Source organism: Marinovum sp. 2_MG-2023 (assembly GCF_030548265.1).
Taxonomy (GTDB): Bacteria; Pseudomonadota; Alphaproteobacteria; order Rhodobacterales; family Rhodobacteraceae; genus Marinovum.
Genome location: NZ_JAUOSD010000021.1, coordinates 1 through 57,671 on the forward strand (window position 1 = coordinate 1; position 57,671 = coordinate 57,671).

Below are 57,671 nucleotides of genomic sequence, written 5' to 3' on the forward strand. Positions count from 1 at the left end.
CACGCTGCAAGCCGAACTGGAAACCGCCAACGCCGATCTCGCCGAGCGGGACACCGCGCTGGCAGCCGCCCAGGAACGGGTGACGCAAAGCGAAGAAACGCTGACCCAAGCCACCGCACGCCTACAGGAGATCACCGCACGCCTACAGGAGGTCGAAGCCGAGCGCGATGCAGGGCAATCCGCGCTGGAGACAGCAAAGGCGCAAAGCGACACGCTGCAAGCCGAACTGGAAACCGCCAAAATTCGTGTGGGCCAGGTCGAGCGTGCACTAAGCCAGCATACCACTCGCCAGAAGGAACTCGAAACGGCACTTAGTGCAAGTCGGGCAGCCCAAGAAGCGGCCCAAGTGCGTGTGGGTCAGCTCGAGGGCGCATATGCGGAAACTACAGCCAGCCTGCAAGAAGCCGAAGCCGAGCGCGACGCCGCCCAAGTGCGTGTGGGTCAACTCGAAGGCGCATATGAGGAAACTACAGCCAGCCTGCAAGAAGCCGAAGCCGAGCGCAGCGCCTTGCAGAGCGATCTCGCCGGAAAATCTGCGCAAATGGAAGAATTGCAACATCGCTCTGATATGGCAAAGCGGGATTTGCGACGCGCCGAAGGCCAAATCGAGATCATCAAGGATTTGCTGCTGCGCACAGGTGGCCTATGAGCAAGAAACGCAAGAAGTCCCGTAACAAGAAGTCCAAAGTGACCGCCCGCCGCTCATCGTCCACGGCGCGCGCATCCACGAAAACCGGGTCGTCCATAACCCCGCAGGCGCAAATTGACCCCGCGCAGATCGAAGCGGCACCATTGGCCGAAACGAGTTTCGGCGACGACCTGCTCGAAAAGTGCCGGACCCGCTGGCAATATGGCAATTGGGATGACTTGATTGCACTAACGCAAGACGACATCACCCATGCAGCAGGGCGCGATAAGGTCGCCATGCTTGTGGCCGCCGGACATGCCCAAACCGGCGACATGGCACGGGCCCGACATTTTGCCAATCTCGCAATGGGCTGGGGTGTCAGCCGCGATATTGCAGCCCGGGTGCTGATTGGCTCTGCACACAACAGCTTGGCTTGCGCGGCGGCGGCTCTGGATCTTTCGGATGATGCCGAGACACATTTCCACGATTCCGTCAGCCTTGTCGAACCTCGAGCCGATGGCACGTTGCTGGCGCACAACCGTCGTTTCCGCGAAACCGCGCGGCTGGGTTTGTTCTCAGAGGCCAGCTCGCTTCTCGAACTCGAACTAAGGGGCCTGAACCGACCAGATGTGTCCGAAAATCCGGACCTGCAAACAAAGACGTTAGCCGAGAATTTGGCGTGGCTGCGCCGCAAGGCAGGATCTAATATTGCCGCGCTCCCCGATAGTGCACCTTTGACCTATGTACCGCTCGCCACCCCGCCCTCCGACGTCCTGGAAGCCCCACGTTTCAACATGGACGCATTCAATTATTATCGGGAAAAGAATTCAGGCTTCCTGTACCTGGATGTCAAATCTCTTCCCCGGTCCGGGCTGCATTACACCAAAACCTGCCTCGAAGACGTTGCCGGCAAGAATTTCAGCTTTTGTGAATGGTACTCTGAACCCGGCTGTTGCAAACAAATGCCATGTGCCCTGACGGGTTTTGACAAACCCTCTGAATTCGGCATCCGCATGATCAAATCCCATGATTTCGACATGAATGATCCAGCGTTTCCGACGGGAACGGCAGTCCGGCGTTTGGTACTTTTGCGCGACCCTTTGCTCATCCTGACATCATGGTGGGCCCTTGATGTGCTGCGGGCAAATGACGAAATGCTTTCGCGGCACGGGATTGATATGCAGAAGATCAACTATCTGCATGAGCGTGCCGTTGTGTCCTCGGCGCATGATTTGGTCGCGCGACATGGCCAAGCTTCAGTGGTGCAAACCCTCCCTGAGTGGTTGGATGACAAAGTCACATATATCAGTCGGTTTATTGAAAAATGGGGACGGGATAAGGGCGCAATTCTGGCTAATTATATGGATTTGCCACAGATATTGCCCGACTTACTATTACCCTGGCGCCGTTTTATGCCCACCGAAATGGAAGAACGTTTGGCCCACTTCGTGCAACACGCGGCCAGCGATTTCAGGCCACGATATACGCCCTGGGTTGGGCCGAACGATACATATTCCGCGTATCTGGAAACACATGCCGCTATGTTTGAAGAAGCTGCCGAAAAAATTCGGCGCAACGATACGAGGCAGCTCCTACCGAACGAAGGCTGAGTGTTTCAACCTGAGACCTCAATTCCAAGTGCCCGCAGAATTTCGATTTTATCGCCTTGATTTTTGGGCGAATTGGGATGGCAGACGATTGCATGTTTGCATGTCTCTGGACGTGTCTCATGGCGCTGGTAATATTGCGTGCGGTAAGGCCAGAAGCCGAAGACCTGTCTTTGCACAAACCCCAGTGATTGGAGAGGTCCAGCCGCCATCTTCGAGACAGGTTTCCCAACCTGAGGGGCGGTTGCTCCATGTGATGTCAAACTCGTCCAACAGTACAGCGTTGAGTGTTCGCTGATCGCTCCCGTCAAATCGTTGTTGTACGCGCTCGGCAATGCGACGCGTGGCGGTGCAAGGACGCATATAAAAGAAACCTGTACAGACGGCAAAACCCCAAGCTTCTTTTGCTTCGTTTGGAAAGGATCCAGGTTGAAACGCAAGATCTACGCCTTGTTTCAGAATGTCCGCAACAGGATCTTGAAGCCAGAAAGCGTCAACGTCGCTGAACAGGACGGAATGCCCCGCCTCGAGGTAAGCGAGCGCGGCTTCAAGCTTGAGAGAAACCGTGTATGCCGCTTTGTCGCTGGGAAAAGAGCTATGATGAAAATGCTCTTTGCTAGTGCCTGAAAATTCACGCGTTGCAGCGTTCAGCAGGCACGAGAAGCCATGGGACGTTAGGAAATCTCTTGAAACATCATCCGCACAGATAAATTCGGGGCAATCCCAGAAACGCGTTCTGCTTGTTGTGCCCAAGCCAATGCAAGTTCTTTATAGCTGGAATTAACGACGGAAAAGACCCGTAAATGCTCTGCATCGGGTGCAAGGGTTTCAATCTGGCTCATAAATTCCGCCGCCTTCTTATTTGGTACCTCAAGCCGAATTACATGGAGCTTGCTAAGTTGCAAAGGCTGCTACCAACCAACAGGCAGAGGTGGTCCTGAATGTTCGACCAGTTTTCCGCCGGGCTAAGCTATAGCATGGGTTTCATTTTCAGGCGGCGGCTTTCAGGTTCGGCGCCCGACTATCATATGCCTCGCCCGGCGTCAGCAGCCCGTGGGGTGAGTGCGGGCGGTTTTCATTGTAATAGGTGATCCAGGTGCCGATCCCCTCACGGGCCTCAGAGCCGGTCTCGAAGGCGTTCAGGTAGACGCACTCGTATTTCAGGGATCGCCAGAAGCGCTCGATCATCCGGTTGTCGATCCAGCGCCCGGGGCCGTCCATCGAGATCTTCACCTGCGCGTCGTGCAGCACGTCAGTGAAGTCGGTGCTGGTAAATTGCGAGCCCTGGTCGGAGTTGAATATCTCTGGCGGGCCGTATCTGGCCAGCGTCTCCTTCAGTGCTTCGACGCAGAACCCCGCATCCATCGAATTCGACAGCCGCCAGGTCAGAACCTTCCGGCTGTGCCAGTCCATGATCGCCACGAGATACAGGAAGCCCCGGCGCATCGGGATATAGCTGATGTCGGTGCACCAGACCTGATTGGGTCGGGTGATGACCAAGCCTTTGAGAAGGTACGGATAAATCTTGTGTGCGGGGTGTTTCTTGCTGGTCCGGGGCTCCTGGTAGATCGGCACCAGCCGCATGAGCCTCATCAGCCGCCGAACACGGTGGCGACCGCATCTGTGCCCCTCTCGCTGCATGTGCCGGGCCATCTGCCGCGACCCGTACCAGGGCGTTTCCAGGAACTGCCGATCGATAATTTCCATGAACGCCAGGTTCTCGGCGCTTTCCCCGCGCGGCTGATAGTAGAGGCTGGAGCGTGCCAGCGACAGCAGGCTGCACTGGCGCCGGACGCTGAGATCGGGATGATCCTGCTTCACCGCTTTCTGCCTCCAGCGCCGAGGATGAGACTGGAGGCTTCCGACAAAAAATCGCGTTCCACGACCAGCTGGCCGATCTTGGCGTGCAGCTTCTCGACATCCTTCTCGGAAATCGCCGGCTCGGCCGATGCGGCACTGCCAAACGCCGATGCCATGTTCTCGATCGCCGTTCTCTTCCAGCCGCTGATCATCGTGGGATGCACGCCGTACTTCTTGGCCAGCTCGGCTGTCGTCAACTCTTCACGGATGGCCTCGAGAGCGACCTTGGCCTTGAACTCGGCCGAATAGCGTTTCCGCTTCGTCATCTGGGGGTATTCCTTCGTCAGTCGCGACAGCTTAGCAACTGGTCCGAAATCTCGCGAACACCTCTGTCTTGATCAATCGTTCAAAACAAGCGGGTCTTGCGATTTGGTCAGATCGTCGATGGCGCGTAGTTGGCCAATCAGCTGGGCCATTTTGTGCACCGGGATCATGTTGGGGCCATCGCTTGGCGCATTGTCAGGGTCTTCGTGGGTTTCGATGAACAACGCCGAAACGCCAACCGCGCAGGCTGCGCGCGCCAGAACCGGCGCGAATTCACGCTGACCGCCCGATGTGATGCCCTGACCGCCGGGCTGCTGTACCGAATGGGTGGCGTCAAACACCACCGGATAGCCGGTGGCCGCCATGGTGGGCAGGCCGCGAAAATCGCTCACCAGGGTGTTGTAGCCAAACGAGGTGCCACGGTCACAGAGCATGATCTTGTCGTTGCCGGTGCTGGCTACTTTTTCAGCGACATTCCCCATGTCCCACGGGGCCAGAAACTGACCCTTTTTGATATTGATCGCGCAGCCGGTTTGGCCCGCCGCCAATAACAGGTCCGTCTGACGGCACAGGAACGCCGGGATCTGGATTACATCTACCACCTCGCCTGCCGGGGCACATTGGGCAGCGTCATGCACGTCGGTCAGGATCGGACAGCCAAATTCATCGCGAATTTTGGACAGGATCAATAACCCTTCTTCCATCCCCAGACCCCGCGTCGTGGTGATCGACGAGCGGTTGGCCTTGTCATAGCTGGCCTTGAAGATGAACCGGGTGCCGGTGGGTGCACAAGCCTCGGCAATTTTCTCGGCCATCATGCGCGCATGGTCGAGACTTTCGAGCTGGCACGGCCCGGTGATCAGGGCAAAGGGATTTTTGCCGCCAATGGCAATGTCACCGACAGTTACAATGCGGGGATTGGCGCGGGGATCGGTCATCACATGGTCTCCAAGGCAGCTTCGATACGGGGCACATCGGACGGGTTGTTCAACTCCCAGAACACACGACCGCGCGCCTCAACTTCGACACAGCGCACCGGCGTGCCGGCATGCAGGAAGCGCAGCTGTTCCAACCCTTCCAGCGTTTCTAACGGGCACGGGGGGTGCGCGACATAAGCCGCCAGCGCATCGGGGCGATAGGCATAGACGCCGACATGGTGAAACACCGGGATCGGCTCAGCCACCTTGCCCGGATCAATATAGGGCAGCACCTCTTTCGAGAAATAAAGCGCGTTCATTTGGGCATCAAAAACGGCCGTTGTGCCGCCGACACGGCCCTGCGCGCGGTCATTTTTCAACGCCTCATAGGTGTCGCGGTCACAGCGCAGCACCGGCGTGGCCATGCCAACGCTTGGGTCGGCTTTCATCGCGTCAATCAGCGCTTCGACAAACCACGGCGGGGTCAGCGGCGCGTCGCCCTGAAAATTCACGATCAGATCAGCTTTGATGCCGGAGGTCTTCATCGCATCTGCGCAGCGCGCCGTGCCGTTTTCACAGGCTTCATCGGTCATCACCACATCGGCCCCAAAACCGCGCGCGACCTCGGCAATGCGCTCATCATCGGTGGCAACATAAACCGCATCCACACCTTTGATTTGACATGCCGCCTCCCAGCTCATCTGGATCAGGGGTTTGTCGGAACCATCTTTTTGGCGCAGGATCGCAAGCGGCTTGGCCGGATAACGGGTCGAGGCATAACGGGCAGGAATGAAAATGACGGTTTTCATAAGGTCTCCGGATAAAGCGCAGAACATAATGGCGCAGAAATTTCATAACGGCCTCATGCCGGTTTAAACACCCCTGGCTTTAAACAACCCCGGTTTTAAACGACTTCGGTTCTAGACGACTCCGGCCCGCAACAGGTCATGGATATGCAACACCCCCAGCGGCTTGCGGTCCGCCCCGGCCACAATCACCACGTTGACCTTGCGTGCATTCATCACCGCCAGCGCCTCAGGTGCCAGACAATCGGGCGGCAGAACCAGCGGGTCAGTGCTTGCCACATCAATGGCTTTACGGCTCATCAGCCCGTCCATGTTGCGGCGCAAATCACCGTCGGTGATGATACCGCTCATGACATCGCCCTGCATCAACACACCGACGCCAAAGCCTTTGGATGTCATCGCCAACAACACATCGGTCATTGGCGCGTTCTGATCCAGTTTGGGAATGGCGCCGTCACCATGCATCAGATCGGCAACGCTGCGCATCTGTGCGCCCAGCTTGCCACCGGGGTGATAAATACCAAAATCCTCTGCCACAAACCCACGCTGTTCCATCAACGCCACCGCCAGCGCATCCCCAAGCGCCAGGGTCAATGTCGTCGACGTGGTCGGAGCCATGCCAATCAGACAGGCCTCAGGGCGGTCGGGCAAGGTCAGACGGTAATCGGCGGCCTTCATCAAGGTGCTGTCCGGTTTGGATGACATGCCAATCATCGGGATCGAAAAACGCTGGGTGTGATAAACAATGTCGCGCAATTCGCTGGTTTCACCGGAATTGGAAATCAACAGACAGACATCACCCGGCCCAATCATGCCCAGATCGCCATGGCTGGCCTCGGTGGCATGTACAAAATACGCGGGCGTCCCGGTCGAAGCCAATGTCGCCGCCAACTTACGCCCGATATGGCCCGATTTGCCAATGCCCGACACAATCACACGCCCGGTGCAGCTTAACACCTTGTCCACCACCGCCTCGAAATCGGCGGGCAAATGATCCGCGAGATAGGCCACCGCCTCTGCTTCGGTTGTTAAGACACGCCGTGCAATATCTGTGCTGCTGGGCGCTGCCCTAACGCAAGGATCATGGGAGGCCGGGGAATTCATATTGATAGCCCTCGCGCAGTAAGGTTAGAACGCAAGCTGCGTTACCACGGCATATTTGAAAACACTATGCTCAAGCCGCCCCATTTGTCATCCCTTGGGCCTTCACAAGACCGACCACTCCGTATCACAATAGGTGCGCGCGGCAAACGTTGCGTCTTCGGCTGCAAGATTTACAAAATCACACAGCTTGGCTATAGCCGCATCCACGACTGACAGAGGGAAATTATGTGTCCACAGCTCTCGTAACCGGTGCGGCCGGTTTTATTGGGTATCACGTTTGCGAACAGCTGATCGCAAAAGGATACGATGTGGTGGGTCTGGATTCGATGACCGACTACTACGATGTGTCGCTGAAACAGGCCCGTCTTGATCGGCTCGAAGGGGATAAATTCACCTTTGTCAAAGGCGCGGTGGAAGATCCCGCGCGGTTGATGGGGTTATTTGACACCCACCGGTTTGATTTGGTGGTGCATCTCGCAGCCCAAGCCGGGGTGCGCTATTCGATCGACAATCCGCGCGCCTATCTGGAAAGCAATATCGCGGGCACGTTTGAGTTGCTGGAGGCTGCGCGGGCTTTCCCGCCGCGTCATATGCTGTTGGCCTCGACCTCGTCGACGTATGGGGCCAACACGGTGATGCCCTATGTGGAAACCGCGCGCGCCGATCATCAGATGTCGTTTTACGCCGCCACCAAAAAGGCCGCCGAAGCGATGGCGCATTCTTATGCGCATCTTTATGATCTGCCGGTCACGATGTTCCGGTTTTTCACCGTCTACGGCCCTTGGGGGCGCCCGGATATGGCGCTGTTCAAATTCACCAAGGCGATCCTCGAAGGCGGCAGCATCGACGTTTACAACAATGGCGACATGAGCCGCGATTTCACCTATATCGACGATCTGGTCGAGGCACTTGTGCGCCTGTCTGATGTGGCACCGGTGCGCGGCGCGCCGCCTGCGGGCGACACCGACAGCCTCAGCCCGGTTGCCCCGTTCCGGGTGATCAATATCGGCAATTCCGCCCCGGTGAAGCTGCTTGATTTCATTACCGCCATTGAAAGCGCCACCGGGCACACCGCCACGCGCAACATGATGCCGATGCAGGCCGGGGACGTGCCCGCCACATGGGCCGATACCGCGCTGCTGACCAATCTGGCCGGTAAGATCCCGCATACCGATGTCACAGAAGGTGTCGCCAACTTTGTGGCGTGGTATCGCGACTATTATAATTGCTGATACCGGGGGCTGACCCGCCCCCCCCCCCGCGGGTTCCTCATTCATAGCGAGATATTGCGGGTTTCGTGCCCCAAAACGCCGGGCACAGAGGGTCACATCTCTCTTTGAGAATACCTTGAAGCCGTCCTTCAGGCACCACAAGCCGTATGAATGAGTGGCAAATACTGGTGCTAAAAATCAATCCCGCTTTTTTCATATGGCCGTTCCGGGCGCAAAAGACGGGCGGTGATGTCAGAGAACGAGCTCCAGGTGCTGGCGAGAAACCGGTCGGTGGCGCTCAGCAAAATCATGTCCGCCAGCGCATATTGCAATTGCGCCTCGGATCGATCGTAAAGGCTGCGCGGCAGGGTGCGCAGACGGTCGCCATAACGTTTGGCAAACAGCGCATAGGTCTCGGGCAGATCAGCCGCGAGAAATATGGTTTTGGCCCGACCTTTGGCGATCAGCGTGTCAATGCGCGCGACAAAGCGGTCAGCCTGGCTCTTGGCGCGCCACGCCACGATTTCCTGATGGCGCCGGGCAGGCCAATTGCCGGGCGCTTCGGGGGCAAGGTGATCAAAGCCAGAGCCAGTGGCCATGCGAACATGCGCTGAGACATCGCTGGGATACTGCACAGTTTCCACCAGCTTCAGCACCGGGGCAGAGGGCACCAGCGCGTGCAGGAAAGCCTGTTCATCGTCGTGGTCGCGCCAAGGGCTTCTGAGCGTATAGGCTGAACGGATATAGACATCGCCATGCGCCTCATCGCCGGGCGGGATTATGATCGGGGCCTCATAGCGGGCACCCTCCTCGACCTCCATGTAGTTAAACACCGCAACCGCATGGGCGCGGCACAGATCGGCGATGCCATCCTCAATCACCGGGCCGGGATACTCGAACAGGTCCGACATCAGGCAATCGCAATGATGATCGCGCCGCCAGATCACAAACAGATCATACCCCGCACGCTGAGCAATGGAGGCCGCCGACGCGATGGCGCGCAGCCTGTTGGCCAGCCCGTGCTGGGCATCAATAAACAACCGCGGACGAACAAGCCGGCCACCTCGCCCCGCTGCGGGCCACCGGGCCGGGTACATCACTTCTTGAAACCGTGGCGCACATTCCGGATCGCCGTGGCGGCCTTCCAGGATTTTGATCTGTAGATATGATCAAGCTCGGAGCGCGTGTCATCCAGCGCCTTTTGCAATTGATCAAGCGCTTCTTTATCAGCGCTGATCCGCGCCGCCTGCTCAATGTGACGCGCCTGCGTTGTCTTAAGCTTTTCAGCCTGTTCCGCACATTCGTCTTCCAACGATTTCGTGCGAAGATGCAGCTTCTTGTTGTTTTCACGCAGCTGTGAATTCGCAGAGACTTGAGCATCGCGGGCCTGCCCCATGCGCAAAACCACCGCCCCAAGCGTCGCTTCGCGGTCCTGGCTTTGGCGTGCAGCCATAACAGCTTGTTTTTCGGCAGTGACCAAACGTTTGCACTGCAAATCGCTTTCCAGCGCGTCCTGTTCCACCTGATCGCGCAACTGCGCTATGTTTTCGTGCAACTGTACGCATTCCGCGCTCATCATCTCGCTCTCGGCAAGATCCGCTTTAAGCCGGGCTGCCTCCGCTTCAGCGGCATCAATTCTTGCATGCGCTTTTTCGCGCTCTTTAAGCGCTTTTTCTGCCGCGGCTTCCAGTGTTGAGATCGTCTCCTGCATCTCAGCAATATTCTGCGACAGAAACCCTTTTTCCTTGCTCAAGTCGCGATGCTCTTCGCCCTGTTTCAGCCGAGCTTGAAAATTCTGATCCAGATCCGCCAAATCAATGCTGCTGACATCGTCTGCGGCTATGGTCATGGCGTCGATCTGATCGGACACGCTGCGCAGATCGGTATCGTCTTTCAGGATATGTTGGGCCACGATCTGACACAGCGCCAGATCCGCATGAGGTTCCGGTTTTGCGCCTGTCTTTGCGCCTGTCAATGCGTGGTCTTCGGACACTCTGATGTTCAGGCGCTGTTCCAGCCGCTCCACCAGCGCGGCCGGTGCCCGCAACAGGCTGGCTTCATCCAAAAGAAGGATGCGGCTGCGCGCCTTGCGCACCGTACCAAGCAACTGTGTCAAGGCGTCGTTGCTGCGGCGCGCGGCTTCGGACGGCAACACTCCTTCGGTCAGCATCTCAGCAAGAGCAAGCGCGGGTGCTTTGCCAATCACCACCACGGGCAAATCTGTGGATGCTTCAAGGCCTGCTGGAATTGAGGCCGCACGCACTCCGGTCAAAGGGGGTTCAGCCTGCTCAAACAGCTTTTTCAAAGCCTCAAAGCCCCTTTCGGAACCCGATACGACAACCTGAATTTCAAGACCCGACTGCTGTGAGGCCGACGACTTGGGCGGATTGGTTTGTTTAGACATTCTCTCTCCTCGGGAACGCCAGACCGAAACGTTGCAACACAGTCAACGAGATTTGAAGCAACTGCAACCGCTGCATCACGCCTTCGTGATGCAGCGGTCTCGGTCAGTTTTCATAATGGCCCGTCTTGTGCCAGTTCCAGGCGTCCCGAATCATCTGCTGGACATCGGACCGGGCAGGTTTCCAGCCCAGTTCGGCCTCGGCGCGGGTGGACCCCGAGACCAGTTTGGTGGCATCCCCGGCCCGACGTGGACCTTCGGAATACGGCACCGCCTGATTGGTGACGGTGCGGGAGGCTTCGATCACTTCGCGCACCGAAAAACCCGACCCGGTACCAAGGTTGAACACCTCACTGCCGCGGCCATCCGCAAGCCATTTCAGCCCCAGAACATGCGCATCCACCAGATCGCAGACATGCACATAATCGCGGATACAGGTGCCGTCGGGCGTGGCGTAATCGGTGCCGTGAATGGTCAGTGCCGGCCGCTGGCCGTCAATTGCCTCCAGCATCACCGGGATCAGATGGGTTTCGGGGCGGTGGTGTTCGCCCACCTCGCCCTCAGGATCCGCGCCAGCCACATTGAAATAACGAAAGATCACGTGGCGCAGCCCGTGAGCCGCTTCGAAATCGCGCAGGATGTCTTCGATTGCACGCTTGGAGGCGCCATAGGCATTCAGCGGCAATTGCGGTGTATTTTCATCCAGCACCACGTTGTCATGTTCGCCATAAGTGGCACAGGTCGAGGAGAACACGAAGTTGAGACAGCCCGCAGCGGTGGCGGCTTCGATCAGGGTGAGCGATCCGGTGACGTTGTTGTGCCAGTATTTACCCGGTTCATTCATCGCTTCGCCAACCTGGCTAAGCGCGGCGAAATGCATGACCGCCACCGGCTTGTACTCGGCAAATACCGCATCCAGAGCGGCGCGATCGGTCAACTCACCCTCAACAAGCGGGCCGAATTTCACCGCATCCCGCCAGCCGGTGACAAAATTGTCAAAGGTGACAGGTGTAAATCCCGCCGCCTTCAGGGCCTTACAGGCGTGAGAGCCGATATATCCGGCACCGCCGGTCACAAGTACATTGTTCATTGGATCAACTTTTGCTGTCGCGGGCCGCGATCTCTTTGATATGGGCAAGCAATTCCTCACCCAGATCCTCACGTGCCAGACCAAAGTCAAGCGTCGCATGCAGAAAGCCAGACTTGCTGCCGCAATCATAACGGCGCCCCTCAAAGCGGAAGCCATGCACCCCCGCCCAGGTGGTGATCTCGCGGGCAATGGCGTCGGTCAACTGGATCTCACCCCCGGCGCCGGTTTCCTGACTGGCAAGGTTTTTCAAAACCCGCGGTGTGAGGATATAGCGACCGATCACGGCAAGGTTTGACGGTGCGGTGCCGGGAGCAGGTTTTTCGACCATACCGCGTACCTTCAGCGTCCGGCCCTCGCTGGCTTCGACGTCAAGCACACCATAAGACGACGTCTTGTCATCGGGCACTTCCATTGCTGCGACCATACAGCCGCCAACCTCTTCATAGGCGTCGATCATCTGCTTGAGGCAGGATACCTCGCCTGCGATCACGTCGTCTGGCAGCATCACCGCAAAAGGTTCATCGCCAATCAGACGGCTAGCACACCAGACCGCATGCCCCAGCCCCAAGGCATTGGCCTGACGGACATAGGCAACAGCCCCGCTTTGCATATTGGTTTTCTCAAGCTCCTTGAGCAGCTTGTCCTTGCCCTTTTTCTTCAGCTCGTTTTCCAGATAAGGGCGTTGGTCGAAGTAATCCTCAAGCGCACTTTTGCCGCGCGAGGTGACGAAGATGAACTCTTCGATCCCGGCTTCGCGGGCTTCGTCGATGGCGTATTGCACCAGCGGACGGTCGACCAGCGTCATGATTTCCTTGGGAACTGATTTTGTCGCCGGCAGAAAACGCGTGCCCAGCCCCGCAACCGGGAAAATCGCCTTTTTGACCTTGTGCTTCATCGTGAATGCCTTTCTTTAATGTGCCCTGCCCGGCGCGGATGCTCAGAGCACAGCCCGCAGCTTGTTCAAATAAACGTCGAGAAGCGCCTGCGCGCGTTCTGCGCTGTTGGCTTCGGTATAACAGCGGAACTCCGGAGCGTTGCCCGAGGGACGCAGATGCACCACATCGCCATCCTCAAAGCGTAACCGCAAGCCATCTGTCAGATCGACATCCGCCTGCGTACCCTCAAAGAAATCTGCCCGTGCGCCTGCATCGCTGCGCAGTTTCTCCAGGAACAGACCCGAAGCTTCGGGGGCAATACCGGTCAGACGGTCCGCAGCGGTAAAGCGCGGCGGCAATGCGGCCACCAGATCGGCCAGCGGCTGCCCTGCGGCGCGCGCCATGCTCAACGGTGCCAGCATCGGCAACAGGCAATCGCGGGTCATCAACGGGCTCAAAAGACCCGCTGGACCGCTGGCCTCAAAGCCCAGAAGGAAGCCGCCATTAGCCTCGTATCCAACCACCTTGGTGCCCGGTGCTTCAGTGAGCACCTCTTCCATTGCTGCAATTACAAAGGGGGATCCAATGCGGGTGCGGTGAAGCGCGGTGAACTCTGGCATCTGGGCCACCATGGTGTTGGACGATACCGGGGTGCAGATCGTATCAGCCCCCAGCATCCGCGCACTCAGCGCCCCAAGCACATCCCCAGGCACGATACCTCCGGTCTTGTCAGCCACCATCGGGCGATCCGCATCGCCATCGGTCGAAATCAGCGCATCCAACCCGTTATCGACACACCAACCAGCCAATAGACTGCGGGTTTCAGGGTCGACAGCTTCAGTATCAACCGGAATAAACATATCAGAGCGCGCCAGCGCGACCGCGACACCGCCAAGCGCCGTAACAACATCAACCATGATGTCGCGTGCCACAGAGCTGTGCTGGTAAATACCCACGCGCAGCCCCGCGAGGGCTTCGGGTCCAAAACTTGCGGCATAACGTGCGACATATGCTTCAATTGCCACGCCTTGCACATCCTCACGGCGTCCCGGCGCAGAGGCTGCCGGGGCGGGCGTTTCCAGATTCGCCAGAATCGCCGCCTCGTCAGCCTTCGAGATCTCGCCCTGGGGCGTATAGAACTTAAGCCCGTTGCGGTCTGCGGGAATGTGGCTGCCGGTGATCATCACCGCCCCCTGCCCTGCCTTGAGCGAGGCCAGCGCCAACGCCGGCGTCGGCAAGGCACCATCAACAATCACAGTTTGCCCGGCGGCTGTTATTGCAGAAATCACCGCTTCGGCAATTTCTGGCGACGAAGGTCGCAAGTCCCATCCCACATGCACAGCCCCGCCGGTGGGGCAAGCCGCAAGAAACGCACGGGTATAAGATCCAACGAGATCGGCCGTCAGTTCTGTGACAAGGCCGCGCAGGCCACTGGTCCCGAATTTTGGTGCCATAAGTGTTCAGAATCCTTTTGCTAAATTCAGGAGCGGTCTAACTTCTGGCCAAAACGGCTTTCAAAATGACCCTGGCTCGCGAATTATCAATTTCGTGACATTGTTTTTGGGTGAGCCCAACCAGCACATGCTGACTACACTTACTGAAAGTTGGGTCATGGCAGAGCCCCGTATATTCATGTCACCGCTCTAATTCGGCTGCACGTTTAGTGGTTTTGGCTGTTTTATTCAATCAGAGCTTTCACTCTTCTCGAAATTCGCGAGCAAGGCGTACCTGTTGACGGCCCCCTTGCTCGCAAAGGGTTATTCCATGAGCGCTTTTACGTCGGGGCTCTCCATCCAGGGCACCGAAATCGCAGGGTCATGGATCACCTCGCGCCCCTCTGCTGCCAACGCCAGATAACGGCGGTATTCCTCGGCATTGTTGAAGTGTTGGCCACGCGCCACCTCGGTCTGGGCTTTTTCCAGGAAATGCGCGGTGTATTTGAAATGCGCAAAGATCATCTCTTGCGCGGCGCGGCGGATTTCGGCCCCGTAATGCAGCCCATCAGACAGACGCATCCAAGGCTGATACTTCACCAGCGCGTATTTCTGCGCGACAAAGAGATCGGGCCGCGTGCCAGGCATCAACCGATGACGCAGTGCCGAAGTAATGGTGGAGGCATCAGAATACGGCCCCTGCCCCAGCGTTTCCCGCAGGAAAGGCTCGCGATCGACATATCCCGCCTCGTCAAAGGGGGTGCCATTGGCAAATGTCGCCTCACTCAGCGGACCTTGTGGGTACATGTCGAGCATGTTGATCCGCACCGCATCGGCTGCGTTGAACCCTTTGCCAGCCAAAAGTTTGGGCAAGCCGGTACGTTTCCAGCCGCGATAGACCAGAAGCTCGTCGATATCCGCCAAAAGCGACCAGCGACCAACCCGCAGATTGCCGACAATCGCCATTTGCCAGGCCACGCCGTACCGCGACAGGTTGTAATCGGTATCCGTCGAAAACACCGCCACATCCGGTTGCTCCAGAAGATATTCCAACGACCCATCATCCGAGCCATTGTCGATCATCAAAAAGCCACCCACCCCAAGCGCACGATAATGGGCGAGGAAATGTTTCAGCATGAACATCTCGTTGCGCAGACAGGCAACCACCGCCACCGGCACGTCGTTAACTTTTGTCAGCTGTGCTTCAGAGCTGATCAGCTCCAGCGCCCCGGAATGATGGCCAAGTTTTACAGGTGCGAAGGTGGGCCAGATCTTTTTCGGGAACAATCCGGGCTTTGACAGCCGGTCCAGCGCAATGTCCTGATCTTCGGTACTGTCGAGATGGATTTGGCTGATACCGGTCGAGGGGCCGGGATAAAAGCTATTGAACCACATCGGCACCGGTTGGCCGTCAGAGTGAGTCCGGCGGCGGATGGTGGCCTGATAATCCTCGTCCTGCACATGGATGCCACGGGTCGCCAGAAGATCGCCAACCGTTTTATCTTCCATGAAGCTGGTATTGATCAACCGCCGCCCCTCGGGGCTCTCGGCGGCCTCAAGCAGCACCGACATCGCATGTCGGCTCAGCATATAGCCGTTGCCGCCATCGGCATATTCTGATGGGGCCGGCGAGCGATCCAGTTCCAGTTGACCGCGCGCGGTGCTTGATTTTGCGCAATGCCAGCTGCGGTCAGTCTCGCCTATCTCATGACGCAAACGACGACCGTAATAGTCAAACTTGCGATAGCTCTGGTTGTGCAGCAGCGTCTCAGCATCAAGAAAACAATCGTCGTCAATCTTGAGCATATGAGCGAAATCGGTGTTGTCCCGCACCCAGCGTATCGCAGCCAGTGTTTTCTGCGGCAGGCTTTCGTAATCATCTGGCACATTCAGCGACAGCAAATCGTGGTCGCGGCTGCCATCACCATCCCCGACCACGATGACATAGGGAATAGCCAGATCGCTGAGACGGGCCAGCCATGTTTCCCGCATCTTCGCGATACGGGTTGGCAGGTTTGCCTTGCACGACATCACCATGATGACCGTGTTGAAAAACGACGAGGTCCAGCTCCAGTCCGCGCGCGCGCCACCTGTGGGCATTTCGCGCTCTGGGTTAAAATTGGGAAACAGCGCCAGCGCCGATCTGGCCAGCCCCGTCGGATGCTGGCGCGCCGCGGGCACCAATGCCATCAACGCACTGCGCAAGGCGGGGTGTTTGTAGACGTCAAGCTGATGATCTGTGGGCAATTCCGCCCGCACACCACTGATCCGCGCCAAAATTTGGGTCGCCAACGCGACATTGCCAAGCTTTTGCACCCCATTCAGCAGCGCCAGCATCATACCGATGCCAACAAACCGACTGCGCTGCGAAGACAGCGCCGTCATATTGTCCAACAGCCTCACAAGACGCGCCTCGGCCAGCAGCTCATCAACCTCTGGACGCGCCAGATCCGCCAACAAGGCGGTGGCCTCGCGGCTGGTGGTTTGCTGCAATCCCAAGAACGGTGCCTTGGCGGTTTTGAAGTAACGCCGACGGATAGCAGCGCGGGTCAGATCTTTGAGCGCCTCAGCCTCCTGGCGATCAAAAGGCCGCCCGGGAAACGCCTGCATCCTGAGCGCGGCTTCATCACCCCGGTTGCCCTGACTGCGCAGCCGGGTGGCAAGCGCCGCACCGGTCGCGGGGCGAGTCTGACCTGAAGGTCCCAAAAGCTCTAACCGGAACCGGGCGACATCGGGGGTGCCAACGGCTTCGAACACCGCAAAATCATCGGCCTCGGGTTTTTCTCCGGCCAGCGCCGCCGCCTGAAGACGGCCAAAGGCCGCAGCAGCGGTACCAAGCACCACGCTGTCCTCCAGAGCCGCGCTGCCAAGCTTTTCCCAGAAGCGGGGTGAAAGCCCGTAATTGCGTACAGCAAAACGTTCGAGCCCCTGCGCCATACCGTCCACCATCAGGTGGCGTGCGCGCACCAATGCCACAGCCGCATCGACCAGCGCGGCACAGGGCGCACGATCCCAGTAACGTTCGCTGCGCCGTTCAATGAATTCCATAAAGGCCCGCAGGAGGTCTTCAACTTCTTTTTCCGTCGCAGGCTTCCGCGACTGTTCCAGAAGATCACGCACCACCCAGGCGATGGCCGGGGTTGCACACCAACCGCCTTTTGCGCGGGCCATCTTCTGAAGCAGGGTGACGACCTCTCCCAACCGTCCTTCCATATAAAGAAAGGGTAGGATCACCGAATTGTGCCACATGCTTTCGTCTTGCGGGGTAAAGCGGTGCAAATCGAGCGACGCAACATAGCGATAAAGCCCACGGAAATCATCGGCACTACAAAACGCATCGGTCACGCCGAGAAAGACATCCCGCTGTTGGCGCGGGGTCAACCGGTAGCGCTCGATCACCTCTTCGAGAAGCCCCGAAAGGTTCGGGGCCGGGGCTGTTTTAACGGCAAGTGCGAAATCACGCTGGGCCTGACGCAACACCAGTTCTTCGGGGTCGAGCGGCGCAATCCGGGGCACCGCCCCCCCGGCTTGCCCTTCGCTCAGAAACGACATCACCCCATAAGTGCCTGCGGCCTCTTCGAGACGGTCCAGAACGGTAGGGGGCAGCTGATCGCGAATACCGGCAAAACGCAGATGCTCAATGGCCAGCAATATATCCTGCGCGGGTTTTATCCCCTCGCCCTGAACAATCTTTTGGATCTGTGCCACCAGTCCCGCCCGATCAAGTTCCAGCACCGCGCCACACGGCAGGCCGTTATTGAACACCTGCATGCGCAACGGGGCATCAGGAGCAACGCCCAGCCAGACCCGCCCCGGCAAGGCTGCGGTCACCCCGATCATCGGAGTTGAAATCTTGTGGTTGGACGCATGGCCCGGACGTGGCTTTATCTCGCACCGGATCGCTTCGCTCACGCCCTCGATACGGATATGAGGCGTCTGCTCATCCAGACCTGGATCGCCGCCCCAGCCTTCGAGTTGCAGCGGCGCAACAAAAGACAAGGCGCCAAAGGTCTGGCGCTCGGCATTGCCTGCGCCCGCTGCTGTCAGGCTGTCTTCAACGATCGCGCCCTGAAACGTAAAATGGCCAATCCGGTCCAGGTTCGGGAATTCGGTGATATAGGTAAATATTTCGGTGTCGTTGAGCATCACCTGAACACCGCCATCCCGGAAATGGATCGTCACGATGTCGCCTTGCTCCGCAAGGACCGTCTCGCGGGTCCGCTCCGCCTGCCAGGTACCATCGGGTCGGGCGTTGACAACCGCAAGCTGGCCGGGGTGACGCAAGGACAGGTGAAACAGGATCGCCCCCTGCGGCGCATCAAAAAAGGAAATGTTGGCAAAGTGAGATTGGGTGAAGTCGAGCCTGTAAGTCAGGGAACCGCCACCGGCTGCTCTGAATTTCTGCATAATACGGGTCCTTGAAATTAATCCGGCGCGGCGGGCACCGACAGATTGCGCTTTCTTTGCAAAAAAAATGCCTGAACTGCAATTCAATCCTGCGCTTTGTCCCCCAGAGCAAGCAATTGGCGTATCCGCGCGCCTACAAACCCGTCACATGTTACCGCCGCTGGCCCGTGCAGTTGAACAAAGTCAAACCGGGCGAATTCAGATAGGGCGGCGTCTTCAAAAGTCGCGCGCGTGGCCGCGTCAGGATAAATGGCAAAATTCAGTTTCTCCCAGATGGCGCGCACCATCAGCCGTGCGGCATCCGGCGGGGTGGCTTGCAACGTGTGGATCGCCTTCGTCAGGTCCCCAGCCTGAACCGGGTGTTGCCAAAGCTTGCGGCAGGCGGGCCGGGTCGCCAGCCGCGCGGGAGGGCCGGACAGATAAAGCACCCTGTCCGCCTGCGCGATCGCCGCAAACAACAGCTGCCACGAAGACAGGGGGGTTGGCCGAAACCTCAGCCCCTGCGCCAAAAGAAAGGCGCGCTCAAAGATCTTGGCTGACGGATGGGCGTGGATAAAAAGCGCATCCCTCGGGGTGGGGGCAAATCCCTCGGGAGCGGACAACCGCGCCTCGCCAATCCCCGTTTTGTCATGTAACCCGCTGTGGGCCGTGTCAGGCAGCAAGACAAACCCGGCAAAGCCGATCTGCGCCCCCGCCCGGCGCAAACGGTTGTGCCAGATCGCCAACGCACGGGGCGGCAGGGTATCGCCGGCGTCAAGAAAGACCACCGCCTCGCCCTGAGCCACATCAAGTCCGGCATTGCGCGCCAATGCAACGCGCGTTTCCATGTCGTCGCCCCCCGGAGCTTGAAGCAATCGGACCCCCGCGGGCAACGACATGGCAGTCAGCCTTTCGTGCGCGGCCGCCCCATCCGCCACCACCAGCACCTCTGCCTCGGGCAGGCTGCGGGCCTGAAGCGCGGCAAGGCTCTGGTTCAGCGCGGCCCCGTCGCCATCGCTGGGAATGATCACGCTGACTGGCACATGACCCGCAAGCAGACTGACCCACCACATCGCCACCCCCAACGTCGGGTCAGGCGGCAGGCCTGTGGCGGCCTGTGCCGTGCGGCTGGCAGCGATGAACCGGGCGCGGCGGTCGGGGTCCGTGATTGCCTGAGATCGCTCAAATGTCAGCCGGGTGGTGATCTGTGCCAGGGCCCGAGCTCCGCCGGATTTATCAGATCCGGCAACAATGGCCCGCAGAATCTCCAGCACATCGAATTGCTCAAACACCCGTTCGCTGCCATCACGGGTGATTTGGCCCGGACGCCCTTGGGTGCTGATGTACAAGGGTTCAGGCAGGTGTACAAAGTGATCGCTTCGGCAGGCATACCGATAAAAGAAAGCATGGTCTTCGTAGTTCAGCCCTTCATCAAAACGTAAATCCGCCATGAGATTGCGCCGGTAAAGCTTGTTCCAGGCCGATGGAAAATGGCGGACCACCTGTGTCCAATCAGACAAATCAATACGCCGCGGGCTGCGATCGGCGGGCATATCGGGAACACCATGAATGGCGGGATGCGGTGTGGGTTTGGTGCCGTCTTCGGGACAAAACAGAATACCACACGCGACCCAATCCGCCCCGGTTTCGCGCAGGGTGGTTTCCAGACGCTCAAGGTAGGTGGGTGCGACCCGGTCATCGCTGTCGACAAAAGCCACCAGGGTACCGCGCGCGCGCGCAAGCCCGGTGTTGCGCGCGCGCGACAGCCCGCCATTGGGTTGGGTGATCAGCTGAAAGCGCGGATCCCCCCCCGCCTCCTGGGTGGCCAGCAGGCCACTGTCATCTGTGGATCCGTCATCCACCGCAATCAGTTCAAAATCGGTAAAGCTCTGATCAAGGATTGAACGGATACATGCCCTGATATGGGCCGCCACATTATAGATCGGCACAATCACTGAAATCCGGGGCACCGAAATACGAGGCGTCGGCACACGGGAGGCCGAAACCTGCGCCGCCTCGGTCACGATAATCTCGCTCGGCTTTCAACCCAGGCCAAAAACGCCCGGTCAGGCGCGCGCAGCACCGGGCGACCGGTGTCCTGCCACCACGTACGCCATTCGGCCTCAAGCGCATATACATCCGCCCCCGGTATGACCGCGCGGGCAGCATCAAGCGTGTCCGGTCTGAGCTGTGGGGCCTCGGCGGATTCAACAACCTGCGCCTTGCGGGTAAACACAAGAAGGTCATCGGGGGCCTCGGCCATATCGTAATCCGGCAGATGCCCGTCCTGGATCATCCGCCGCATGGCAGCCCGAAACACCCGACGCGGCGCGGCGCTGCCGGATTTCTTGTGCAATGTAGTGACACTGACCCGCCATTCCGGCTGTCGCCCGCAATGTTTACGCGCCAGTTCATAGATCCGCCGCTCCAGCGGTTTACGTAGCCGGAAATAATCGCGGCTCAGGGTCAGCACCGATTTGGCCAGCACCGAACGATACAGCCAATCCGACAGGGTTACCGTCACACTGACCATGCGGCCACTGCCCGTGCGGCGCACGATGCGCCAGCTTTCGATCAGACCAAATCCGGTCGTTATCTCTTTGCCCCCTGCAGCCAGGTTGGTGGTGATACGGGTGCCCGCAAGGCGTTCAAAGGCATCACGCAACCGGGCATAGCTATCCCCGCCGGTGTCTCGGTTGGTGGCCACCAAAAGGTCATGTGCCTTGAGTTGCAAATTGCGTGACACCGCCCGCCCCGCATTGAGCGCCGCCATCAACTGGCTGATACAATAAATCAGGATATCCTTGTCGTGAATGGTTGCCCGTCCCAACACAGACGGCGTCACCTGTACCGAGACACCATTATGAGCATAGTGCAGAATACGCCGATCTGGGCGGGTCGACAGCGAAAACACCGGATGTTCCATCGTCCCAAGATCATCTTTGGGGCTGGCATCAAACATGTCGCACACAAAGAAATCCGCAATCGGATAGCGATCCGGCAATAGCCCAGAAGGCGCACGTCCCCGTCCGCTGCCCTCGTCTCTACCGTCTTTACTGCTCATGTCCTGCCTTGTTTTTTGTCCCCGATGTAAACGGGGTTTCAGTGACACCTACCTTATCGCCCTTCCACCGGAACGGTCCAGATATTCCTTATTCCACTCGGAGTTTCAGAGTCGGATAAGCGGAGGATCAGAGTCACCCGAACGGAGGATCAGAGTCACCCTGGTTCAAAAGAAAGGGCGCAAGACATTGAATTCACATGAGATTAAAGATCCTCCAAGATCTGTAACGTACTATATAACAAAAAATAACTACGAAAACCGGCTTGGACCGGCCAAAAATCACGCAAAATATGCTGAGAAACATCTGAAAATGTCGCCATGTTATCAAAAAAATTGCATGTGCGCATAATATTGGTATTGTAATGAAAAATGCGCATATCGGCAGGTTTCCATGAAAAACGACGCGTCCCCTCAAACCGCTCCCTATTTCAACATAGACCCCGACAAGGCTCTGGCGCAGTTGGGTCATCAAACATCGACCACCGACTTTGAAGTCATTGCTCAGGCCTGTGCTGCAGGACGTGAAGATCTAATCAACCGAGGTCTTCAAGAAAATGGGGCTCGCCGGCTCCGACTGTTTTCCACCTGGGAAATCACCACCTATCTTATCCCCGTGGCCACCGCGCATTTTCGCAGGGTTCTGAAGGCCAATCCCGATTTGCCTCAGGGGACCAGCGAAACCGCCGGCGGTACAAAATGGTTCAGTCTTGACGAGGTGCTCCGGCTACGGGCGTTTTTTGGCTCTGAAGGATCGCGTAGCAAAGAATACCAACCCTACCGGCCCAAGGGACTTCCGGCCAAGATCGCCGCGGTGGCCAATTTCAAGGGTGGCGTGGGCAAGACATCAACAGCCGCGCATCTGGCAATGTCGGCGGCTCTGGATGGCTACAAGGTGCTTGTCGTCGATCTGGATAGCCAAGGGTCAATGACCTCTATTTTTGGCGGTCAGATCGAAGATGAATGGAGCACGGTTTTTCCGCTCATGGCCCGCCACTATGCCCTGCATTTGCGTGAAGAAAACCAGCGGCGCCTGGATCGTGGTGAAGCGCCAATCCCACTGGATGACACGCTAACCGAGGCGCTGACGGTAAAAGCGGGGGAATTGGTGCGCAAAACCCACTGGCCCAATATTGACCTGATTGGCGCGCAGCTAAACCTGTATTGGGCTGAGTTTCAGGTGCCGGTTTGGCGCATGCAGGGGAGAGGCTGGAAGCTTTGGGATGCGCTGACCGATATGTTCGAAGCTGATGGGGTGCTTGACGCCTATGATGTCATCTTTGTCGATACGCCCCCAGCGCTTGGATATCTGACCATCAACGGCCTGGCGGCGGCGGATATTTTGATGGTGCCCATGGGGGCTTCGTTTCTGGAGTTTGACTCGACAGGGCGGTTCTTTGACATGTTGCATTCCACCTTTGGCTCGATCGAAGAGGCCGAGAATATGGCCGCCCAAGCGCTCGGGCGTGAAGGGTTGGCGTTTGAATGGGATGCGGTCCGCGCGGTGGTCACCCGCTATGACGGCACCCAGCAAGCCGAGCTGGCAGCCCTGATGCAGGCCTATCTGGGGCCGGTGCTGTCGCCACATCGCCAGAACTTTACCGCATTGATTGGACAGGCTGGCGAGCAGGTGCAGGGTATCTATGAAGCGGATTACCGTGACTTCAATCGCGAAACCTATGTACGGGGCCGTGAAACATTTGACGCGACCTATGCGGCGTTCAAAACCTTGCTTTTGGGGAGTTGGCGGCGCGATGAGCTGGCCCAAACCGAAACGCCTGTATGACCTTCTGTTCTAGGTCCGCATCTTGAGGAGGAAACATCCGATGTCCAAGCGTAAACGTCTGTCGCCGCCGATGGCGATGCCGGTTTCTGCCCCGGTTCCAGAGGGCGCGGAGCCCGTCGCGCCCTCCCCTCTTGGTCCGGGTCCCCGGCGCCGATCCGCCCCTATCGCTGATGTGGCCGCAGAGAGCGCAGCTGTGGCTGCGCTGGAAGAGGTGAGCCGGTCGATGGAGGCGGCGCGCGAAGAGGGGCGCATGGTGCTGTCGGTGCCGCTGGAGAGTATCGTAACCGATCATCTGGTGCGCGACCGGATCGCGGCGGAGGGTGAGGATATGCAGAGCTTGCGCGACAGCCTGCGTGCTCGGGGACAACAAACCCCGATTGAGGTGATGCGCCTGGAGGAGGGGCGGTATGGGCTGATTTCCGGCTGGCGGCGTTGTCTGGCGCTGCGTCAATTGTTCGAAGAAACCCGCGACGAGCGTTTTGCGACGGTCCTGGTCCTGCTGCGCCGCCCCGAACAGACCCAGGATGCCTATCTGGCCATGGTTGAGGAAAACGAAATTCGCGCTGATCTCAGCCATTACGAGCGAGCGCGGATTGTGGTGAAGGCGGTCGAACAGGGGGTTTTTGTGGATGATCGCTCGGCGCTCAGGGGATTGTTTGGTGCGGCCTCACGTTCCAAACGCTCCAAGATTGGCAGTTTTCTAAGCGTGGTGCGGGCATTGGATAGCACGCTGCGCCACCCTCAGGCGTTGGGAGAACGGCTGGGGCTGGCTCTGGCCAAGGCATTGGAAATGCCCGGTACAACAGAGCGGCTGGTTGAGGCGCTTGAGGCGCAGGTTTGTGATACAGCAGAAACAGAGCAATCCGTGCTTCAGGGCGCGCTGACCGCACAGGTATCCGGATCAGAGCCTAAATTACGTTCCGAGGGGCGAGAGGGCGCGCAGGAAATTGCAAAAGGGGTGTGGCTGCGCCAAGGGCGGGGCGGTGTCCTGACGCTGGAGGGGCTAAATGACGATCTGCGCGGGCGGATGGTGGCGTGGCTGCGCGCAGAGCTGGGGTAGCACCCTGCCCTCTTTGGCCTTGGCCATTCATTTGCTTTCGTGCAGTTTCCACAGCCCCCATGCCGCAACATGATGGATTACCCCAAAGCGGCCATCTCGCATCGCGTCGTCGATCTCGGCCGGGGACAGGGTGATATAGGCAAAATCCTCAAGATCACCGGGCGCAGGCGCGGCCACCTGACGACAATTCAAGGCAGCAAAGAAATGCCCGGTGCAAACCCGCTGATTGCTGTTGTCCACCCGCGCACCAAGCGAGATCAGCTCGCCCGCCTCCAATCCGGTTTCTTCCATCAGTTCACGCTTGGCGGCGGGTTCGCCGGTTTCGCCGGGGTCCACATGACCGGCGGGAAAAGTCAGAATGGATTTGCGGGGGCCGTGTTTATACTGCTCGACAAGGAGAACCCGACCGTCCTCTAAAAAAGGGATGACCATGGCAAAATCCATCAACCGCACCTGATAAAAGTCATCGATGACCTGACCGGGGCGGATTTCCACAACTTCACGAGTGACTTCGACCCATGGCGCGCGCGATAGCAAGGTTTCGGTGGCGAGTGTTTTCCAGGTCATGAGTGGCTCCGCAGCAAGGGTATTTGTTTCGCGCGCGAAACATTTTGGCTTACTTGCACCGCGGCCCGTGGCAGGTCAATCCGCCACGGGCCGCGGAACGGGTCACGTGTCGAGCAGTCGCTTAAGATATGCCCCATACTCGTTTTTGCCGAATTCTTTGGCGCGGGCGCTTAGAATATCATCACTGATCCAGCCTTGCCCCCAGGCGATTTCCTCGGGACTGCCGACTTGCTGGCCCTGACGTTCGGACAAGGTACGTACGAAATTTCCCGCATCCAGTAGCGAGCCATGGGTGCCGGTATCAAGCCAGGCATACCCCCGCCCCATCAGCTCCACATTCAGCGCACCATCCGCGAGGTACATTTCCAGGAGTGAGGTGATCTCAAGCTCGCCTCGGTGCGACGGAACCACTGTCCGGGCGCGCTCCGGGGCACTGCCATCCAGAAAGTAAAGCCCGGTCACGGCATACGGAGACGGTGCTTTGATGGGTTTTTCGACAATGTGGCGCACGGTGCCGTCCGGCGCGAAATCCACCACGCCATAGCGTTCGGGGTCGGCCACGCGGTAGCCAAACACAGTCCCCCCCGCTTCTCGCTTATCTGCTGCGGCCAGTTGCTCGGGTAGTCCGTGACCAAAATAGATATTATCCCCCAGCACCATCGCCGAGGGGGCCCCCTCGAGGAACGCTTCTGCCAGAATATAAGCTTGTGCAAGCCCGTCCGGTGAGGGTTGTTCGATATAGGTGAAGTTGACACCCCATTGGCGGCCATCCCCCAGCGTACGTTTGAACTGGTCTTGATCCTGAGGGGTGGTGATCACCGCGATTTCGCGGATTCCGGCCAGCATCAGAACCGACAGCGGGTAATAGATCATCGGTTTATCATAGACCGGCAGAAGCTGTTTGGACACGCCGATTGTGATTGGATAAAGCCGTGTGCCAGAGCCGCCAGCCAGAAGAATACCTTTGCGTTTTGTCATGGGGTCAATTCCTTGATGACTTGTGCCAGCGCGGCGCGCCAATCCGGTGGGGTGATGCCAAAGTCGCGGGTCAGATCGGTGCAATCCAGTCGCGAATTCAACGGTCTTTGGGCCGGGGTGGGATAGTCCCTAGTGGGGATGCCGCTTACGGTGACCGCCCGGTTGGCCAGCAAAAATGTTTCGCGCGCGAAACATTCCCAGCTGGTGGAGGGCTGGCCGGCGTAATGATAGGTGCCCCCGCCCTGCCCGCTTTGGAGCGCTTGAACCAGCGAGAGGCAGCTCATGGCAATGCCATCCGCCGGAGTTGGTCCGCCAATCTGATCATTCACCACTGACAGCGCATCACGGCTTTGGGACAGGCGCAGCATGGTCTTGACGAAATTGTTGCCATGTGCCGAAAACACCCAACTTGTGCGCAGGATGACATGAGCGCAACCGCTGGCGCGGATCGCCTGTTCGCCGGCATGTTTCGAGCGGCCATAGGCATTCTGCGGGGCCGTGGGGTCGGTTGGTTTCCAAGGCGTATCACCAGTGCCGTCAAAGACGTAATCGGTCGAGATATGCACAAGCGGGATATTCAGATCCCGACAGGCGCGTGCCATGGCGCCGGGGGCGTCACCATTGATGCGTGTCGCCTGTGCCTCGTCGGTTTCGGCGGTGTCAACGGCTGTGTAAGCGGCGGCATTGATCACCGCGTGGGGATGATAATGCTGGATTGCAGCAGCACAGGCAGAGGGGTCAGACAGGTCAGCCTGCGCGCGGCTTAAGGCTGTCACATTGCTCTGTCGTTGTAATTCCCGCGCCACCTGCCCGGTTTTGCCAAAGACCAGAACGTTCATGACGCAACCCTCTTGATGGGTGTCACGCTGCGCAGCTTTTGGGCCGGGCGTTCCACCAGATACCTCGCGGCCCCTGCCAGAACGAGCAGCAGCAGCGGCGACAATGGGATCACCTGACGCCACAGATAGAGCGCCGCGCCAAAGGCAAAGGGCAGGCCAATATGGGCATAGGTGCTGTCGCCATAAGGCCAGACGTGCAGGGACACACATAGCGCCGCCAACACACCGGTCGCAGCGATCATGCGCAGCAGGTTGAAGTGATTGTCATGGCCCTCGGCGCGGTCGCCAAGTACCCTGTGGCCTGCCATGGGAATGTTCATGCCTGCATTCCCAGCCGATGCCCGACCCCGTCGCGGTCTTGTAGGGCGCGCCACCAGCTTTCGTTCTCCAGATACCATGCCACGGTTTTGCGCAACCCGGTTTCGACGGTCACGGAGGGACGCCAGCCAAGTTCGTCGCGGATGCGGCTGGCATCAATGGCATAGCGCGCATCATGGCCGGGGCGGTCGGGAACAAAGCAGATTTGGTCCGCATAGCTTTTGCCATCGGCGCGCGGGCGCAGCTCGTTCAGAATATCACAGAGGGTTTTCACCAGATCCAGATTGGTGCGCTCATTGCCGCCGCCGATATTATAGCTGCGCCCAACCACACCTTTTGTGACCGCCAACAGCAGCGCTTCGGCATGATCCTCGACATATAGCCAGTCACGGATGTTGGAGCCATTGCCATAGATCGGCAACGGCGCATCGGCCAGTGCCTTGAGGATCACCACCGGGATCAGCTTTTCGGGGAAATGATAGGGGCCGTAATTGTTGGAGCAATTGGTCATGACCACAGGCAGGCCATACGTGTGATACCAGGCCTGTACCAGATGATCAGACGCGGCTTTGGAGGCGGAATAGGGCGAGCGCGGATCATAAGCGGTCTCTTCGGAAAACAGTGCTTCTGGATCGGCCGGGAGCGAGCCATAGACCTCGTCCGTTGAGATGTGATGGAGGCGAAAGCCCGGAGGCCTGCCTGCTTCGGTCCAATATTTGCGCGCTGCTTCCAGCACGTTGTAGGTGCCGGTGATGTTGGTGTCGATAAAATCCCCCGGCCCGTCAATTGAACGGTCCACATGGCTTTCAGCCGCCAGATGCATGACGGCATCCGGGCGATGTGTTTCAAACACTGTATCAAGCATCGCGCGGTCGCGGATATCGGCCTGTACAAAGCAATACTTGGGATCGGTTGAGACCGTTTCAACGTTTTCAAGACAGGCCGCATAGGTCAGCGCATCAAGATTGATCACCTCATGACCGCGTGAAATTGCCAGCCGCACAACCGCTGACCCGATAAATCCGGCCCCGCCAGTAATGAGAAGTTTCATGTCTATATTCCCTTGATGTCAGCCCGGATAATGACAGTCCCTCGACTGCAGAACGGATGTCCAAATTTTAATCGACTGACTCTCACTAAAGCTGATTGGATATGGGGTCGCCAGATTTCGTAGGACAGTGTCGTTGACGTAAGAGTCTCTGGCAAGATAGGTTGCCGCCATGAAGGCATTAAAAAGGTAATACAAATGATTAAGTGTACTTTGAAAGATGGCACTGCACGGTATTTTTCCGAGCATGCTATTAGCTCTATCAACACCACTGCCGAGGGTGAGTTGGGCGTGGTGTATACCACCGTTAGCGGTGAGGCTGGTTGGCTGGCGATCCAGGATTTTATGCTCGTCAAACCCGGGGTTCGGATCAAATAAGTTACAGCGGACAGGGGCAACACCTGCCCGCTTGATATACCGTCCCATAGTGGGCATGAGCTCAGGCAAACGGGCTGTCAAAATCGGCAAGCGCCGGTGCGCCTGCATCCTTTTCGCTCAGCAGTGGTGGCGCGGTGTTTCCCCAATCGATACCGCAACTGTCCCAAGCGACCGCGCCATCACATTCCGGTGCATAATAGTCAGAGCATTTGTAAATGATCTCTGTATCAGGCTCCAGCGTCAGAAATCCGTGCAGAAACCCTTTGGGGATCAACAGCTGGCAGCCGTTTTCAAAGCTCAGTTCATGGCCGGTCCAATGTCCATATGTGGGGCTGCTCTGGCGAATGTCGACCGCCACATCAAACAACCGCCCACGACCACAGCGAACCAGCTTGTCCTGAGCATGAGGGGGGGATTGAAAATGCAGGCCGCGAATTGTGCCGGGATGTTGAGAAAATGAATGATTATCCTGCACAAAATCAAAGTCCAGACCAGCCTCTTTCATGCGCGCCCGGTTCCAGCTCTCGCTGAAAAAGCCGCGCGCGTCGCCGAAACGCGCCGGCGTCAGGAGGGTTACGCCTGCAAGAGAGGTTTCTTCGATCTGCATCGTGTTTGCCTTTTTTAGCTCGGTATGGCGGGGTACTCGCCATATGCGAGTTGCCGGATATCTGGTGATTTGGGCCAGAGTTTGACAGCACTGCACAATTGTGACCTTTGCGCCATAGACAAGCAGGCAGATTGGGGGGCAGTGCGCAACGTGACTAAAGATCAGATGGCGGGAGCAAGGCGGCTGGTGGCGGTGGTGGTGACCTACAATCGGTTGGCCGAATTGAAAGATACAATACCGCGATTGCTTGAGGCGTGTGACACACATTTGCAGGCTGTCGTAATTGTCGACAATGCCTCGACGGATGGCACGGCGGATTGGTTGGCCGGACAGGAAAATCCGCGTCTTTGCGTGCATCGTTGCGAAACAAATGGCGGTGGGGCAGGCGGTTTTGATATTGGCATGCGGCTGGCGACGGACCGGTTCGATCCTGATTGGATGGTGGTCATGGATGACGACGCGCGCCCCGAACCCGGCGCATTGGCGGCGTTTCATGCGTTGGATCTCAGCCAATGGGACGGCGTGGCCTCGGCTGTCTATCTGCCGTCAGGGGAAATCTGTGACATGAACCGCCCGGCGCGCAACCCGTTCTGGCATCTGCCAGAATTCCTGCGCACCCTGCGCGGCGGGCGCGGCGGGTTTCATCTTCGACCCGAAGACTACGCGTCCGCGCAGGCGCGCGCTGTTGATGTCAGCTCGTTTGTGGGGTTTTTCATCTCGCGCGCTGGGGTGAAAAAAGTGGGTTACCCTGATCCGGGGTTGTTCCTTTACGGTGATGACGGGCTTTATACGCTGGAACTGACCCGCCGGGGGGGCAGCATTGGCTTTGAACCGGGGGTGCGGTTTGAACACAATTGCTCGACCTTTGAAGGGCAACGAGGGCGTTTCCGGCCGTTGTGGAAAGTGTATTATTATCACCGCAATCTGTTGATGCTCTACAGGTTGGCGTCCGGCTGGATGTTCTTGCCGGTGCTGGTGCTGATTGTTCCGAAATGGATCAGTAAAGTGCGTCACCATTCGGGCCAGAGAGGCGCCTTTCTAAAGCTTATGGGGCGGGCTGTCCTGGATGGGCTTTTGCGCCGAACCGATGTTGACCATGCACGGGTGCAGGGCTGGAGCGGCGAGAACCAAAAGTGACAGCGCTGTCGATTATCGGTTGAGGATATCGCGATGAAACCGACCCATAAGGAGCAAACCAAAGGAGAGCAGCACAAGTCCGACCCCGATGACATACGTGTGGCTGATATACTGGGGTTCGTAATTGATGTAGAACCCACTTCGGATGGTGCCCGAAATATGCATCAGCGGATTATACCACAGGACCTTCTGCGCCACGGGAGCCATAGAGTCGTAGATAAAGAAAACCCCGGATGCGAGAAAGAGCGGTCGGCTCGCAATGCCCCAAATCTGGGACCAGACCGGATACAGCCCGGATATGACACAGTTCATAGCGCCGATGCCGACGGAGAGCAGAATAAGTTCGAAGATCGCCAAAAGAATGTGCCCTAGCCGGAGAACACCCGGGGTGTCTTCGATCGCGAAAATCCCGGATATGATGATGAAGGCGACCATGACGCTTGTGAGCGTGTTTAACAATAATCGGGCCAAAAGAGCATCCATCCAAGTCACCCGCGGATACATTAGCAGAGGCCTTGAAAATCCGATGATGCTGGCCACTGCCAGGGACAACGATTGATAGAAGGTGAAGGGCAGGAAGCCGGTTGCGTAAAACAACGGGAAACTGTTGCCGAGGGGCGGCGCAATCACGATCAGTGAAAACGCAAGGCTGAGCACGATAATCGCGCCCACTGGTTCCAGAAGGGTCCACAGATACCCCCCCGGGGAATCTCCGTAACGCGTTGACATCTCTCGTAGCATCAGGGCGACGATGGTTCGGCTCGCGGTAAAGCGACCGTTGCCACGATTGACAGGCCGCAAGGCATCTGGAACAAAGTGGTTCTCTGTCATCTCTCGTGTGTTCTCTTTTCTTTGCGCTGTACGCAAGTTATGTCGGAAAGAGAACAAAGAGAATAGTAAGCACATTGTTTATCTTGGGGAAGACCATTGCCTGACGAGAAATCCCGGACAGAGGTCGCGGACGGGGCGGGTAGTCCACAAGACCGGCCCTTAAAAAATGCTCCGAACGCGCAGAAAAACCCGAACGCAGGCCAAGGGAAACCGGCCAACCAAGGTGGAAACAAGCGGCCCGGCAACCAAAAACGTCCGGGTGGTCCCGCAGGCCCGCCACCAGTCATTGAAATTCGCCCTGTTGCCGAGCCCGCCCGGGTAAAGCGCCGCCATTGGGGGTTGATCGCGGGCCTTTTTCTGTTTGTTTTTGCGCCGCTGGCGTTTGTGGTTTTTTACATGGTCACAATTGCCGAGGATCAATATGCGTCCACTACCGGCTTCACCGTTCGTCAGGAGGAAAGTGGCAGTGCCAGCGACCTGCTGGGGGGGCTGGCCAGCTTCGCTGGGGGATCTTCGTCGGCGGATGCGGATATCCTGTTTGAATTTATTCAGAGCCAGGAAATTGTTCAACGGATCGACAATGAACTTGACCTGTCTGGCCATTATTCCTCGCATTGGGATGTGGATCCGGCTTTCTCACTTTGGCCGGATGCGGGGATCGAGGATCTGGTGTGGTTTTGGTCACGGGTTGTGCGCGTGTCCTACAACCAGGGAACTGGTCTGATCGAGCTTCAGGTTCTGGCGTTCGACCCAGATATGGCGCAATCTGTATCACGGGCAATTGTTCGCGAGAGCCAGACAATGATCAATGGCCTCAATGAGGTCGCACGTGAAGACGCGATGCGGTATGCGCTGGCGGATCTTGATGAAGCGTTGACGCGTCTCAAGGACGCTCGCGAGGCGCTGACACAGTTCCGGACCCGGACCCAGATTGTGGATCCGGCATCCGATATCCAGGGCCGCATGGGCGTTTTGAATAATCTGCAACAGCAACTTGCAGAATCGCTGATCGAATACGATCTCCTTCAGGAATCTGCACGTGGCGGCGACCCCAGGGTCACCCAAGCGCTGCGGCGCATTCAAGCCATCCGTGAGCGCATCGCCGAAGAACGTCAGAATCTGACGGCAAATAACGACGGATCAACCTCCGGGGGACCGGTGGATGATTATCCCGCGCTGATTGCGGAATACGAAAGCCTGACAGTGGATCGGGAATTTGCCGAGGAAACCTATCGCGCGGCCTTGGCGGCGCTGGATGTGGCCCGCGATAATGCGTCGCGCCAGAGCCGGTATCTGGCCACCTATATTTCCCCGACACGGGCAGAGACCGCGCAATATCCGCAAAGTATCTTGATTATCTCTTTGACTGGGTTGTTCCTGTTTATGGCTTGGGGTGTTGTCGCCCTGGTCTATTACAGTCTTCGTGATCGCAGGTGACCGGGTGATCCGTTTTGAGAACCTGACCAAGAGTTTCCGGATCAATGGCCATCGCAAGGTTGTCATTGATAATCTGAGCGGCACCTTGCCGTCGGGGAAATCCTTGGCACTTCTGGGGCGCAACGGGGCTGGGAAGTCGACGCTTTTGCAACTGATCGCAGGCACCCTGCACCCTGACAGCGGACAGATTCTGAGCGATGGTACGATTTCTTGGCCGGTCGGTTTCGGCGCGTCCTTTCACCGCGAATTGACGGGCGCGCAGAACGTGCGTTTCGTTGCCCGGGTATACGGCGTGGACACCGACGGGCTTGTGGCTTTTGTCGAAGATTTCGCCGAGCTGGGGGCCCATTTTCATATGCCGATCCGCAGCTATTCAGCGGGTATGCGGGGGCGGCTGGTCTTTGGCACGTCGATGGGAATTCATTTTGATACTTATCTGGTTGATGAAGTGACGGCGGTGGGCGATGCCCAGTTCAAGCGCAAGGCAAAAGCCGTGTTTCTGGAGCGGATGAAGCAATCTAGCGCCATCATGGTCAGCCATGAAATGTCTCAGGTCCGGGGGTTTTGTAACGCCGGCATCGTTCTGGACCACGGACAGGTCACCTATTTTGACGACCTCGACGAAGCCATTGCCCTGCACCAAAAACTGATGGCCTGAGGCTGCGCAGATATGGGGCGAATGTGTCCCCGAAGAGCACAGTCACTCGAATAATTTTCTTTATAATCAATTAAAACCTGCCTGAAGCGCCCCGAGTTTGGCGTAATTGCGAACCCATTCGCTGCACATCCTGAACCTAGCAACACCTCTAGGGCGATAGAGGGTGTGTGAAATGTTTGATGTGCGCGGGGGAATCGGGCGGGCCGAGACGTCTCTGACGGTTGGAATCCGCGATCTTGTGATTACGCAAGTTGAGGACAACATCGTGCTGATGACAACGTCGGGCGCAACTGGCGGTCTCAGTTCTTATCTGCTGCGCGAAGACCAGACTGCAAGAGCAACCGACAGTCAGTATTTCACTTCAGGGCAGGCCAGCGTGGCCGGCTCGGTATTGGATGTCATTAACACGCGTGACGGTTTGGTGTTGGAATATGGTGCCGTGGCGGGGGTGGTGTATGGGTATACCGTGACGGGGCAGGGCGATTTGGTGTCGACGGTCGAGACCCAAAGCGCCGGAAGTGCTGCCTTGTCTCTGGCGGGGATGGCTCAGACCACAATGGGGCAAGCCTATGTCGCCGGTGGCGATGGTGCCATGATCTATGGGTTGCAGCAGGCGGCGAATGGTCAATGGCAACAGAATGCCCAGTTGAATATGCGGTCTCATGGCGTCAGCAATGCGGTTGCACTTGAAACTGTGTCGATGGGCAGTACCGAGTATTTTCTGGTCCTGTGTCAGGGGGGGGATGCGGTCACAAGTTTTGTTGCCAACCCCAGTGGAGCCCTGCGGTATGCGGCGACGCTGGGATCTGGTCAGGGGTTGGGAATCCTCGATGCGCCAACCGGGCTTGACGTGGTGCAGGCCCACGGCAGGACCTATGTGCTGATCACGTCTGCCTCTGGGACCGGACAGGCCGGCGCGATCAGCGTTATGCAGATTGCGGCCGATGGCAGCCTGGAACCGACCGATCATATATTGGATAGTCTTAGCACCCGGTTCGCCGGTGCGCATAGCCTTGCGGTCGTGCAATCGGGGGATCAGGTCTTTGTGCTGGCGGCGGGGGCTGATGATGGCATCAGCCTGTTTTCTCTGATGCCGGGCGGGCGGTTGGTCTATCTGGAAAGCCTATCTGCCAATGACGAAGCGTCGCTTTCTTCGCTGTCCGGGTTGGCGGCGTATCAAGTCGGCGATGAGATTCAGATATTTACCACCTCACATCAGACTGCCGGGCTGACGCAGCTGACAGTGTCGTTACTGGGGCGCAGCGAAACCTTTGTGGCCCCGTCGGGCGGCGGGCAGGTGACGGGCGGGGCCGGACATGATGTGATCAGCGGGAATGGTGGCGATGATACCCTGTCGGGCGGTGGCGGGGACGACATCCTGTGGGATGGCAAAGGTGCGGATCGGCTGTCAGGTGGGGCAGGGGCTGATCTGTTTGTGTTGGCCTGGGACGGGGAAACCGACCGTATCACCGACTTTAATCCCAATCAGGACCGCCTCGACCTGTCGCATTACCGGATGTTTTATGACCCGTCCGAGTTGACGATCAGAAGTACCGGCACGGGCGCGCGGGTGGAATGGCGTGGTGAAGTGCTGCAGATTGTCAGCCACAATGGCACCAGCCTCAGCCAGGAGCAGGTGCTTGCGGCGGTGGCGCTTGGGCCTGATCGCCCACCTCTTGTCATCGACACGATTGTGACCGGAACGGTCCATGCCAACACATTGGCCGGAAGTTGGGGCGCGGACAGTCTGGTGGGCTATGCGGGCGAGGACACGCTGAATGGCGGCGGTGGCGATGACCGTCTGATTGGCGGTGGACAGGCTGACCGGCTTTTTGGCGAGTCAGGTGATGATACGGTTTTGGGCGGAAACGGGAACGACTTCGTGGCTCTGGGAACGGGAAATGATGTTTTTGAAGATAACGCACAGGGCGGGCTTTATGGGCGGGACACGGTTTATGGTGGCGCCGGTGAAGACACGATCCGCGGCGGTGGCGGCAATGATCTGTTTTATGGGGAGCTGGATAGTGATGTGATCCGGGGCGGCAGCGGGAACGACACGCTTTGGGGCGGGGCGGGGGGGGACCGGCTCTTTGGCGAAACCGGCACCGACCGGTTGTTTGGCGGCGGCGGGAACGACACGCTGTTTGGCAATGGTGGCACCGATACGTTGCGCGGCGGTCTTGGACGGGATGTGCTCGAAGGCGGAACCGGCGCTGATTTTCTTTTTGGTGAGCGTGGTAACGATCACCTTTCGGGGCAGGCGGGGGCTGACACGCTGGTAGGGGGCAGCGGTGCCGATACCCTGCGCGGTGGTAACGGCGCAGATCGGCTTGAGGGCGCGGGGGGGGCTGACATCCTGGCGGGTGGAGGCCAGAACGATGTGCTTATTGGCGGCGACGGTATGGATCAACTTTTTGGCGGTAATGGCGCGGATACGCTGCGGGCCGGGAGCGGAAGCGACCAATTGACCGGCGGGGCGGGGAACGATTTGTTGGAAGGGGGGCGCGGGGGGGATGTGTTTGTCTTTGCTCCCGGGTTCGGCAAGGATCGGATCACCGATTTTAACGGTGCCGTCGATCGGCTCCGGCTGGACGATGCGCTGTGGACGGGGACACTCAGCCCCGCGCAGGTGGTGTCACAGTTTGGCAGGGTTCTTCAGGATGGGTCGGTGATACTTGACTTCGGGGCTGATGAAATCCGCCTTGAAGGGGTCAACAGCCTGGCCGGACTGGCGCAGGATATCGACTTGTTCTGAGGTGATCGCATGTTGGGCTAAACCGGCATCGCCGAACCGACGCCCCAAGACGGCCTGAAACAGCGCCGCCTGAAATCACAGATCTAACGCGTCAGGCAAAGCTGAGGTCATCGACCAACCCCACCTTGCTGGTAATCCCTTCCAACGTGAGTGAGTGATCCGCTGAAAAGGTAAAAACCAGATTGCCGTTTTGCACTTGCGCCTGATCAATCACATCCTGTTCGCTCAAGCCACCGCCCCAGAGCGCGGGATCAAAGACAAGTACATCTGACCCGACCTCATAATCGGTGATGACATCGTGATTGATGGCTTGGGCGAAGACAAAGCTATCCGCGCCGTCGCCGCCGCTTGCAGTGTCATTTCCTCCGGCCAGCTCGATCTGGTCATTGCCCCGCCCGCCAAACACAACGTCGTTGCCGAACTGGACCTGTGATGTGTCGCGGAAAAGATCGCCTCCGTCGCCCATGCGGGCTTCGTCGCTACCTTGTCCGCCGACAATTGTGTCATTGCCCCCGTTGCCAATCAGCAGATCATTTTGGTTGCCGCCGCGCAACAGGTCGTTTTGGCTGCCGCCGCGCAACACATCGCTGCCGCCGCCGCCATTCAATGTGTCATTGCCGCCGCCTGCATTGATTGTATCAAGGCCGCGGCCGCCAAAAATCAGATCGCTGCCATAGACATCGCTTTGGGCATTGTCGTTAAAGAGATCATCGCCATCCCCCAGGCGCACGGTATCTGCGCCATTGCCGCCAAAAACAATATCCGCCCCGGACCCGCCAACAATACTGTCTGCCTGGCCCCCCCCGCGAAGGGTGTCAGCGCCGTTATTGCCAAACAATGTGTCCGCACCGTTATTGCCGATCAGTGAATTGTCAGCCGCATTGCCAATGATTGTGTTATTGCCGCGGCCCCCAATCGCATTTTCGAGGATGGTGCCTCGGGCGATGCCAAGATTGCCGATCAGGCCACTGATGTTTGAAAAACTTCCTGAACGCAGATCAATGTGGTCATTTGTGCTATTAAAAGACAAATCCAGGGTATCGTTGCCGCCGCGGTCATAAATTGTCAGGGCGACGGGGGCACCGGAATACAGGCCAGGGTTCGAGCCGCCGCTGGCGAGCAGGTCGAAAAAGCCACCCAGATACCCGGTCAATGTCGTGTTTGCCCCCCAGGTTGTATTGCCCGCAGTGGCCGAGCTGGCATCCGGCGCGCCATAAAGCGTTTGAATTGCCAACACATCTGCGATCATCGGAGTCAGAAGATTGGCGTAGGAGGCGTTGACATATGTATTCGCGCCTTGATCAAAATAGGACATGATCGAGACTTGCCAGCTATCGTTGGCAAATGTTTCGCTGCTTCCGTACACAGCGTTGCCGTCATAAAACCCAAGATGCCCCAGCCCCAGCGCATGACCGATTTCATGCACATAGGTGGAAAAGGCATAGCTGTCGATACTGGCCCCATAGGTTGCAACCCAGTTGGCGGGAACGTTTACAAAAGCGCTTGTAGTCGTGTTGCCCAATATGTCCGTTGTTGAATAAGCACCTGCAGGCGCGTCATCAAAAACGAGCTCACCTCCGGAGCTTACTTCGACAAAGTCGATATCGGCCACCATTTCCCAAGCTTCAAAAGCCCAGCGGGCCAATTTCTTGGACTCGGCGTTCAGGGCCGTCAGGTTGACCGAGATCTGGTTGTCTGCCGGGGTTGTGGCAAAAGCATGTCGGCCGCCGTACCAAAAATCATCGGTCAGGAAGTTTGCAAGCTCATCAAGTGTGCCGACGGGCGCCATATTATTACTCTCTATTCGGGGCCGAGCGGTCCTTGTGGCGGGGCTCGTAGGCCGGGGCTCGACCAGCTTTAGGGCGTTCGCCCTGCGCTGCAACTAGTTTTCAATCCGGGCAGGGGGGCTAAGGCAGGATGTTGCCGGAAGGTGATAAGATGCACGGTTCGTAATGTGACGGGACAGTATGGGCGGCTGTGGCTTGGTTGCCTAAAGAGGCTAAGTGTGGAAGAAAGCCGCAAAGATTACCGGAGGCTATTTTGAAACTTCTTTTTGTTGGAGCCGGGCTGTCCGGTGCTGTTGCAGGTCGTCGTTTGGCCGAAGCGGGCCATGAAATTGTGATTGTGGACGGGCGCGATCATGTGGGGGGCAATTGCCATACCGCGCGCGATCCCGAAACCGACGTGATGGTGCATACCTACGGGCCGCATATTTTCCATACCGACGACGAAGAAGTCTGGGATTACGTGAATGGTTTCACGACCTTCATGCCCTATAAAAACCGGGTCAAGACCACCAGCCAGGGCGCGGTCTATTCGCTGCCGGTGAACCTGCATACGATCAACCAGTTTTATGGCAAGACGATGCGCCCGGCGGAGGCGCGCAGCTTTCTTGAACAACAGGCTGATACCTCGATCGAAAACCCCCAGACGTTTGAGGAACAGGCGCAGCGCTTTGTCGGCAATGATCTCTATGAGGCGTTTTTCAAAGGCTACACAGAAAAGCAATGGGGCTGTTCGCCAACCGAGCTGCCCGCCTCGATCCTCAAGCGGTTGCCGGTGCGGTTCAACTACGACGACAATTACTTTTTCCATCGGTTTCAGGGCATGCCGGAACATGGCTATACCCCGATGATCGAGGCTATACTTGATCACAGTGCCATCGAGGTGCGGTTGAACACATGGTTCAATGCCGACATGGCGGCCGAGTTCGATCATGTGTTTTATGCCGGGCCGCTGGACGGATATTTCGACTATCGGCTGGGGCGGTTGGGCTATCGCACGTTGGATTTTGAACGCTTCACCGACAAAGGCGATTATCAGGGCTGCGCGGTGATGAATTACGGCGACCGGGATGTGCCGTTCACCCGGATCACAGAACATAAGCATTTCAGCCCTTGGGAAAGCCACGAAGGGACGGTGTGTTACCGCGAATTCAGCCGCGCGGCTGAGCCCGAGGACATCCCTTATTATCCGATCCGTATGGTCGATGAAAAAGCATTGCTGGCCGACTATGTGGCGCTGGCCGAAAACAGCAAGTCCGTGACCTTTATGGGGCGTTTGGGTACGTATCGTTATCTTGATATGGATGTGACCATTCGCGAAGCGCTGGACACCGCAGAAACCTTTCTGGGGACTCAAGCCGCAGGGGCGACAATGCCGGCTTTCGTAAAAGCGCCGCTCTGAGGCGGAAAAGGCATTTCGGAGCCCCTTTGAAACACCTGGTTTTGAAAGACTTGGCTTTGAAAGACTTGGCTTTGCGTACTTGCATGCGTCCAAAGCGAGCGATAGCGCACATATTGTTCAGTTGATGCCGAAACGCGATGGCGTTTCGGCATCACCAATCGGTTCACAAACCCAATATCGCAAACGCGGGTTTCTATTTGGTGAAACTCTTGCGTCGTCACGCATCCAATCAGGACGCGTGACGACAGATTTAGACAAAAGACATTACAGGAAATCGTCGCCAAGAACCGATTGGGCCTCAGCCGTATTCGCAAAGTTTCCTTCGATTGTCAGCGTGCTGCCTGAAGTGAAGGTCAGAACCGCGTTGCCGTTGTTGACCGAGAGGCTGAAGTTGTTATTCCCCAACTGGATACTATCGATATCGTCCTGGAAATCCCGGATGACGTCATTGCCATCGGTGGCATTGAAGATAAAGGTATCGGCCCCCTGGCCGCCGATCATCGTATCGTCGCCAAATCCTCCGTGAATGGTATCATTGCCGGCACCACCCGTCAGATTGTCATTCCCGGCCTGACCTCGGAGAATGTCGCCTCCATTGCCCCCGCCGAGCGTGTCATTGCCCTCGCCGCCAAGCACGGTGTCATTCCCGCCTTCGCCAAAGACCCGGTCATTTTGATTGCCCCCGTTAAGGGTATCCTGCCCGGTCCCGCCGCGCAGGGTGTCTGATCCATTGCCCCCGTTGAGCGTGTCATTGCCGATCTGTCCTTGCAGCAAGTCATTGCCATTGCCGCCAAAGAGGCTGTCGTTGCCGCCTTCGCCCCGCAATGTGTCATTGTTACCTTCACCAAAGAGCCGGTCATTTTGTGTACCCCCTCCGATGTTGTCGTCACCATTGCCGCCGCGCAGGGTATCCGAGCCGCCGCCGCCGCCCAGAATGTCATTCCCATCCTGACCGTTGATGACATCAAGGCCATTGCCGCCAAAAATGCCGTCGTTGCCGCCGTTGCCGTTGAGCGTGTCATTGCCGCCATGCCCAAATATCCGGTCGGCCTGACCCCCGCCAAAGGCAAGGTCGTTACCGTCGCCACCCAAAAGGGTGTCTTCGCCAACCCCACCACGAAGTGTGTCGTTGCCCGCTTCCCCAGAAAGGGAATCGTTATTGCCGTCGCCGGTGAGTGAATCGTTGCCTTCGTTGCCGTTGATCGTGTCATCGCCGCCACGTCCGAGAACGGTATCATCCCCTTCGAGACCCACGAACCGGTCAGCCCCATTGAGCAGATCCACATTGTCGTCACCAACCGTTCCGATCAGATCGTCCGGCCCTGTCGTCGGGATGTTGCTAGGCGCAGCAATCGAAACCCCGGCGCTGGTAAGGCTTTCAACGGTGTTACCCCCGTCGGTGTATTGAATGCTCACAGAGACCGACGTTTCGCCATCTGCATTCGTCGTTGTGTATGTCGCACCCGTTTCACCGCTTATGGCGACCCCGTCACGCAACCATTGGAAGCTGAATGTGCCCAGCCCATCCAGATCCTGAACCGCTGACGTGTTCGCCGTCAGCACGTCGCCCGGATCAAGGGTCCCATCAACGGTCACGGCGCCGGTTGGGGCGTCATTTACATTCTGAACCGCAGCGGTTGGTGCGCTGGTGAGTTGCTCGTCGGCGTTGAAACCGTCGGTGTAGCTCACGCTGACGGTTATCTCTGCGCCGACATCGTCCTGCCCCAGCTGATAGGTGCTGGCGGTTTCACCGCTTACGGCGACCCCGTCACGCAACCATTGGAAGCTGAATGCGCCCAGCCCATCGAGATCCTGAATAGTTCCGGTTTCTGCGGTTAGCGTTTCGCCTTGCGTGGCTGTCCCGCTGATGGTCGCTGCGCCGGTTGGGGCGTCATTTGCATTCTGAACCGCAGCGGTTGGCGCGCTGGTGAGTTGCTCGTCGGCGTTGGACCCGTCGGTGTAGCTCACGGTGACGGTTATCTCTGCGCCGACATCGTCCTGCCCCAGCTGATAGGTGCTGGCGGTTTCACCGCTTACGGCGACCCCGTTACGCAACCATTGGAAGCTGAACGTGCCCAGCCCATCGGGATCCTGAATAGTTCCGGTTTCTGCGGTTAGCGTTTCGCCTTGCGTGGCTGTCCCGCTGATGGCCGCTGCGCCGGTTGGACCGTCATTTACATTCTGAACCGCAGCGGTTGGCGCGCTGGTGAGTTGCTCTTCGGCGTTGAAACCGTCGGTGTAGCTCACGGTGACGGTTATCTCTGCGCCGACATCGTCCTGCCCCAGCTGATAGGTGCTGGCGGTTTCACCGCTTACAGCGACCCCGTCACGCAACCATTGGAAGCTGAATGCGCCCAGCCCATCGAGATCCTGAATAGTTCCGGTTTCTGCGGTTAGCGTTTCGCCTTGCGTGGTTGTGCCGCTGATGTTGGCGGCACCGGTTGGGGCGCTATTCTCGGGAATACCGTCCATTGTCAGGGTAGACCCGTCGCTCAGCGTCAGGACCCGATCACCTGCTCCGTTGGCCGATACGGTTATTGCGTCCTGCTCAGCCGCAGACAATGCGGACAGATCAAGGCTGTCTTCGGAGAGGTCGAAATCAGTGACGGTGTCGTTGCCCATCCCAAGCCGGACAACAACTGAATCGGCACCAGATCCAAGCGTCAGTGTGTCATTACCTGTGCCGCCATCTAACGTATCATCTCCGTCGCGACCGTTCAGGTTGTCATTGTTGCCGCCGCCCAAAATGCTGTTGTTTTCGCCATCCCCAAACAGATCATCGGCTTGGTTCGACCCAACAAGATGCTGGATACCCGCGAATACCGCCCCCGTGGCCGCGCCGCCATTCGCGGTCGAATCTTCGAGGTCGACGACAACAAAACCGCTGTCGGCGTATGAAACTGTGTCCTCGCCTTCGCCACCGACAAAGAAATCGGACCCACCACGCGAATTGATAAGATCGTTACCGTCGCCGGCCATGATCATATTGTCACCGGCGTCATCGCCGAGTGTGTCGTTAAACGCAGTGCCAATCAGGTTTTCGATGCTGTTATAGGTGTCACCGCGCGCATCGCCGGTATTGCCGGACGAGTCAAAGAGGCTTGCCGAGACCCCGGATGAAGCCGAAGAATAGTCGGCTGTGTCGATGTTACCGCCACCGCTCAGCTCATCCGCGCCTGCGCCGCCTTGAAGGGTATCGTCGCCGCCGTTGCCGACCAATCGGTCATCACCATCACCCCCGATGAGAAGGTTGTCGCTGCCGTTGCCAGCCAGGGTATCGTCAAAGCCCGACCCAATCAGGTTTTCGATGTTGTTATATGTATCACCGTCCGCTTCGCCGGTGTTTGTGGCTGAATTAGCGAGATTGGCAAAAACACCCGCGGTCGCATCTTCATAACTTGCAGCGTCGGTTCCCCGACCGCCATCAAGGTCATCGCCGCCCAGGCCACCGTTCAGCGTGTCATCGCCATTGTCCCCGTTCAGCGTGTCGTCGCCGTCACGACCAATCAACAGGTCCGCGCCGTCCAGACCGTCGATCTGGTTGTCGCTGTTGTTGCCAGCCAATGTGTCGTCGCCGGTGCCGCCGATCAGGTCGGCAATGCCGGAGTAGCTGTCTCCGGCGGCATCGCCGGTATTGAGCGCGGTATTGGCAAGGTCGACCACAATACCGTCGTCAGTGTCGCTGTAACTTGCGGCATCCCTTCCGGGGCCGCCGATAAGAACATCTCCGCCTGCGCCGCCGGCAAGCGTGTCGTCGTTGTCACCGCCGGTGATCGTGTCGTCGCCGCCTCCACCGAACAGCGCATCATCCCCGTCATCACCATCAATGGCATCGCGGCCCTCGCCACCCATGATGATGTTGTCCTGGTTGTCGCCGGTCAATTCGTCGTCAAATTCCGACCCGATCAGGTTTCTGATGTTGGTATAGGTATCGCCGACCGCATCCCCGGTATTGAGAGTGGCATTGTTAAGATTGACCGTCAGGCCAGCTGAGGAACTGCCATAGGACGCAAAGGACGTACCACCGGTGCCGATCAGGTCGTCTGCCCCTTCGCCGCCGTCAAGCTCGTTTATGCCAGAGTCCCCGCGCAGCTCGTCGTCACCCGCGTCGCCAAAGAGCGTGTCATCGCCGGTGCCGCCATTCAGCGTGTCAACACCGTCGCCCCCATGAAGGATGTCGTCGTCTTCTTCGCCGTTGATCTCATCATTGCCGTTATCACCAAAAAGACGGTCAATGCCGAGACGACCGTTGATTGTATCGTTGCCTCCACCGCCGCGCAGCACATCGTTACGGTCGGTCCCGTTGATCGTATTGGGGTTGCTGTTGCCGGTTTCGGTGTTGCCGATCAGATCGTCGATCTGCAGCTCACCGTCGATAATGTCAAAGGACCAGACCCCGGCCACGCCGGTATTGCCAATCTGCGTGTCCATGTCCGCTGCGGGTCCAAGTTCGTCCCCAGCGGTTCCACCGCGCAGGAAAAGCCGCGGTCCGCCATCGCCGACAAGGCCCATCTGGAAAGTATTCCCGCGTGAGCTGCCCATGTCCTCATAACGAAAGATCACCCGCGCGTCCCCGTTCTCGAGGTCGATTATCTCAAGTTGGAAGGTGTTTGGCGCGGTGACGTTGTTGGAGAAAATACCAACGCCGTCCCATGTGACAACAACAGAATCGCGGCTGTCATTGGTGCTGAAATAAATGCCGGCAGTGGCGCTTGGCGGCAATGTGCGGTTGTCGAGATCATCAAAGAAGGGCGCTATGACAAAGTCGGTGTTTTCAAAGGTCCCGAAGAAATTCAAGGTCTGATCGACGAAAGTCACGCCGCCATTGGTGCTGACAAAGAGCTCGTCGAAAGTGCGGCCGCCAAACAGGAATCCGTTCTCGAAGACGCTGCTAATGCTGAACAATTCGGAATTATCGTCGCCTTGCGCGATGAGCGTCCCGCCATCAGCCTCGGTATAAGGCAGCAGCGTGTTGTCGGTGACTGGGTCAAGACTATTGGGACCAGACATAATGAGAATTCCTTTTGAATATGGCCGTTCGCAATAAAAATACTAAGACCGCCGGCAGGGTGATCAATAATTAACCGGGCACACTGTATCGAGACATGATTGCATTACAAGGCTTGACTGTTTTCTTTTTCGGAACGAACCGGCCAAGCTGAACGGCATCGATCCGCGCGCTTATCTCGTCGGCGTCTTTGACCGTATCCACGATCACAAGAACAACCGGATTGATGAACCGGTGCTCTGGAACTGGGCGCCTGACTAACCCGCGGCATCAATCGGGCGATGGCGATTTATCTGGGATATCGCCCGGAAGACGCCGCTGACGGTCTGACCCTTCCTCTACGCTGCGCTTGAGATGGCGGCCATTGACAGGGAAATCCTCGGTCTGTGCTTTGGGAAAAATATCCGGTCTTGGACAGAGGTCACCGCGCATGGAATTTGGTCAGGCGGTCTCCGATCCGCGGATGCAAGAATGACACCCGTCGGCTCGGCCCGCCGTCTCCATCGAGCGCACAGGCTACAAAATTTTGAGGCTCTCGCACCGGCGGGGTAGCCGTATCATGTCGGGAAAATCATGAACGCTCATGAGAACGTATTATTTGGCCCGCAGCTGTAAGCGATCCGGTCGGTTGGCGCCGACACGAACATGATAGACGGGCTTGCCTGATCCTCGTTAGTCAGATCCAAATAGATCACGGGTAAATATCTTATCTGCAACGTCCGCCAGATCCTCGGTGCGACGGTTGGCAATGATCACATCGGTGCGCTGTTTGAATGCGTCGAGATCGCGCATCACTTCGGAGCCAAAGAAATGATCCTCGTCCATCGAGGGTTCAAACACCACAACCTCTATGCCTTTGGCCTTGATCCGTTTCATGATGCCCTGCACCGCGCTTTGACGGAAGTTGTCGGAGCCGGCTTTCATCACCAGACGATAGATGCCGACACATTTGGGTTTCAGCGCAAGCACTTGATCGCCGATGAAATCCTTGCGGGTCTGATTGGCATCTACGATGGCGCGGATCAGGTTTTGTGGCACTTCGGAATAATTGGCCAGAAGTTGCCGGGAATCCTTGGGAAGACAATAGCCACCATAGCCAAACGAGGGGTTGTTGTAATGGGTGCCGATCCGCGGATCGAGCCCAACGCCCTCGATGATCTGGCGGGTATCCAGCCCGTTGGTCAGCGCATAGCTGTCCAGCTCGTTGAAATAGGCCACCCGCATGGCGAGGTAGGTATTGGCAAAAAGCTTGATCGCCTCGGCCTCGGAAGGGTTGGTGAAAAGCACGGGCACATCCGGGCGCAGCGCCGCTTCGCGCAACAGACCTGCAAAGACACGGGCCCGTTCGGAATGTTCGCCCACAATGATCCGTGACGGGTAGAGATTGTCGTAAAGTGCTTTGCCTTCCCGCAGGAACTCAGGGCTGAACATGATCCGATCCGTGTTCAGTCGCTCGGACAAATCAGCCGTATAGCCCACAGGGATGGTTGATTTGATGATGATGGCGGCCTTGGCGTTGATCGCCAGCACCGTGTTGATCACCGTTTCAACCGAAGAGGTATCAAAGAAGTTGGTGTCCGGGTCGTAATTGGTCGGCGTCGCCACAATCACGAAATCCGCATCGCCATAGGCTTCGGCCGGATCCGTGGTTGCAGTCAGGTTGAGCGGCTTTTCGGCGAGGTAAACCTCAAGCTCTGCATCAACAATCGGGCATTTGCGATCATTGAGCATATCAACCCGGCCCTGATCGATATCGACAGCGATAACGTTGTGATGCTGGGCAAGAAGAACAGCGTTTGACAGGCCGACATAGCCGATCCCTGCGACAGCGATTTTATATTTGGACACGGGTCAGATACTCTCAGAAAGGAGAAAGGTGGCCCTGCACATAACAGGAGGGCCACCGGAAGTGCGCCGCTTAGCTGCGCGCGTAGATGTCTTCGTAGCGGATGATGTCATCCTCACCCAGATAGCTGCCGGTCTGCACTTCGATCAGAACCATTGGCACCTTGCCCGGGTTTTCCATCCGGTGCACCGCACCGAGCGGGATATAGACCGATTGGTTCTCGGTCAAAAGCTTCACATCCTCATCCACAGTTACCTGAGCGGTGCCCTCGACCACGATCCAGTGTTCGGACCGGTGGTGGTGGCTTTGCAGCGACAGCGAGGCGCCGGGATGGACAACGATGCGCTTGACCTGAAAACGTCCGCCAACAATCAGGCTTTCATACCAGCCCCAAGGGCGGTAATCGCGGGGCAATTGGACCGCTTGGCTGGCGCCCTTGGCCTTGAGCGCGGAAACCGCTTCCTTGACACGTTGTGCTTCGGATTTTGGAGCAACAAGCACGGCGTCAGACATGGCGATGACCATCATATCGTCAAGCCCGATGCCCACAACTTCTTGTCCCGGTGTTTCCGAGCGCAGCAATGTGCCCGAACAATCGATTGCGGTGGCATGATCCGAGGCCGCATTGCCGCCTTCGTCTTGTGCGCTTTCCATCCAGACCGCATCCCAGCCGCCCAGGTCAGACCAAGCATGGCCATAAGGCATGACGGCCAGATTGGTGGCCTTTTCCATGATGGCATAGTCAATCGAAATATCGTCAGCCTTGCTCCAGGCTTCTGGCTCAAGGCGGGTAAAGCCAAGATCGGCCTCGGCTCCGGCAAGAGCGGCCTCAACAGCGGTCAGCAGACCGGGCGCATGGGCGCCATAGGCGGCAATCAGGGTCTCTGCGGTGAACAGGAAAATCCCGGCATTCCAAAAGAAATTGCCAGCCTCGAGCATCTCGGTCGCGCGCGCTGCGTCGGGCTTTTCTACAAAACGGACCAGATCCTGTGGGGTATTGGCAGCAGCGTCACTGCCCGCTGCCATCTCAAGGTAGCCATAACCGGTTTCCGGCCGGGTTGGCGTGATGCCAAAGGTCACCAGGTCACCGGCTTCGGCGCGCGGCGCGGCGGCCGTAACGGTGGCGCGGAAGGTCTCGGCATCGGGGATCACGTGATCAGATGGTGCCACCAGCATCAGCGCCTTCGGGTCCTTGGCAGCCAGCCACAGTGCGGCGGCAAGGATCGCCGGGGCGGTATTGCGGCCCTCGGGTTCGATCAGGATGCCCTGCGGCGCCATTTCAACCGCGGCCAGCTGTTCGGTCACGATAAAGCGGAACGGATCTCCGGTCAGGACCACTGGCGCGGCAAAGCCTTCGCCGGTTAGACGCAGCGCAGAGGCCTGAAACAGGCTTTCGTCACCCATCAGCTTGGCGAATTGCTTGGGATAGGATTTGCGCGACAACGGCCAGAGCCGGGTACCGGCCCCGCCGCAAAGGAGGATGGGGTGGATTGTCATGGCTAGTCTCCGTCTAAGTATAGTGTTGTTAAAAAGACAATTTTTAGCGGGTTTCAACTTGGTTTAAGAGACCGGGCTCAGAGATTTCCGGCCCTGACTGCAAAAGGCTTTGATGTAATGCCACATCTTCTGCAGCACGCTTCCCCAGGGTTCTGCGGGCAAAGGCGAGAAGCGCGTCGTCTCGTGGAAGGCTCTGAAATATATGTGGTGTTTTGGCGTCGTTGGCCACAACGTTGAGGGCTTTCAAGCTTTCAAAACCCTGATCGAGATGCTCCAGCGCGCAGACCATTCGAAAACGGCGCGCCATAACACGGCGCGCGCCCGTGCAGGTCGGGTCTTCTTCTCCCCAAACAATCCCCCGGCACTGGCTGGATTGCGCATAAGACGATTCTTCTGAGACCAAGAGGTCAATCCCGTCTTCCAAAGACAGGTCTTTGAGTTTTTGGTGCCAGGCCCCAAGCTGCGGAACGGCGCGGGCGTAATGTAGAAAGGATACCAGCCGTTCGCCGGGATCACGCACTACAGTCATCCAGATAGGCAGAGCCAGAAGCTGGCGTGCAATCCGGCCGGGCAGCGCGAAAAAGGATCCGGTAAAGACCTGCCATGCATCCTGGTCAAGCATTGTCTGTACCGCGTCCGGATTGCCGGGGTTGAAAGACACCACACGCTCTTGTGGGAGGTGATCGCGGAACGCTTGTTGCAGTGAGCGACCCCCAGTGCGTGGCTGGTGCAGATGGATCAACCGGTTCTCGCGCGCGCGCCCGGTCAGCTTGGGGGGCGCCGCATTGGCCTGTTTGCCATCGGTAAGGATAAAGAAACGACCGATATGACCGGTCCGACCCCCAAGATTTTTGTCGCCCTTGTGGAGTTCCGTTTCCGGCACGTCCGGGTGCTGGCGCAGGGTCAGGTTGGTCAGCGGTTCCGGCTTGAACTGAACCGCGCCGATACGTTCGTAATAACAGAACGCGTCATAGCCTTTGGCCAGATGCGAGAAATTCCCCGAGGTCGCGGTCACCGCGCCGGTGGTCGGGCCAAGCAACATCGAATAACCCATCACCTGAACCGGTTGCGGACCGAAATCGAACGTGACGCTTTCACCACCGGCGATATTGACCACATCCTGTACATAACCGCCGCGGCTATAGACCTTGGTTGCGGGTTTGCCTTTGGCGCAGGTATGCGCGGCGATGCTGGAAAACGGATTCGGCAACTGGCACAGGGCCTTGCGCGCGGTCTCGGGAATCTCGGGCACGTCGAGGAGGTCCATAAAGGCGTCGGTAAAGACTTCCTTGCCCCGATCACTGGGATGGACCACATCGCGCAGCATATCCTTGCCCAGCGGCACCGATTTGTATCCCAACCCGTATTGCGCGCAAAACGATTTGTGCATGGCCCAGAGCCAGTCACCCTGTTCCACGACATCTTCGCGCGGCAGGTCGAAAAAGGAAATCCGGCGGATGCCGCGCGTTGCGGCCGCATTGGCCAGTGCCTGAAGCGATGCCATGTGATCATTGCGGTGGCGCCCCTGGGCACGCAGCTGCGAAGTGGCGATTTCATAGATCACATAGTCAGGCGTATAATGATCTAGGATCGCGCCGATGACATGGCGAAGTTCAACCGGTGTCCAGCCGCCGATCCCCACCTTGTCAAAGGTCAGATCACCCCGATCCGCTGTGCGTCTGCGGGCGAATTCAACAAAGGACATCTCGTCGGTGACACTGAAGCCCACAACCAGTACGCGGCTTCCAGCCTTTTGATTGTGATCGCGTCTCACTTGTGTCGTGCCTTCTCGCTTGCCTGTGGACCTTAGCTCTCAACGAGCTCGAAATTCCGTATATATTCGCTGCTGACCAGTTTTTGCGGATCAGGCCCAAGGTGGTGCACCATCTTGCAATGGATGATGTGAATATCGTCCCAACGGCCCTGTTTGTGCAATTCAAACAGGATCTTGCACTGTGCATTCCATTGGGTGTTGGACAGGATCTTGCGAGGAACATTCGTAAGTTTGTTGACGGTCTTGTTCAAAGCGCTCTGATCGCACAGGCGGGACCAATTGCTGGTCGCAGGGGCACGAGATTGTGCAAGAAAGGTCGAGACCCATTCACGACCGACGCCATAGTCGCGCACGGTGTCGCGAAAGGCGAAAACGCCGGAATTGTAGAACTTGGGGTTGGAGAGGCTCAAAAGGCCCGCGGCGTTTGGCCGGTCGGAATCCGCCAATGCGTCGTATTGTTCTTTGGGATAGTGGGCGACGGGTTCATTGGTTAGAACAATCTGGGTATCGCCGTCACGCAGGGCCTCGAAGATCGGCACAAGAGACTTTCGGACATAGGTGTCCGTGTCCAAAAACAGCGTATACTGATAAGGAGAGAAGTTGATTGTGTTGATCTTGACACCGCGGCTGCGTTCCATGGCATCCGACAGCCTCAGGCCGGTATTGGAGACCTCTTCGGTGAGATCAAGATAAGAGATTCCGGGCACATCTTCCAAAAGCACCCGAGCCAACGCACCCTCCCAGGAATAGGCGACGGTGATCGGGAGATCCGGGTGCACGGCACGAATAGACCGGATAGAGGTACGCATCTCTTTGAAATACGCCTCGCCAGTCGCCGCATAGATTACTCCGCAGTTCTCAAGACCCTCAAGGCCCATCGGCTCACCTTCCATACCCGCACCATATCTACGGGCCTATTTGGCATCCGCTTTATCCGACGGATGGATATCTTAAACCGTCTCTGATGCAAAGAGACAAAACGGCAACCCGGCCCGCCTCGCGTCTTCGCATCCGACGTGCGTCTTGGCTAAAATTCGCAGACAGCGACCGGGCACTGCCTATTTTTTGTGACGAATGCTGATGCCCGCCAGGAGGGGGCGCCAATACTCTGGCACCAAGGCGGTATTCTGAGAATACAATGCCTGAAGTTTGTTGGTTCCGGTTCTCAGAGCGAAGTTGATGTCGGCAAGAATTTCAGACGATAGCTCTGAGTTGAGGCCGACATAGGACTTGTCCTTTGGATCGACGGCTGTCGTGATGCGCAGGATCGAAATGTCGCCGTTTTTTTCCACCTTTTTCAGACCCTCCAGGAAGTTTGGGCTGATACTGCTGGACCGGAGTTCGACAAAGTAATGGCCATTTGAGTAAACGACTTTGACGAGCAGCTTTTCATAACGCTTGCTCAACTCCACCGGACTTTTGGGGTGGATCATCAGTATTTTGTGGGGCGCTTTGTCGTTGTTATCCATCGCAACGGTAAAGCGATTGGCCAGCAGAATGTCTTGAACTCCGGCGGTGTTTGCCGCTGTGGGCGCCGGTGCCGGTGCAGGGACGGGGGCTGGTTTGTCGCCTGTCTCTTCGGTCGAGGAGAGCAGGCTGGCCATGTTCTCATCTGATAGCTTTGCCAGCGCCTCGTCTGAGATCAGCTCGCCGGTGCCGCCGGTTTGACCTTCGGGCAGAAAGGTTTCAATGGCGTGCATGAAATCGCGTGCAAACCCGCGGCGGGCCTCGTTGTAATCGGTCTCGCGGGTCGGCAAGTCGTCATATCCGTCCAGTTCCCCCATAATATCGGCCAGCGCCACAGGGTCATGGCGGAAGAAGAAACGGCAGCATTCCGTCAGCTGTTCCTTGTGGACCCCGAGGTCAGAAGCCACGACGAACTTGCCCATGGATTTGGCGTCTTCGATCACAGTGGACCAGCCTTCAAACAACGATGGCTGTACCACGTAATGGGCTCCGTTCATCAGGCAAAGCTGATCGGTCCGGGGAATGAAGCCGAGGAAATGCACATTATCAGCGATGCCCCATTCAACAGCCTGCTGTTTGAGATAATCACTGTAGCCGGCAACCCGATAATCGTTTTCATTGCCGGTAAAGACGATATGCACGGTGGTGCCGCGCTGTTTCAGCAGCGCAACGGCGCGCAGAGCGACAATATGGTTCTTGTGTAGCCAGACCTGATTGGCGCACATCACATACCGTTCCGGAAGTTCATATTTGACCCGGGTACTTTCGACGGCGTTTTCATCATGCCGATCAAAGCTGGCAAAGCGTACCACGGAAATGTTTTCGCATTCGCCCGGATAGAAAGCCTCGACATCTTTGCGCACATCTTCGCTGCTGACCACAAGACCGGCAGTGGCAAAACGTCCGCGGTGATGGCCCTGGCGTGCCTTGAGCTCATCTTCTGAGAAGAAGTAACTCAAGTGCAATTCCTGAAAATCGGGAATCCAGGAAACCGTGCGCATCTCATGGCCGGGCGTGGGATGTGGGAATAATGCGTCAAACGGCAAGGACAGCTTTTTCGCCTGATATTGAGACTCGTGCACCCAGCCAAGCCGTTTGTACCCGGTTTCCTGAATAAAGCGGATCGAGTCCGGTTGGGAGCTGATCAGATAGACAAAGGCCTGTTCCTCTTCGGGAAGCAGTGCCATCGCCGCGATCAGGTTTCGGATGTAGTAACTTCCGCCAACCCAGTCCGTATTCAGCTCAAAATGGATTCCGATCTTTTTCACAAGCGGTGCCCTCAGGATTGGTCTTGCTGCAACTGCGGCAAAACGTTTGTTTGAAACCAAGTGGCGTATCTGGCCAGCCCATCTTCCAGTGAAACCCGAGGGGTCCATCCTGTCGCAAGCGAGGCTGTTACATCGGCCACATAGTCGCGTGGGTCGCCAGGACGAACCTCGCCATTAAATGAAATGGGATCGGTGACACCATAACAGCTGGCCAAACGCTGGATAATCCTGCGGATTGCCACTTTCTCTCCGGTGGCCCCGTTCAAAATCGGTACCTCGGTACTCGCACCGCTCCACAGTTGCACGATCAACTCGGCAGCGTCTTCGACGTGAATCCAGTCGCGGGTTTCTTCTCCGGTGCCAAAAAAGCTCAGCTCACCTCGGTTCAGCTTATGACTGGCATCCCAAAGCAATTGCTTGCGCAGTCCGTTCCCATAAACAGAAAACAGCCGCACGATGACACAGGGCACGTCGAAATAAGTGGCGTATTGCTGCACCAACGTCTCTCCCATGCGTTTGTTGATGCCATAAGGAGAGATTGGGTTAGAAGCGGTCGTTACCTGGATCGGCATATCATGGGTACGCCCGTAAATTCCGGCGCTGGACAAAAAGACTACCGGGATCTTGCCGTTTTCACGCGAGAAGTTGAGCACCTCTGCCGTGGATACGACATTCCGGTTGAAATCGACCATGGGGCGCTGCAGCGAAAGCGGAACAGACCCGCTGCCGGCGCAATGAAAGATCACATCGGCCCCGTCTGATGCCGCTGCCAATGAGCTGGCGCTGATGCCGCCGGGATACCATTTTTCCAATGACAGGATTTTGCGATCCTCATCAGACATTTCCGAGTGCCCGATCCCGCTTACGTGGCAGCCCTGTCGCGCCAGGTGTTGCGTGATATGGCGACCAATAAAGCCCGCAGCCCCGGTTACAACCGCGCGTTTGGGGGCGAGCGTCACAGCGTCATTCGGGTCCCGTTTAAGCATAATAAGCGGTCCAATCTTCTATTTTTTAGCGGAAAATTCAATTTCCGGTATCGGCAGGTCAGTGAAACGCTGGGCCTGTTTGAGATGCTGCTGTGCGGCGATTTCATCGTTGCGGGCAAGGATTTTTGCCGGGTTGCCGCCAACAACACTGTAAGCTGGCACATCTTTGGTTACCACGGAATGCGAGGCAATAATTGCACCGTCGCCAATGGTGACACCTTTCATGATGAGCGAGCCAAAGCCGATCCACACACCATCACCAATGGTGACCGGTGCCGATGCCACATCATGCCAGGTCTTGAAGCCACCCATTTGGCCGCGGACCACGCCGATGCGCCAGTCATCAGCGTCGTTTTCGCGCATTCGTCGATCCAGAGAATGGGCATTGCTGTCCATCACGACCACATCCCAGGACAACATCACATTGCGCCCGATCTTGATGCCCCCCGGTTGGGTGCAGATAAGGAGACAGCCGCCCCCGATAGAACTACCATCGCCGATGCTGACCTTGCCGGTGCCGCGTTCAAAAACAATTGTACCGTTGACGTCACAGCGCTCTCCGACCACCACATAGGGTCGGTTTTCCTTTTGCACCCGAACATCGACATAAAGCCCTTCGGTTCGGCTGTCCTGCCCTGCAACAATGACATCGGACTTGGGCGTCGAATGCGGTGCAGGCAGGAATTTGGCGAGATCTTCGTCAAAGACATCAATGGATTCAACGATGAACCCGAGATTGCGGCCCTGCATGGTGGCCGTAGAGACCGCGTGGATTTTTACCACCGCGTCATCTTGAGTCACGTCCAGCGGGAAGGCATAGGTTTTCTGTTTATCGATATCAGCTTCGATACAAGGGAAGGTCGAGATGAAGCGCTCTGTTTCAAATACCAGAACCTGACCGGGGAGGGCATTGCGCAGGTTGATATGGAACACCGGGCGGGAATAGCCGCGCAGATTGAGGCGCACAAAAACATCGCTGCCATCACTCCACGCAAAGGATCCGGGGTGATTGGGGACCCCGCCGCCGTCCTCGATACCCCAAAGGCCGACAACCTCATGCTGTTTCAGTGTGCGCGACAGGGGGTGCAGGCCGGCAGTGGCCTGTGATGCGGGCACCGGGTTGCTGCCTTGATGCGAGAGGATCGGGTGAAACTTGGCTCCGGGGGCCCAGTCGGCAAGGTTATCGATCCAAGATGGGCAGTATTTGCGGATTAGATTAAATTCGGCACTGCCGCCATAGCGCAGCAGTAACAGAAGTTCATCTAGCTTTAGGGCGGCGAGAACCTCGTTGACGAATTCCGACCGGTATTCTTCGTCCACCACATGTTCAATGAACATCGCAGGCATGACATAAGTCACGGCCAACGATGGCATGCGCGTCAGCAATCCGGTCTCTTCAAACAAATCCAGGCACAAGCGCCGGATATGGAGGAATTCAAAGACCCGCCGCGTCCGCACCTTCATAATCGAATCCGAGCGCTGCAGATAATAATAGCTGACCGTCGGATCAATATAGATCGTTTTGACCACGGACACGAGTTTGAGGGCGAAATGATGGTCTTCGTAGTAATATCCAACCGGGAAGGTCAGGTCATTGTCATGGATTACACGGCGCTTGACGATGAACCGCCAGGTTTGTGCACTCCAACCTGCGATCGAGGCGTAAAGATCTTCGGATTGCCCCGGATTCCACACCGTGCCTACCATAGCAGGGCGGGCTGACATATCGTTTCGGATTACATCATTTTCGTCGATAAAGGCGTAGTTGATGAAATAAGCGTCGGGGCTTTCATCGTTCAGAACCCGGGATATCCGGTCAAGACAGCCATCCCGCAAATGATCATCGGCATCGACAAACCAGACATAGTCACCCCGGCTCAATTCCAATCCAGAAAGTCGGGCCTGGGCCAAACCGCCGTTGGGCTGAGAGTGAATCCGGACCCGTCCATCAATCGCGGCAAAGGCGCGCGCTACCGCCAAAGTGTGATCCGGACCGCCGTCATCCACAACAATGACTTCGAAATCTTCAAATTCCTGCATCAAGATCGAATTCAGTGTGCGCCCGATAAAGCGGCCGACATTGTACGAGGGCAGCACAATCGACAACAATGGCGTTTCGGGGGGCTTCACGTCCTGGAAGCGCAGGCCGTTCTTTTCATAAAGTGCGCCGACTTCGTCCCATTTAATGCCGTCAAAAATTTCCAGCGTTTCTTCAAGCGATGGGCCTTGAGCCTGCAACGCCAGCGCCGCGCTGATATTCAGCGGCAGGTGGTCGTATTTTTTCAACACCGGGGCGATGGTGGCGGGCTCTTTCCAGCCCCGCGCGCCAAACAACAGCGCCAGCGCATCTTCGCGTTCGATATCAATGCCGGGAAAGTTCTGCTTGATCAGGCCATGGGCCTCTTGCCAGACCAGATCGGGATTGTTGTTGGACATGCCGGTCAGCGGGAACATCACCACGGGCTGCGCGACATAGGTAAAGCTACATCCGGCATGGATGGCACGATGCATCCAACGTGAATCCTCGGCCATTGGGTAGGTTTTACCAAAATAACCAACCCGGTCATAAGCGGCGCGGGTGGCAAACATGCCGTTATGGCCAACCGGGCCGCCGCTGACAAAGGCGTTGCGCCCCCAAGGCTCGTCGTGGCGCTTGGTCAACACCCCATTGTTTTGAAGTTCCAGCGTCTGGCCACCATAGACATCGCTGTCGTTTTCGTAATGCAGCCGGGCCACCGCATCCAGCCCGCCGGGCAGGTAACAATCACCCGCCCCGACAATGCCGATTAACGTGCCGCGGGCCAGAGAAAGCCCCTTGTTGAGCGCATCATAAAGCCCGTTGTCAGGTTGGCTGAAGCAATCGGCTACCACGTTGGGCCATTGCTTGACGATATCCAGCGTATTGTCCTTTGACCCACCATCCAGGACGATGCATTCCACATCCTCACGTCCCTGGTTTTCGATTGAGCGCAGGGTCGCTGGCAAGTCATCAGCAGCATTAAATGTTGCGATCAGCACGGTAAACAAGGGGGCTTTGTGGCGCTGAGATGCGGTGTGCACGATACGCGCTGGCCCGCGCGACCAATCCACCCCGACAAATAGCGACAGCGCCTCTTCGCTCCGGCCCTGTGCGCCCAGTTCCTGTGACAGGGCGATGTTCAGCCGCGCCGAGCGTAGGCCGCGCAAGCGTGCGCCTGCATCATCTGCCACAGGCTTGCCATTCAGCACGCTGTCAATCAGCTGAATGTCACTTTCTGATAGGGCAAGTTCCGGGAAGATCGTCCGCAGCTCATCCTGCGTGGGGCGCATTTTGGCAAAGGGTTCTGCTGGTTCTACCAGCGCTGTCTTCAGGCTGACGCTTTTGATCCGGTCCGCTACAATCTTCGCCAATCCATGACGGAACGGCGCACCCTCTTTCGTCGGCCACCAACCGCCAGCTTTGACAAAGAGGGCAGGCGTCACAAAGGCCGCCTCCGGGCTACAGGGCAGCGCCGCAACCATAAGCCGGAAGTCCAACGGGTCCGCCGGGGCGTCGCTGTCTTTTGAAGCCTCCTTCAGAATGCAGGCCCCAATGATCAGGTCAGCATTCTGCTCCTGGCGTGCAGCCGCAACAAACGACAATGCGTCAGCAGTAAGACGGCTTCCCGCATTCAGAACCACCATCATTTCGCCGCTCAGGCCAGAGGCAGCTTTGCGCAAGGCAACTGAAAGATCGCCGTCGTAGGATTGGAACGTGATGCCGCTCTGTTCAGGAAGAGACGCTTTCTCACTTGCCTTCACGAGGATCACGGCCTCGGTCACACCACCGGTCTCGCCGATGGCCAGAGACTTCACCGTGGCGATCAGATCGGATTCCCTGCCGTTTGAAATTACGATAGTTGAAAGATCGATCATATTAACTTCCCGCAAAATGAGTCAAAACCTACGTAAATTCAGTCTTAGCTAAATGGAAATCTGCGCGCCAAAATTAGCCTCGTACAGTTTCAGAAGTCCGGAACCAATCATATGTCTCGCGCAATCCGTCTTCGAGTCCAACCTGCGCCGTCCACCCCATATCAGCCAGCCGACTGACATCCATCAGTTTGCGCATTGTGCCATCGGGTTTTGACGGGTCATTGCTGACTTGGCCCTCAAATCCGGTAACCTTTGCTACCATTTTGGCCAGATCGAGAATGGAAATATCGGTGCCGGTGCCGACATTAATATGGCTCAACATCGGTTCGGTGTTGGCCTCATAAGTTGCCTTGTCGAGGTCGAGCACAAAGAGGCTGGCTTCTGCCATGTCATCAACATGCAAAAACTCACGCATCGGTTTGCCGGATCCCCAGATAACAACCTCGTCCAACCCGTCGCGCGCCGCTTCATGGAAGCGGCGGATCAGCGCGGGAAGAACATGGGAGTTCTCGGGATGGAAATTATCCCCCGGACCATAAAGGTTCGTCGGCATCACAGAGCGATAATCGGTGCCGTGCTGTCGATTATAGCTTTCACAGAGCTTGATGCCCGCGATTTTGGCCACTGCATAGGGCTCGTTGGTGGGTTCCAACACGCCGGTTAGCAGCGCATCCTCTTTCATCGGCTGCGCCACAGCGCCCGG

The 57,671-nt window shown here is 57.5% G+C and carries 39 protein-coding genes and 2 pseudogenes (1 of these 41 running past the window's edge); 11 read left to right on the forward strand and 30 right to left on the reverse strand.

Annotation, left to right across the window (positions count from 1 at the left end):
• Both Q4577_RS18845 and Q4577_RS18850 read left to right on the forward strand, forming a co-directional pair.
• Window positions 1-649 (forward strand): annotated as a pseudogene (locus tag Q4577_RS18845) (hypothetical protein); the annotation flags it as partial.
• On the forward strand, window positions 646-2,238 hold the full coding sequence (locus Q4577_RS18850; protein WP_303471794.1) for a hypothetical protein: 1,593 nt from the start codon (window positions 646-648) through the stop codon (window positions 2,236-2,238). The pseudogene Q4577_RS18845 and the gene Q4577_RS18850, both read left to right, overlap by 4 nt.
• Window positions 2,239-2,355: 117 nt before the next feature.
• Here the strand turns inward: Q4577_RS18850 and Q4577_RS18855 are convergent, their stop codons facing one another.
• The 5 genes from Q4577_RS18855 to Q4577_RS18875 all read right to left on the reverse strand — a co-directional run bounded on the left by Q4577_RS18855 (window position 2,356) and on the right by Q4577_RS18875 (window position 7,093).
• Window positions 2,356-2,988 (reverse strand): putative nucleotide-diphospho-sugar transferase, encoded by a 633-nt coding sequence (locus tag Q4577_RS18855; RefSeq protein ID WP_303471796.1) that lies wholly within the window; start codon window positions 2,986-2,988, stop codon window positions 2,356-2,358.
• 237 nt (window positions 2,989-3,225) lie between these two features.
• A protein-coding gene (locus Q4577_RS18860) for an IS3 family transposase (protein WP_303471798.1) occupies window positions 3,226-4,361 on the reverse strand; the annotation gives its coding sequence in 2 pieces (ribosomal slippage) (window positions 3,226-4,094 and window positions 4,094-4,361; 1,137 coding nt in all).
• A gap of 72 nt (window positions 4,362-4,433) precedes the next feature.
• Window positions 4,434-5,297 (reverse strand): 3-deoxy-8-phosphooctulonate synthase, encoded by an 864-nt coding sequence (kdsA, locus tag Q4577_RS18865; RefSeq protein WP_303471801.1) that lies wholly within the window; start codon window positions 5,295-5,297, stop codon window positions 4,434-4,436.
• Entirely contained in the window at window positions 5,297-6,085 is a 789-nt protein-coding gene (locus Q4577_RS18870) for a 3-deoxy-manno-octulosonate cytidylyltransferase (protein WP_303471803.1), read from the reverse strand. Before Q4577_RS18870 ends, kdsA begins: the two co-directional genes overlap by 1 nt.
• A gap of 111 nt (window positions 6,086-6,196) precedes the next feature.
• Window positions 6,197-7,093 (reverse strand): SIS domain-containing protein, encoded by an 897-nt coding sequence (locus Q4577_RS18875; RefSeq protein WP_303471805.1) that lies wholly within the window; start codon window positions 7,091-7,093, stop codon window positions 6,197-6,199.
• A 320-nt stretch (window positions 7,094-7,413) separates the two neighbouring features.
• Here Q4577_RS18875 and Q4577_RS18880 point away from each other — a divergent pair, with 320 nt between their 5' ends.
• On the forward strand, window positions 7,414-8,418 hold the full coding sequence (locus Q4577_RS18880; protein WP_303471808.1) for an SDR family NAD(P)-dependent oxidoreductase: 1,005 nt from the start codon (window positions 7,414-7,416) through the stop codon (window positions 8,416-8,418).
• Window positions 8,419-8,588: 170 nt separating this feature from the next.
• Here the strand turns inward: Q4577_RS18880 and Q4577_RS18885 are convergent, their stop codons facing one another.
• From Q4577_RS18885 to Q4577_RS18920, 8 genes are all read right to left on the reverse strand, one after another.
• Window positions 8,589-9,437, reverse strand: coding sequence for a hypothetical protein (locus tag Q4577_RS18885; protein WP_303471810.1), 849 nt, complete (start codon window positions 9,435-9,437; stop codon window positions 8,589-8,591).
• 56 nt (window positions 9,438-9,493) lie between these two features.
• On the reverse strand, window positions 9,494-10,801 hold the full coding sequence (locus Q4577_RS18890; protein ID WP_303471812.1) for a hypothetical protein: 1,308 nt from the start codon (window positions 10,799-10,801) through the stop codon (window positions 9,494-9,496).
• Window positions 10,802-10,904: 103 nt separating this feature from the next.
• Window positions 10,905-11,888: a UDP-glucose 4-epimerase GalE gene (gene galE, locus Q4577_RS18895; RefSeq protein WP_303471814.1), complete on the reverse strand. Its 984-nt coding sequence runs from the start codon at window positions 11,886-11,888 to the stop codon at window positions 10,905-10,907.
• A gap of 4 nt (window positions 11,889-11,892) precedes the next feature.
• On the reverse strand, window positions 11,893-12,783 hold the full coding sequence (gene galU, locus Q4577_RS18900; RefSeq protein ID WP_303471816.1) for a UTP--glucose-1-phosphate uridylyltransferase GalU: 891 nt from the start codon (window positions 12,781-12,783) through the stop codon (window positions 11,893-11,895).
• A gap of 42 nt (window positions 12,784-12,825) precedes the next feature.
• Window positions 12,826-14,217 carry a phosphomannomutase gene (locus Q4577_RS18905; protein ID WP_303471818.1) on the reverse strand — a complete coding sequence of 464 codons (1,392 nt, stop codon included), beginning with the start codon at window positions 14,215-14,217 and terminating at the stop codon, window positions 12,826-12,828.
• Window positions 14,218-14,520: 303 nt separating this feature from the next.
• Complete coding sequence (locus tag Q4577_RS18910) at window positions 14,521-18,603, reverse strand: glycosyltransferase family 2 protein (protein WP_303471821.1); 4,083 nt, start codon at window positions 18,601-18,603, stop codon at window positions 14,521-14,523.
• Between the two features lie 83 nt (window positions 18,604-18,686).
• On the reverse strand, window positions 18,687-20,606 hold the full coding sequence (locus Q4577_RS18915; RefSeq protein WP_303471824.1) for a glycosyltransferase family 2 protein: 1,920 nt from the start codon (window positions 20,604-20,606) through the stop codon (window positions 18,687-18,689).
• Window positions 20,603-21,646 (reverse strand): replication initiator protein A, encoded by a 1,044-nt coding sequence (locus Q4577_RS18920; protein WP_303471826.1) that lies wholly within the window; start codon window positions 21,644-21,646, stop codon window positions 20,603-20,605. Before Q4577_RS18920 ends, Q4577_RS18915 begins: the two co-directional genes overlap by 4 nt.
• Before the next feature lie 391 nt (window positions 21,647-22,037).
• Here Q4577_RS18920 and Q4577_RS18925 point away from each other — a divergent pair, with 391 nt between their 5' ends.
• The gene (locus Q4577_RS18925) at window positions 22,038-23,429 is read left to right on the forward strand and encodes an AAA family ATPase (protein WP_303471828.1); all 1,392 of its coding nucleotides are present in this window, start codon (window positions 22,038-22,040) and stop codon (window positions 23,427-23,429) included.
• A gap of 40 nt (window positions 23,430-23,469) precedes the next feature.
• Complete coding sequence (locus Q4577_RS18930) at window positions 23,470-24,489, forward strand: ParB N-terminal domain-containing protein (RefSeq protein ID WP_303471831.1); 1,020 nt, start codon at window positions 23,470-23,472, stop codon at window positions 24,487-24,489.
• 27 nt (window positions 24,490-24,516) lie between these two features.
• Here Q4577_RS18930 and Q4577_RS18935 read toward each other — a convergent pair whose 3' ends face one another.
• The 6 genes from Q4577_RS18935 to rfbC form a co-directional block, all read right to left on the reverse strand.
• A complete protein-coding gene (locus Q4577_RS18935) occupies window positions 24,517-25,056 on the reverse strand; it encodes an NUDIX hydrolase (protein WP_303471833.1) in 540 nt (179 codons plus the stop codon).
• 102 nt (window positions 25,057-25,158) lie between these two features.
• Window positions 25,159-26,034 carry a glucose-1-phosphate thymidylyltransferase RfbA gene (rfbA, locus tag Q4577_RS18940; RefSeq protein ID WP_303471835.1) on the reverse strand — a complete coding sequence of 292 codons (876 nt, stop codon included), beginning with the start codon at window positions 26,032-26,034 and terminating at the stop codon, window positions 25,159-25,161.
• A complete protein-coding gene (rfbD, locus tag Q4577_RS18945; RefSeq protein WP_303471837.1) occupies window positions 26,031-26,873 on the reverse strand; it encodes a dTDP-4-dehydrorhamnose reductase in 843 nt (280 codons plus the stop codon). Before rfbD ends, rfbA begins: the two co-directional genes overlap by 4 nt.
• Window positions 26,870-27,193: a hypothetical protein gene (locus Q4577_RS18950; protein WP_303471839.1), complete on the reverse strand. Its 324-nt coding sequence runs from the start codon at window positions 27,191-27,193 to the stop codon at window positions 26,870-26,872. Before Q4577_RS18950 ends, rfbD begins: the two co-directional genes overlap by 4 nt.
• Window positions 27,190-28,242: a dTDP-glucose 4,6-dehydratase gene (rfbB, locus tag Q4577_RS18955; protein ID WP_303471842.1), complete on the reverse strand. Its 1,053-nt coding sequence runs from the start codon at window positions 28,240-28,242 to the stop codon at window positions 27,190-27,192. The genes Q4577_RS18950 and rfbB overlap by 4 nt, the downstream gene beginning before the upstream one ends.
• 436 nt (window positions 28,243-28,678) lie before the next feature.
• Window positions 28,679-29,224 (reverse strand): dTDP-4-dehydrorhamnose 3,5-epimerase, encoded by a 546-nt coding sequence (rfbC, locus tag Q4577_RS18960; protein WP_303471844.1) that lies wholly within the window; start codon window positions 29,222-29,224, stop codon window positions 28,679-28,681.
• 150 nt (window positions 29,225-29,374) lie between these two features.
• Here rfbC and Q4577_RS18965 point away from each other — a divergent pair, with 150 nt between their 5' ends.
• Window positions 29,375-30,361: a glycosyltransferase gene (locus tag Q4577_RS18965; RefSeq protein WP_303471846.1), complete on the forward strand. Its 987-nt coding sequence runs from the start codon at window positions 29,375-29,377 to the stop codon at window positions 30,359-30,361.
• Window positions 30,362-30,373: 12 nt separating this feature from the next.
• On the opposite strand, the gene Q4577_RS18970 is transcribed toward Q4577_RS18965, so the two are convergent.
• On the reverse strand, window positions 30,374-31,192 hold the full coding sequence (locus Q4577_RS18970; protein ID WP_303471848.1) for an ABC transporter permease: 819 nt from the start codon (window positions 31,190-31,192) through the stop codon (window positions 30,374-30,376).
• A 396-nt stretch (window positions 31,193-31,588) separates the two neighbouring features.
• On the opposite strand from Q4577_RS18970, the gene Q4577_RS18975 reads away from it, so the two are divergent.
• From Q4577_RS18975 to Q4577_RS18985, 3 genes are all read left to right on the forward strand, one after another.
• Window positions 31,589-32,629, forward strand: coding sequence for a sugar transporter (locus Q4577_RS18975; protein ID WP_303471850.1), 1,041 nt, complete (start codon window positions 31,589-31,591; stop codon window positions 32,627-32,629).
• 4 nt (window positions 32,630-32,633) lie between these two features.
• Window positions 32,634-33,287, forward strand: a complete 654-nt coding sequence (locus Q4577_RS18980) for an ABC transporter ATP-binding protein (protein WP_303471852.1) — start codon at window positions 32,634-32,636, stop codon at window positions 33,285-33,287.
• A 172-nt stretch (window positions 33,288-33,459) separates the two neighbouring features.
• Window positions 33,460-36,042, forward strand: coding sequence for a calcium-binding protein (locus Q4577_RS18985; protein WP_303471854.1), 2,583 nt, complete (start codon window positions 33,460-33,462; stop codon window positions 36,040-36,042).
• Between the two features lie 91 nt (window positions 36,043-36,133).
• Here Q4577_RS18985 and Q4577_RS18990 read toward each other — a convergent pair whose 3' ends face one another.
• Window positions 36,134-37,831: a M10 family metallopeptidase C-terminal domain-containing protein gene (locus tag Q4577_RS18990; RefSeq protein ID WP_303471857.1), complete on the reverse strand. Its 1,698-nt coding sequence runs from the start codon at window positions 37,829-37,831 to the stop codon at window positions 36,134-36,136.
• Window positions 37,832-38,082: 251 nt separating this feature from the next.
• Between Q4577_RS18990 and glf the strand changes: the two genes are divergently transcribed.
• Entirely contained in the window at window positions 38,083-39,228 is a 1,146-nt protein-coding gene (glf, locus tag Q4577_RS18995; RefSeq protein ID WP_303471860.1) for a UDP-galactopyranose mutase, read from the forward strand.
• Window positions 39,229-39,492: 264 nt separating this feature from the next.
• Here glf and Q4577_RS19000 read toward each other — a convergent pair whose 3' ends face one another.
• A complete protein-coding gene (locus Q4577_RS19000; protein ID WP_303471862.1) occupies window positions 39,493-44,238 on the reverse strand; it encodes a nidogen-like domain-containing protein in 4,746 nt (1,581 codons plus the stop codon).
• 136 nt (window positions 44,239-44,374) lie between these two features.
• Between Q4577_RS19000 and Q4577_RS19005 the strand changes: the two are divergent.
• A pseudogene (locus Q4577_RS19005) lies at window positions 44,375-44,497 on the forward strand (transposase domain-containing protein); the annotation flags it as partial.
• Between the two features lie 411 nt (window positions 44,498-44,908).
• Here the strand turns inward: Q4577_RS19005 and Q4577_RS19010 are convergent.
• The 8 genes from Q4577_RS19010 to Q4577_RS19045 all read right to left on the reverse strand — a co-directional run.
• Entirely contained in the window at window positions 44,909-46,084 is a 1,176-nt protein-coding gene (locus Q4577_RS19010; RefSeq protein WP_303471864.1) for a nucleotide sugar dehydrogenase, read from the reverse strand.
• Window positions 46,085-46,154: 70 nt separating this feature from the next.
• Window positions 46,155-47,579 (reverse strand): mannose-1-phosphate guanylyltransferase/mannose-6-phosphate isomerase, encoded by a 1,425-nt coding sequence (locus Q4577_RS19015; protein WP_303471867.1) that lies wholly within the window; start codon window positions 47,577-47,579, stop codon window positions 46,155-46,157.
• Window positions 47,580-47,622: 43 nt separating this feature from the next.
• Window positions 47,623-49,353 (reverse strand): hypothetical protein, encoded by a 1,731-nt coding sequence (locus Q4577_RS19020; protein WP_303567643.1) that lies wholly within the window; start codon window positions 49,351-49,353, stop codon window positions 47,623-47,625.
• Between the two features lie 32 nt (window positions 49,354-49,385).
• Window positions 49,386-50,246, reverse strand: coding sequence for a putative nucleotide-diphospho-sugar transferase (locus Q4577_RS19025; protein ID WP_303471873.1), 861 nt, complete (start codon window positions 50,244-50,246; stop codon window positions 49,386-49,388).
• Between the two features lie 165 nt (window positions 50,247-50,411).
• On the reverse strand, window positions 50,412-52,088 hold the full coding sequence (locus tag Q4577_RS19030; protein ID WP_303471875.1) for a glycosyltransferase family 1 protein: 1,677 nt from the start codon (window positions 52,086-52,088) through the stop codon (window positions 50,412-50,414).
• Window positions 52,089-52,099: 11 nt separating this feature from the next.
• On the reverse strand, window positions 52,100-53,074 hold the full coding sequence (locus tag Q4577_RS19035; protein ID WP_303471878.1) for an NAD(P)-dependent oxidoreductase: 975 nt from the start codon (window positions 53,072-53,074) through the stop codon (window positions 52,100-52,102).
• Between the two features lie 18 nt (window positions 53,075-53,092).
• Window positions 53,093-56,968, reverse strand: a complete 3,876-nt coding sequence (locus Q4577_RS19040) for a glycosyltransferase (RefSeq protein ID WP_303471880.1) — start codon at window positions 56,966-56,968, stop codon at window positions 53,093-53,095.
• Between the two features lie 73 nt (window positions 56,969-57,041).
• On the reverse strand, window positions 57,042-57,671 hold the 3' portion of the coding sequence (locus Q4577_RS19045; protein WP_303471882.1) for a GDP-L-fucose synthase. It continues 339 nt past the right edge of the window; the window shows 630 of its 969 coding nt (coding positions 340-969); the start codon falls outside the window, past its right edge; it ends in the stop codon at window positions 57,042-57,044.

Excerpts from the sequence above, each read along its gene's own strand:
- Q4577_RS19025 (WP_303471873.1), bottom strand. The coding sequence starts at position 50,246 with ATGGAAGGTGAGCCGATGGGCCTTGAGGGTCTTGAGAACTGCGGAGTA.
- Q4577_RS19035 (WP_303471878.1), bottom strand. The coding sequence starts at position 53,074 with ATGCTTAAACGGGACCCGAATGACGCTGTGACGCTCGCCCCCAAACGC.
- Q4577_RS18890 (WP_303471812.1), bottom strand. The coding sequence starts at position 10,801 with ATGTCTAAACAAACCAATCCGCCCAAGTCGTCGGCCTCACAGCAGTCG.
- kdsA (WP_303471801.1), bottom strand. The coding sequence starts at position 5,297 with ATGACCGATCCCCGCGCCAATCCCCGCATTGTAACTGTCGGTGACATT.
- Q4577_RS18985 (WP_303471854.1), top strand. The coding sequence starts at position 33,460 with ATGTTTGATGTGCGCGGGGGAATCGGGCGGGCCGAGACGTCTCTGACG.
- Q4577_RS18870 (WP_303471803.1), bottom strand. The coding sequence starts at position 6,085 with ATGAAAACCGTCATTTTCATTCCTGCCCGTTATGCCTCGACCCGTTAT.
- rfbC (WP_303471844.1), bottom strand. The coding sequence starts at position 29,224 with ATGCAGATCGAAGAAACCTCTCTTGCAGGCGTAACCCTCCTGACGCCG.
- galU (WP_303471816.1), bottom strand. The coding sequence starts at position 12,783 with ATGAAGCACAAGGTCAAAAAGGCGATTTTCCCGGTTGCGGGGCTGGGC.
- Q4577_RS18935 (WP_303471833.1), bottom strand. The coding sequence starts at position 25,056 with ATGACCTGGAAAACACTCGCCACCGAAACCTTGCTATCGCGCGCGCCA.
- Q4577_RS18920 (WP_303471826.1), bottom strand. The coding sequence starts at position 21,646 with ATGAGCAGTAAAGACGGTAGAGACGAGGGCAGCGGACGGGGACGTGCG.
- Q4577_RS18975 (WP_303471850.1), top strand. The coding sequence starts at position 31,589 with ATGGTCACAATTGCCGAGGATCAATATGCGTCCACTACCGGCTTCACC.
- Q4577_RS18990 (WP_303471857.1), bottom strand. The coding sequence starts at position 37,831 with ATGGCGCCCGTCGGCACACTTGATGAGCTTGCAAACTTCCTGACCGAT.
- Q4577_RS19015 (WP_303471867.1), bottom strand. The coding sequence starts at position 47,579 with ATGACAATCCACCCCATCCTCCTTTGCGGCGGGGCCGGTACCCGGCTC.
- Q4577_RS18925 (WP_303471828.1), top strand. The coding sequence starts at position 22,038 with ATGAAAAACGACGCGTCCCCTCAAACCGCTCCCTATTTCAACATAGAC.
- Q4577_RS18970 (WP_303471848.1), bottom strand. The coding sequence starts at position 31,192 with ATGACAGAGAACCACTTTGTTCCAGATGCCTTGCGGCCTGTCAATCGT.
- rfbA (WP_303471835.1), bottom strand. The coding sequence starts at position 26,034 with ATGACAAAACGCAAAGGTATTCTTCTGGCTGGCGGCTCTGGCACACGG.
- Q4577_RS18905 (WP_303471818.1), bottom strand. The coding sequence starts at position 14,217 with ATGGCACCAAAATTCGGGACCAGTGGCCTGCGCGGCCTTGTCACAGAA.
- Q4577_RS18950 (WP_303471839.1), bottom strand. The coding sequence starts at position 27,193 with ATGAACATTCCCATGGCAGGCCACAGGGTACTTGGCGACCGCGCCGAG.
- Q4577_RS19000 (WP_303471862.1), bottom strand. The coding sequence starts at position 44,238 with ATGTCTGGTCCCAATAGTCTTGACCCAGTCACCGACAACACGCTGCTG.
- Q4577_RS18930 (WP_303471831.1), top strand. The coding sequence starts at position 23,470 with ATGTCCAAGCGTAAACGTCTGTCGCCGCCGATGGCGATGCCGGTTTCT.
- rfbD (WP_303471837.1), bottom strand. The coding sequence starts at position 26,873 with ATGAACGTTCTGGTCTTTGGCAAAACCGGGCAGGTGGCGCGGGAATTA.
- Q4577_RS19040 (WP_303471880.1), bottom strand. The coding sequence starts at position 56,968 with ATGATCGATCTTTCAACTATCGTAATTTCAAACGGCAGGGAATCCGAT.
- rfbB (WP_303471842.1), bottom strand. The coding sequence starts at position 28,242 with ATGAAACTTCTCATTACTGGCGGGGCCGGATTTATCGGGTCAGCGGTT.
- galE (WP_303471814.1), bottom strand. The coding sequence starts at position 11,888 with ATGAACAATGTACTTGTGACCGGCGGTGCCGGATATATCGGCTCTCAC.
- Q4577_RS18850 (WP_303471794.1), top strand. The coding sequence starts at position 646 with ATGAGCAAGAAACGCAAGAAGTCCCGTAACAAGAAGTCCAAAGTGACC.
- Q4577_RS18910 (WP_303471821.1), bottom strand. The coding sequence starts at position 18,603 with ATGCAGAAATTCAGAGCAGCCGGTGGCGGTTCCCTGACTTACAGGCTC.